Here is a 56,914-nt window from a genome sequence, read left to right as displayed (position 1 = left end):
ATGTGCGCCAGGACCGGGCCCACCACCTCGCGGTAGGGCGAGTGCAGGATCTTCAGCGGGAGCCCGGGGTCGTGCGCCTCCCACGCCTCGCGCAGCCGGGCGGCCTCCGCCTCGTCGGCGGCGACCGTCACCGCCGTCAGGGTGTCGGGGCGCAGCGCCTGCGCGTAGCCGATGGCCTTGAGCGTGGGGGCGTGCACGGCGGCGACCAGGACGACGACGTGGTGCCGGGCCGGCTTGCGCGGTCTGGTGTCGGGGGGCACGTCGACCTGCCGGGCGACCTGGTCGTAGTGGCGGCGTACGCCCTTCATGCCGAGGAACAGCAGGGGCATGGCGATGACGACCAGCCAGGCCCCGTGGGTGAACTTGGTGAGCAGGACGATGACGAGGACCAGGGCGGTCATGGCGGCGCCGACCGCGTTGATGGCGAGCCTGCGGTGGATGTGGACCCGTTCCTCGCGCGGGGTGGCGGGTGAGGCGAGTGCCTTTCTCCAGTGCCGGACCATGCCCGACTGGGAGAGGGTGAAGGAGACGAACACGCCGATGATGTAGAGCTGGATGAGGCGGGTCAGCTCGGCGTCGAAGGCCACGATGAGGGCGACGGCGGTGAGGGCGAGGAGCACGACGCCGTTGGAGTAGACGAGCCGGTCGCCGCGGTTGTAGAGCTGGCGGGGCGCGTAGCGGTCCCTGGCGAGGATCGAGGCGAGCATCGGGAAGCCGTTGAAGGCGGTGTTCGCGGCGAGGATCAGCACCCCCGCGGTGACGGCCTGGAGCAGGTAGAAGAGGAAGTGCCAGCTGCCGAAGGTGGCCCGGCCGATCTGGGCGAGCGCGGTGGAGGTCGCGGTCCCCGGGGGCAGGCCCAGTTCGGTGGGGTCGGCCGCCACGTGCACCTCGTAGGTCATGGCGAGCGCGGTGATGCCCGCGAACATCGTCACCGAGAGGAATCCCATCGCGGCGAGGGTGGTGGCCGCGTTCTTCGCCTTGGGCTTGCGGAAGGCGGGGACGCCGTTGCTGATCGCCTCGACGCCCGTGAGCGCGGTGCAGCCGGAGGCGAAGGCGCGCATGGCGAGGAGGACGAGGGCCAGCCCGGTGAAGGTGCCCTCGGCGATGATCGGCAGGTCGGCGGATTCGGCGCGGATGGTCTGGCCGGTGCCGAGGCGTACGGCGGCGACGGCGAACATGAGGTAGATGACGAGGACGAAGCCGTAGGTGGGGATGGCGAAGACGCGGCCCGACTCTCTGACGCCGCGCAGGTTCATCAGGGTCAGCAGCGCCACGAAGGCGACCGACAGGACCACTTCGTGGTCGTTGAGCGCGGGGACGGCCGAGGTGATGGCGGAGACCCCGGAGACGACGGAGACCGCGACGGTCATCACGTAGTCGACGAGGAGGGCGCTGGCGGCGGTGAGCGCGGCGGTCTGGCCGAGGTTCTCGGAGCTGACGACGTACGCGCCGCCTCCGCCGGGGTAGGCGTGGCAGGTCTGGCGGTAGGAGGCGATGACGACGACGAGCAGGAAGACGATGGCGGCGGCCGCGTACCAGGTGAGGTGGAGCAGGGCGACGCCGCCGAGGGCGAGGATCAGCAGGATCTCCTCGGTGGCGTAGGCCACCGAGGAGAGAGGGTCGCTGCAGAAGATCGGCAGGGCGAGACGTTTGGGGAGCAGGGTCTCGCCGAGCCGCGCGGTGTCGAGGGGTTCACCGACCAGCACGCGCTTCGCATTGATACGCCTCATTGGGGCATGATCGTGCATTTTGTCCGTTGAACACCCCTTTTGGGGCTTGTGTCACTCGGGCTCGGCGAGCTCTTCGGCCCGGTGGGCCAGCCACAGGTCGTACCGGACGCTCGGGGACTGCAGCAGCGAGCGCTCCAGCAGGGCCTCGATGCGGGCCAGCCGCTTGCGCGCACCGGGAACGGACACCCCGAGCGCGGCCGCCGCCGGCACCAGCCGGGCGTCGTGCGCCAGCCAGGTGCGGACGGTGGCGCGGGCGCCGGCCGGGGCGTCCGGGCCGGTCAGCCTGCTCAGGTGGGCCCGGGCCCACTCCGTCAGCCGCGGATCGCGCAGGACCTCGTCGAGCCCGGGGGCGGCCTCCGGGGCCGCGGCGGCGCCCCGCCGCCCCGCGCCGGGGGTCAGCCGCAACGCCAGCGAGAGCGCCGCCTGGTCGCCGAGGCGGCCGAGGTCCAGCCCGAGCAGCGTCTCGACCAGCCGGATCCTGGCGGACAGGGTGTTGCGGTGGACCCTCAGCAACCGGGTCGCGTGCGAGCCGAAGTTCAGCCAGCCGTGGGCGGTGGCGCGCAGTTCCTGCCCGTCGGGGTCCTGGGGGCGCCGGGGCTCGTACGCGTGCAGGGGCGCGAGCAGGGCCACGGCCCAGTCGGCCCCGGCCTCGTGGGCCGCGAGCTCCAGCTCCGGGCCCGGGCCGAAGCGGGCGTGCCGCTCGCCCCGGCCGCGGGCGACGGCCAGGGCGTGGAAGGCCTGCGTGTAGGCGGTCGGGGCCTGGCTCAGGGCCAGCTCCCCGCTGACCCCGACCACGCAGTCCGGGGCCACCGCCGACAGCGCCCCGGCCAGCGGATCGTGGTCGGCCGACACCGCGTCCGCGTCGGCGGGGACCAGGATGATGAGGTGGCGCACGTAGACCGGGCAGGGCACGATCCAGGCCCGGCCCCCGGTCAACTCCTGGCACAGGCGCGTGACTTCGGAGCGACGGCCGGTCCGGCACTCGGCGACGTACAGCCGGATCGGGTCGGGCAGCGGCGGCCGCAGCGCCTCGGCGATCTGGTGGGCGACGGGGAGCCCGCCGCCCATCAGCAGGCGGAGCACGGCCTCACGGGCACGCGCCTCGGCGATCGCTGCCCGCCCCTCCCGCCGCTCGGCCTCCTCGGCGCGCAGGACGAGGGCCAGGGGCACGGCCGCGTCCGCCAGCAGCACGGCCGCGTCGGGCGGGTGCGGCAGCGGCAGTACGGCGGCCAGCGCGCGCCCGGCGTCCAGCGCGAACAGCAGGGTGGCGGATCCGGCGCCGTGCAGGACGGCCGACCTGACCCCCCGGGCGCTCATCTCGGCGGCGCCGCGCACCGCGTCCTCCGGCGGACGTACCCCCTGCTCCGGGCCAGGCACGGCACCGGCGCCGCCGCCGTGCTGCGCGGCGGGATCGGGGTGCACCACCCCGGCCCAGCCGCCGAGTCGGGCGGCGAGCCACTCCAGCAGCGCGGCCGACCCCCCGCCGTGGGCCAGCCGGTGGACCTTGAGTACGTCGTCGGAGCGTGACACCCGGCGCATTCAACCACCCACCGCACACTGTGCGCTGTGATACCCGTCTCGCCCGGTCACTGGGCAGGGCGAACCCTGCGCACGGGGCCGCGCCCGCATAGGTTTGTCCACGAGCGGACGGGTCCCGGAGCCCATGGGAAGCGACACGGGGGAGGCACCGGGACCCGCCGCTCACATCCTGGCGGCCGCGCTGCGGATGGCCTCGCGGATGCGGAAGTAGGTCCCGCACCGGCAGATGTTGGCGATGGCGTCGATGTCCTCGTCCGTGGGTTCGCCGGTGCGCTTCAGCAGCGCGACGGCGGCCATGATCTGACCGGGCTGGCAGAAACCGCACTGGGCGACGTCCTGTTCGAGCCAGGCCTCCTGCACGGGGTGCAGGTCGTCCCCGTTCGCGAGACCCTCGATCGTCGTCACCTCCCGGCCCGCGCACGCCGACACGGGCACCACGCACGGACGGACGTCCACCCCGTCGAGGTGGCTGGTGCAGGCCTTGCAGACGTCCACCCCGCAGCCGTACTTGGGGCCGCGCACGCCCAGCATGTCGCGGAGCACCCACAGCAGGGGCAGGTCGTCGGGCGCGTCCACGGTGACGCTCCGCCCGTTGACGGTGAAGGTGTGCGAGGGCACGGCGTACTCCTGGCTCTGCGGCTAGCGGGGGTAGGGGGTGAAGTCGACGTCGAAGTCGAGGGGGAAGCTGCGCGGCTTCGAACCGGTGGCCCTGGCCCAGGCGTTGGCGATGGCGCCGACAGCGGCGGGCACGCCGAGCTCGCCCGCCCCGCCCGGTTCGGCGCCGGTGGCCGGCAGCACGAAGACCCGTACGTCGCGCGGGGTGTCGCGCTGCTGCGCCCAGTGGAACTGGCCGTAACTGCCTTCGAGCGGGAGGCCCTTGTCGATGTGGAGCCCGGCGCGCAGGGTGGTGGAGATCGCGTCGGTGAGGCCGCCGACCATCTGGGCCTCCAGTCCGCGCGGGTTGACCGGCAGGCCCACGTCCACGGCGATGACGGCCCTGGTGACGCGGACGCGCTGCGGGTCGCGGGTGTCGATCTCGACCAGGCAGGCGGTGCGGGACTTGTACTCCTCGTGGAAGGCGATGCCCTGCGCGCAGCCGGGCGCCATCGTCCGCCCCCAGTTCCCCTCGGTGGCGACCTTGTCCAGGACGGCGCGCTGGGCGTCGGACTTCAGGAAGGTGCGCCGGAAGCGGTACGGGTCCTTGCCGGTGGCCGCGGCCAGTTCGTCGACCACGATCTCCTCGGCCCCGCGCGTGTTGGCGGAGTACACCGAGCGCCACGAGGCGGTGGGGATGCCGGTCGGCACCTCGGTGAGGGCCTGGGTGGTGAGTCCGAAGTGGTACGGGGACTTCACGGTGGTCAGGAACAGGGTCTGGGCGAGGGTGGCGTTGCCGATGCCGAGCGGCAGGTGCGCCGCGGTGGCGGTGATGATCTCGCCGAGGCCGTGCCGGAAGTCGGTCTCGGCGGCGGCGACGCGGTGCTCGAAGCTGAGGACCTCGCCGAGCAGGTGCGTGGCGCGGATCCTGTGGTGGGTGGCGGGGCGCATCCGGCCGTGCCGGGTGTCGTCCACCCGGGTCCACATCAGCCTGACCGGGCGGCGGCAGGCCCGGGAGACGCGGGCGGCCTCCAGCGCGGCGTCGAAGAAGAGCCGCCGGCCGAAGGACCCGCCGGCCTGGACGACGTGCACCGTCACCTTGTCCAGGGGCAGTCCGAGGTCGGCGGCGATGGTCTGGCGGGCCACGATGGGGGACTTGAGGCCGGACCAGATCTCGGCCCGGTCCTCGCGCACGTCGGCGACGGCGCAGTTGGTCTCCATCGGGGCGTGGCTGACGAAGGCGAAGTCGAACTCGGCGTCGACGTAAGGGGTGAGCAGCGGCGGCACCAGCAGCGGCGGGGTGGCGGCGCGCAGCCTGGTGCGGATCTCCGCGTCGGAGAGCCGGTCGGCGGGGCCGGGGCCCCAGGTGACCCGGAGGGCCTCTTTGGCGGTGAGGGCCTGCCCGAAGGTCTCGGCGACGACGGCGACCCCGGTGGGGACGGTGACCACGTCCAGGACCCCGGGCATGGCCCGGACCTCGGTGAGGTTGGCGACGGTGCGCACGGAGCCGCCGAAGGTGGGCGGGCGGCGCACCACGCAGGGCTTGGCGCCGGGCACGTCGAGGTCGAGCGTGTACTGCTGGGCGCCGGTGACCATGGCGCGGGCGTCGATCCGGCTGGTGGGCCGGCCGACGAGGGTGTGCTGCGCGGCCTTCTTGGGGGTGGCTCCGAGGACGGTGAGGCCGGGGTCGGCGGCGGCCGCGGCGAGTTCGCCGTAGCGGGCGGTGCGTCCGTCGGCGGCGCGGACGGTGCCGTCCGCGGTGGTGAGCGACGCCGCGGGCAGGCCCCAGCGCCGGGCGGCGGCGGCGACGAGACGGGCCCGCGCGGCGGCCGCGCACTGGCGGACCGGCCCGTAGAGGGAGCGGATGGAGTTGGAGGAGCCGGTGAGCTGGTTGAAGAGCAGCTCGGGCCGGGCGTCGTCCAGTTCCACGCGGACGTCGGCCAGGGGCGCGTCGAGTTCCTCGGCGACCAGCATGGCCACCGCGGTCGTCAGCCCTTGCCCGACCTCCTCGCGGGGCAGCCGGAAGCGGATGGTGCCGTCGGCCTCGACCGCGAGGGCGAGCAGGGCGGAGGTGGGCGCGCCGGCCAGGATGAAGAGGTCGCCGAGGTCGATCACGTCGGCGATGGCCGGCAGGGACGGCACCACGGCGTGGGCGGTCTGCGGGGCCAGGGCGTCGGCTGCGGCGCGGGTGACGAGGGCGAGGGTGGGCGCCGCCACGAGGTGGGTGAGGAAGGAACGCCGGCTCCGGCCGGAGGCGTGGTGCTGCCCGCTCAATGTCCTCGTGTCCCCAAGCCCTGCGCGGGTCCGCCCGCACGAACCTCCCCGGCGTGTTACCGACACGTAGGGTAGCGGTCGTCCGCTCCGCGGGGAAGCCTCGATTCCGCCGCGGCACCCGACCCGGGGTCATCCGTTCGGGTGTATCCCCGCGTCTGCACCGAACCGGGTACCGCGCGAACGCGTCCGAGTGAAGACCTCGTACGCCTCGGGCGTTTGATCGAGTCACACGAGGTGGATGGCCTGAATCCGGCCGCCCGCTCCGGACGCACCACCCGCCCCACCGGCGGGCATGCGCACCAGGCCGCCGAACCCCCTCTGACCGGATTCGTTCGCACGCCGCGAAGGGCCCCGCAGGACTGCGGCATATGCCGGAAGCAAGAACGTAGCGGATGTTGCCAAACGCCTTACACAGTGTCGCTGCCTGTGCAACAGTCGTTACCGGTCCTTCCTTCAGACTTGGCCGTGCCGCGCCTGTATCGGAGTTCTCATGCCGTCCCACCTGTTCGCGGACCGTCCCGCGCAGCCGCCCGAGCCGGGGTCGGTGGACGCACTGATCTCTCAGACCCGGCGTCTCCGGGGGGACGTGGACGCGGTCCGCCGCGACACCGTCGTGGACGACGACGACGCCCAGGGCCGCTGGCAGCGCGCGCTGTGCGACCTCGCCGTGCACCACCTCGACGACCTCCGCGAACACCTCGGCCAGCTCAAGGAGGGCCTGCCCCCGGCACCCGAGACCGTCGCGTTCCCTCAGGCGGCCCCGGAGATCGTGCCCGAGGCCCAGACACGGGTCGGCAGCGCCGAGTGGAACCTGCTGACCGACGAGGTCAGCTGGTCCGACGAACTGTTCCAGATCTTCGGACGCTCCCCCGAATCCGGCGCGCCTCCCCTGGACGAGCTGGGCTCCACCCTCTTCTCCGAGGACCAGCCGCTGCTCACCGCGTGGGTCACCGCCTGCCTGGTGGACGGCAGGCCGATCGACGGCGAGTTCCGCATCGTCCGGGCCGACGGCCGGGTGCGGACCCTGCACATGAGGGGCGAGCCGGTACTCGACCCCGACGGCTGCACGGCCTCCATGTGGGCCGTCATGCGGGACGTCAGTGAACTGCGCCGGAGCCAGCGGGCGGTGCGCGAGTCCCGCGACTCGCTGCAGCGCCAGCGGGAGATCGCGCAGACCGAACACCGCCTCGCGGTCGAGCTGCAGGAAGCCGTGCTCCCCCCGTGGCGCGGCTCCCTGCGGCTCCCGCACAGCGACGCCGGCACGCTGGACGTGGCCGCGCACTACCTGCCCTCCGCGACCAGCGCGCTGATCGGCGGGGACTGGTACGACGCACTCGAACTCCCCGACGGCAGCTCGATGCTGACGGTCGGCGACCTGACCGGACACGGCGTGACCGCCACCTCCGGGATGGCGATGATGCTGGGCGCCCTGCGCGGCATGGCCATGGCCGGGATCGCGCCGGGGCCGCTGATGGGCTGGCTCAACCAGCTCCTGGAGACCTCCGTCCAGCCCGCGCTGGGCTCGGCCGTGTGCTGCCGCTACGACCCCGCGCGCCGGGTGCTGTCGTGGGCCCAGGCGGGCCACCCGGCCCCCCTGCTGTTCCGCCGCGGGTCGGGCCGCGCCCTGGTACCGCCGGAGGGCGTCCTGCTGGGCGCGACCTCCGGGGCTGCGTACGGGCAGGCCGAGGAGCGGCTGGAGGTGGGCGACCTGCTGGTCCTGCACACCGACGGCCTGACGCCGCGCAGCATCGAGTTCAGCCGGGCGGACGGAACCGAGCGGCTGCTGGCCCTCGCGCCGCGGCTCTCTCAGGCACGGTCGGCGCAGGACTGCGTGCGGCTCGTGATCGAGGAGTTCGGGGAGGGCGAGCGGGAGGACGACGCCTGCGTGCTCGTCGCCCGCGTCGGCGGATAGTCACGACGGTCACGGCCGGCCACGGGGCCGGTCGTACGGACTTCAGGGCCGCGCCGGAGGGCGCGGCCTTTCTCGTCTGCGTGCTGTCGTCGACGTACCGGGAGCGGACGTGCCGGTGCTCGTCCTCGCACCGGCCGTGGGGGCCTGGGGGCATGCGGGAACCGTGGGCTCGGGAACCGGCCGGGGACTACACCCCCGTGGCCGGACGGCCGCCCGGTGCCGGGGAGTCGGGGAGGGCCAGCTTGATCTCCTGGCGCAGGTCCTCGATGCGCGCGTAACCGGCGTACTGGGCGGTCAGCCGGTACATCTCGCGCAGCCGGTCCCAGGTCCGGTGCGAGGAGGTCTCGTTCATCGAGACGAGGGCGAGGCGCGCGTAGCGGTCGGCCTGTTCCGGCTCGTCGGCGATGAAGCAGGCCGACGCCATGGAGATGTAGTCGAAGATCTGCGAGCGCTGGTAGCCCTCGCCGCGCAGCCGGAGGGCCTCCTTGGCGTGGCGCGCGGCGACCGGTGCCGCCGTGGCGTCGTGGTCGGCGAGGGTCCGGTAGGCGAGGGCCTGCATGCCGTGCAGGTCCGCCTCGTCGAAGTGCTGCATCCAGCTCGGCGGCGGGACGTCGCCCTTGTCGGAGACGAAGAGCTCCTCCGCCTCGCCCAGGGTGCGGCGCATCGCCTGCCCCTTGCCCATGGCGGCCTGCGCCCAGGCCTCGATGGTGTGCAGCATGGCGCGGGTGCGCGGCAGGGTCTGTTCGCCGGACCCGGACTTGGCGAGCTTCATCAGGTCCAGGGCCTCGTGCGGCTTGCCGAGGTGGACCATCTGGCGGGCGGCGCGGGACAGCGCCTCTCCCGCGCGCGGGCGGTCGCCGCCCTCGCGGGCCGCGTGCGCGGCGATGACGAAGTACTTCTGCGCGGTGGGTTCGAGGCCCACGTCGTGCGACATCCAGCCCGCGAGAACCGCCAGGTTGGCCGCCACGCCCCACAGCCGCCGCTGGAGGTGGTCGGGGTGGTGGTAGGCGAGCATCCCGCCCACCTCGTTGAGCTGGCCGACCACGGCCTTGCGCTGCAGTCCGCCGCCTCTGGAGGCGTCCCAGGCCCGGAACACCTCGACGGAGCGCTCCAGGGCCTCGATCTCCTGGGAGCCGATCGGTGCGGCCTCGTAGCGGTCGTACCCCGCTGGGTCGGCCTGGAAGGAGTCCCCGAAGCGCCCCGGAGCCTGCTTCGCCGGGGCGGGGGCGGTGTGCAGCCAGTCGTACATGGCGTTGGTGAGGGCGGAGCCGGCGGTGAGCACGGCGCCCGCGCCCATCAGACCGCGACGGTTGAGCATGAGGTCCATTCCCGTGAATTCGGTGAGGACCGCGGCTGTGCGTTCGGGCGCCCAGGGCATGCCGTCGGGGTTCTCGCGAACCCCGTCCGGCTGTCGTCTGGAGGTGCGCCGCTGTCGTACGAACCCGAGGTCCTCGATGGTCACGACACGACCGAGCCGCTCGGTGAACAGTGCTGCCAGTACCGTGGGCACCGGTTCGCGGGGGCTCTCCCCCATGTCGATCCAGCGCCGCACCCGCGAGGTGTCGGTGGCCAGCTGCGGGTGGCCCATGGCCGCCGCCTGCCGGTTCACCATCCTCGCCAGTTCGCCCTTGGACCAGCCGGCCAGGCCGAACAGGTCGTTCAGGCGGGTGTTTGGACCTTTGCTCACGTCAAGCCCCCAGGTTCTCGGCTGAGTTGACAGTAGCCCCCCGTCAGATGCCCAGCGACTATTCGCCAGGCTTCGCCAGGGCACGCCCGATGGTTCGCCACCTTCCGCCGGGTGTCAGGTAGGAATGCGCCTCCCCGCCCCGGTCACCGGCGGAACTCCCCAGGGTGAAGCACGGGATCGGCGGGGTGGCGTACGCAACTCGTCGGCGCACGAAGGGATCCGTATCACCATGTACGCAGCAACGTCCTCCGTGTCCGCACCGGTCCGGTCGCACCGCACGCTCCCGGCTGGCGGCGGCCCCTACCTCGAACCCGGCCGCCCGTCGGCCCCGGCGCAGGGCGGCCTCCGGGCGCGGCGCATGCCCAGTGCCGGGTCGCAGCCCGTCAGCGGGAGAATCGACCTCTCGGGGCCGCAGGGAGCGCAACTGCGCACCGCGCTCGCCTCGGTGCAGCGGATCTGTCCCGAGTTCGCACCGGTGCAGGTGCTCCGGCGCAGCGGCCGCTCGGTCCTCCTGGTGGGCACCACCGGACGCATGACGGCCGTCGCGAAGGTTTTACTGGACCACTCGCCGGAGTGGCGTGAGCGCTACCGGCACGAAATAGCGGCATACCGGGCGTTCGTCCGGCACCGCCCGCCGGTCCGGGTGCCGCGGCTGATCGCCGCCGACCCGGAGAACTGCACGCTGGTGGTGGAACGGATGGCGGGCCGGGTGGCGGCGCTCCAGCGGCACCCGGTGGAGCCGCCGCCACGGGTGGACCTCCGCGCCGCGCTGGGAGCGGTGTGCCGGGTCAACCAATGGCAGCCGCCGGCCGAGCTGTTCGGCACCCCGATGAACTACGCGCGGCGGATCGCCCGCGACTACGAGTTGGGGCTGCTCACCGACCGGGACCTCGGCGACCTGCAGAAGCTGCTGCACGGGGTCAAGGTGTCGGGGACGGCGCTCCAGTTCAACCACGGCGACGCCCTGCTGTCGAACCTGCTGCTGTCCCCCGCCGGGCCGGTGCTCCTCGACTGGGAGCACGCGGGCTGGTACCTGCCGGGCTACGACCTCGCCACGCTGTGGACGGTGCTCGGCGACGCCCCCGCCGCCCGGGCCCAGATCAGCCGGCTCGCCCAGTCGGCGGGTCCGGTGGCCCGGGACGCCTTCCTGATCAACCTGATGCTGGTGCTGACCCGGGAGATCCGGATGTCCGAGACGGCGGTGCAGCGCTCGATGCTGGCGACCGCCCCGGCCCAGCCGCTGCCGGCGGGCGCCCTGTCCTCCGGGGAGGAACAGCGGCTGCTGCTCCGCCGGCTGCACGACGACGCGGGCATGGCGCGCAGGGCGGTCCGCGCGGCGGTGGGCACGCGCTGACCTCCCCCTCCCCCGACGCGAGGTCCCGTGGCTCCCACCGCCACGGGACTTCGCTCGTCCGTGGTCCGCCAGGCTCTGCGCCGGGCTCCGCTAGCGTGGGGCCGACGTGGTGGCGGAAGTCCGACGGGAGGCGCTGGTGAAGTCCGGAGTGCGCAAGTGGGAGGCGGTACGGGAGTTCGCCCTCGGTCTTCCGGAGGCCGTCGAGGACCATCCCTGGGGTCCCGAGGACTGCGTGGTCAAGGTGAACAAGAAGATCTTCGTCTTCCTGGGCAACACCGACGGGCCGGGGGCGCCCGGGCTGTCCGTCAAGCTCAAGGACGAGGCCCTGCACGGGCATGCGATGGCCGCGCCGGGGGCGGAGCCCACCGGGTACGGTCTGGGCCGGTCGGGCTGGGTGTCCGTCCCGCTGGGTGAGAAGGGGGCACCCTCGACGCAGGTGTTGTGCGAGTGGGTGGAGGAGAGCTACCGCACGGTGGCGCTCAAGCGGCACGTGAAGGAGCTGGACGCGCGGACGGGGGCGGAGGGCTGAGGGGCCCGTCGCGTGCCGGGGTGCCGGATGCCTTGACATCACATGATCCCCCGAACACTTTTCTGACTCAGCATCAGACATGCTGGAGTCACCCTCCCCTCCCCACTCCGCTGGAGCCTGCCCATGTCCGCAAGCGCTTCACGCACGTCCCCCGCCCCCCGCCCGTCCAGACGCGCCGTCCTCGCCGGTACGGGGGCCGGGGTGCTCGCCGCCACCGTGCTGCCGTCCGGCGCGGCACGGGCCGACGGCGTCCCGGCCGGGCCGCCGCTCGGTGAGTACGACGTGGTGGTGGTCGGCTCCGGGGCGGCCGGGATGACGGCCGCGCTCACCGCCGCCAAGCGCGGGCTGAGCGTCCTGGTGATCGAGAAGGCGCCCACCTTCGGCGGGTCGGCCGCACGCTCGGGGGCCGGTATCTGGCTGCCCAACAATGCGGTGATCCTGGCCGCAGGGGTTCCCGACACCCCGCAGAAGGCGGCGACGTACCTCTCGGCCGTCGTCGGGCCCGAGGTCCCGGCCGACCGCCAGGCCGCGTTCCTCGCGAACGGCCCCCGCATGCTGGACTTCGTCATGGCGAACAGCCCGCTGAGGTTCCGCTTCATGGAGGGGTACAGCGACTACTACCCGAACCTGCCCGGCGGTCTGCCGAACGGCCGGTCCATCGAGCCGGACCAGATCGACGGCAACATACTGGGCGGCGAACTGGCCCGCCTGAACCCGGCGTACATGCCGGTGCCGGCCGGGATGGTGGTCTTCAGCCAGGACTACAAGTGGCTGAACCTCGCGGCGGTGACCGCCAGGGGGCTGGCGGTGTCCACCGAGTGCCTGGCGCGCGGCACGAAGGCGGCGCTGCGGGGCGAGAAGCCGCTGACGATGGGTCAGGCCCTGGCGGCCGGACTGCGGGCCGGACTGCAGCGGGCCGGGGTGCCGCTGTGGCTGAACAGCCCGCTGGTGGACCTGGTCCAGGAGGGCGGCGCCGTCACCGGCGTGGTGGTCGACAAGGAGGGTGTGCGGGGTGTCGTACGGGCCCGCAAGGGGGTGATCGTCGGCTCGGGCGGCTTCGAGCACAATGCGGCGATGCGCGCGCAGTACCAGCAGCAGCCGATCGGCACGCAGTGGTCGGTGGGTGCGAAGGAGAACACGGGCGACGGCATCCTCGCCGGTCAGCGGGCGGGGGCGTCGCTGGCGTTGATGGACGACGCGTGGTGGGGGCCGTCGATCCCGCTGCCCGGGGAGCCGTATTTCTGCCTGGCCGAGCGGACCCTGCCGGGCGGGCTGATCGTGAACGCCCATGGGACGCGGTTCGTCAACGAGGCCGCACCGTACAGCGATGTGGTGCACGTGATGTACGAGAAGGACCGCGGCGCGACCGGTTCGCACATTCCGGCGTGGCTGATCGTGGATCAGAACTACCGCAACAGGTACCTGTTCAAGGACATCCTGCCGACGCTGCCCTTCCCGGACTCGTGGTACCAGGCGGGCGCGGCGAAGAAGGCGTGGACGTGGGACGCGCTGGCGGGCCAGATCGGTGTACCGGCTGCCGCGCTGCGGGCCACGCTGGGCCGGTTCAACGCGCAGGCGTGGAGCGGTACGGACTCCGACTTCCACCGGGGCGACACCGCGTACGATCACTACTACACGGACCCGAACGTGCACCCGAACTCGTGCCTGGCCCCGATCTGGGTGCCGCCGTTCTACGCGTTCAAGATCGTTCCGGGGGACCTCGGGACGAAGGGCGGCATCGTCACGGACGCGCGGGCCCGGGCGCTGCGGGCGGACGGCTCGGTGATCCGCGGACTGTACGCGGCGGGCAATGCCAGCGCCGCGGTGATGGGCCACAGCTACGCGGGGGCCGGGTCGACGATCGGCCCCGCGATGACGTTCGGCTACGTCGCGGCGAACGACATCGCGGACGCGTGACCGGGCGGGACCGACCGGGTGGGACCGACCGCGCGGGTCGTCCCGGGGCGGCCCGTGGGGCCGGTCCGGGAGGCCCGGCGGGGGTCAGCCCTGCTGGAAGAGCTCGGCGGGGAGCGGCTTCAGGAGGGCGTAGAGGTCGTCGGTGATCGGGCGGTCCCAGCTGGCGATGGTGACCAGCACGTTGTCGCTGCGGTCGAACTGGACGCAGGAGATACGGGACTCCGACAGCTTGATCTTCCGGACGATGAGGAGGTTGTCGCCCTGCATGACGGGGCAGTCCTCGACGCCGGTGACCTCGACGTCCTCGTCGTTCTCCAGCGCGTCGAGGAGCTGGGCCACCTCGAAGGGGACCTGGCCGTCGGTGAGGTCCCGGGCCGGGGACCCCTCCGGGAGGTTGCCGATGATCATCGCGGGGCCGCGTCCGCCGAACAGGTCGTAGCGGAGGAAGACGCCCTGGCAGCTGCCGTCGGGCGCGGGCAGCAGCCCGGCCCCGAGATTGCCCGGCCAGTCCCCCGGGTCCATGGCCAGGACGTCGAAGTCCGGGCCGGCGGGTGTGGCGGCGCGGTGGCGGCGGAGGAAGGACATGCGGCCATGGTACGTGGCCGCGGGAGTTTTACGGTCCGGGGGCCCCTCATCCCGCGACGGTGTACGGGCCGGCCCGTCAGACGGGTGGGACCAGGGTGAACCAGTGTGGCAGCAGGCCGGTGTCGCCCGTGACGTGCAGGGCGGCCGGCGGGACGCGGCGCCACAGGAAGAGCGCCAGGTCCGAGGCGGGGCCGGCGGCCTCGACGGCGGCCGGCGCGGTGGAGCCGCTCTCCCGGAGCACCCGGTCACCCGAGAAGAGGACGGTCCAGGATTCCGGGCCGTCCGTACGCCGGAAGCGGTACCTCTCCCCCGTGCCCGGCGGTGCCTGCTTCCAGGTGCGCCGGGCCGGGGCCATGACGTCGACGGTCTGGGTGACGGCGTCCACCGCGACGACCGGGTCGAGGGGGCCGGGGGTACCGGTCGCGGATTCGGCGTCCCACCGGTGGACGGCCAGCTCGATCAGCTGCATCCGCAGCCAGAAGCCGGAGGTCCGCTCCGCCGACCAGGTCCACACGGGGGTGTCCGGCCCCAGCGCGCGGAACAGCTCCGCGAGCTCGCGGGCTCCCTGGGCGAACCAGTCGGTCAGTGCCTCCGGGTCGTCAGGGATCGCGGGGAGGGCGAGGTCGGCGGGGTCGGGCGGGGCCGTGAGCCGTTCGCGCAGGACGTGCGCGAGGTAGCGGTGCACGCCGCCGAGGTGGCGGACGAGGTCGGTGACCGTCCAGCCGGGGCACGAAGGGACCTGCGGCACCGGAGTGCCCCGGTCGTACGCACGGCGGACCGCCTTCTCGAAGGCGGCCGCCTCGGTCCGGAACAGGGGGATCCTGTCGATGTGGTCCATGGGGTCACCCTGCCCGCCGGGCGGGGGCCGCGATCACGTTGAGCTACGGGCGAACGCCTCCAGAGCGGCCCGGAGCCCGGACCGGTCGGTGCCGAGCTTGCGGCAGGCCGCGGAGAGCACCCAGTCCGGGCGTGCGGGCTCGGGTTCCTTCCCGGAGCGGACGGCCTGGTCCGCGGCCCGGATCTCCTCCTCGGTGACCCAGTCCACCCGGGGCGACCCGCCGGGCAGGGCGCCGCCCAGGCCCAGCAGGGTCTCGGTGGCCTCCTCCACCAGTGCGTCCGCGCCGCACTCCCGGGCCGTGACCACGGCCGCGGTGAGCAGGTCCGCGTCGCGCAGCCCGTAGCCGAGCGCGTTCAGGGCGCGGGCCAGTTCGTAGCCGGCCGGTGACGCCGAGAGCAGGGTGACCGCCTCTCGGAGCAGCTCGGTCCGGTCCTGGGGCGCGGCGACCTCCGCCGCCACCCTGAGGGCCTGGCCGATGGCGGAGGGGGCGCCGAAGGCCCTGGCCCGCCGGACGGTGTCGGCGGCGAGGGCGCGGGCCCGCTGCGGATCGTCCGCGGCGACGGCCCGCGCGAGGTGGAGCTGCCAGGGGCACCAGGCCGGGTTCTGGATCCCGCGCGGCGTCAGCCGTCGGTCCACCGCCTCCAGTTCGGCGACCGCCGCGCGCACCTCGCCGCGTGCGAGCAGCAGTTCGGCGTAGACGGTCTGCGAGTCGGGGAAGACCACGGCCGCGGGGAACGGGGCGCCGAACTCGTGCTCGCGTGCCAGCTCCCAGGCCTCGTCCACGCGACCGCGTGCGAGCAGCGTCGTGAGGAGGATCGCTATGGCGTACCAGTGGACGGGGGTGCGCCGGCCCACGCGTTCGGCGAGGTGCAGGCCGGACCGGGCCAGTTCCTCGGCCTCCACGAGCCGTCCGCGCCGGTAGCGGATGTAGGCGCGCAGGCTGTACGCGAAGGACAGGTGGGCTCCGCGCCAGCCCTGCCGCTCGAACTCGGCCGTACCCGCCTCGAACAGCTCCTCGGCCCGGCCGGGCCGGTCGGCGTACATGTGGACCATGGCGGCCAGCACCGGGACCTCGAAGCCGCGGTCCTCGTGGGCCCAGCTGAAGGGCTGCTCCAGCACCCGGCCGGCGTGGTGGAGCACCACGTCGACCGGTTCGCCGCGCAGGCAGGCGTCCCAGGCGCGCAGTGCGATGACGTACCGCTCGGTGAGGTCGCGGCCGGTGAGCCGGTCGGCGAGCCGGGTCAGGCGCCGGGAGCGGGCCGGGGAGTCGGTCTCGGCGGCGTTGAAGGCGTCCCACATGAACTGCTCGGACTGCAGGCGCAGTCGGGCCCGTACGTCCGGGGTCTGGGCGATCTCGCGCGCGAGGGACTCCGAGGCCTCGGCGAGGCGGTCGCTGTGGGCGAGGACCTGGGCGAGCCGGATGACGATGCCGTGACGCAGGGCGGGGTCGTCGAAGGGCTCGGCGAGGGCCGCCCGGAGGTGGTTGACGGTGTTGGCGGGCTCGGTCAGCAGGGAGGCGCAGCCCAGTTCGTACAGTACGGCGGCGCGTTCGTCGAAGTCGGGTGGCTCGCGCAGCGCGCGGGCGAGCTGGCGGCGGGCGGCGTCGGGGGCTCCGGCGCGGAGGTTCTCACCGGCCGCCTCGCGCAGGGTGCGCACGACCCAGGGGTCGTTCTCGGGGTGGGTCTCCAGGAGGTGGCGGGCGGCGGCGGAGGCGCCGAGGCCCGCGTCGACGACGGCCGCGGCGGCCTTGCCGTGCAGGGCGACGCGCAGCGCGTCGGGGATGGCGCGGTAGATGGCGGTGGCGATGAGGGGGTGGACGAACTCCAGCCCGTTCTCCGGTTCGTGGTGCGTCGCGGATCCGGCGGCCGACAGGATGCGGGCGTCCCGCAGGCGGGTGGTGGCACCGGCGGCCTCCTCGGTGCCGAGGGCGGCGACCCGGGCGGCGATGTCCTGCGGGATGGCGGTGCCGAGGACGGCGCAGGCCCAGGCGAAGCGGACGGTGGAGGGTCCGAGGCGTTCGAGGCGGGCGACGAGGCCGCTGCCGCGTTGGGCGGCGGCGAGGTCGGCCAGCTGCGGGGCGTTCTCCTGGACGGGCCGCAGGCCTCTGCCCCGGACCTTGGCGGTGAGCTCGACGGCCTCGAAGGGGTTGCCGGCGGTGACGGTCCAGGCCTCGTGGCAGAAGGCGTCGTCGGCATGGTCGCCGATGGCGTCGCGGACGAGTTCGGCGACGGCCGCCGGGGTGAGCGGGGCAAGGGACAGCGGGCGCTGTCCGGCCCGGCCGGGCAGTGTGCGGAAGGCGTCGGCGTGCGCGGGCAGTTCGTCGGGGCGGTAGGCGACGACGAGGAGCAGCGGGAGGTGTTCGGCACGCGGGGCGAAGGCGGCGAGCCAGCTCAGGGACTCGGGGTCGGCCCAGTGCGCGTCGTCGAGGACGAGGGCGACGGGGGCGCGTTTGACGACGAGGTGGGTGAGGACCCAGTCGAGGCCGTCGCGCAGGCCCTGGGGGTCGGGCGGGGCGCCCTGTTCGGGGGCGCAGAGCCCGAGGGCGGGGCCGACGATGGAGTACCAGCTCCCGAGGGCGGCGCGCAGTTCCTGTTCGGAGGTGCCGGCCAGTTGGGGCTGGATGAGCTGGCGAGCGACGTGGAAGGGCTGGCTCTGCTCCTGTTCGCCGCCGCGGGCGGCGAGGACGGTGCAGGAGCGGGCGTGGGCACGGCGGCGCAGCTCGGCGAGCAGGGTGGTCTTGCCGAGGCCGGCGGGCCCGGAGAAGGCCAGCAGCGCGCCGCCGGCGTCCGGCCCGGGACCGGTGAGCTGGTCCAGGGCCTCGTCGACGATGGCGAGTTCGGCATCGCGTTCGACCATGGTGCGCCGCATGCGCGTCCGGTGGTCCGTCATGGCTGGTACCCCCCAGGCCTGTTCCGGGAGATCAGCGTACGCCCGCGCACAGGGCGGCGGATCCCACTGTCGGAAAGAATCCGATCTTCTTTTCCGACGGGATGACGAGGGGGTTCCCGCGGGTTCTCGAAGGAGGTTTCGAGATGGTTCCGAGAGGTTTCCGGGAGGGTTCCGATGAGGCTCCTAAGCCGACCGGTCCTGTCCGGAACGTGCCGCGAGGTCTTCCAGGACGGCCACGGCCTCGGCGGCCCGGTCGGCGGCCACGAAGAGGTGGTCGTGGTGGTATCCGGCGATGACGTTGCAGCTCAGGCCGTGCGCGCCGAGCTCGGCGGCGAAGGCGGCGGTGAGTCCGACGGCGTCGAGCGCGGAGTGGATCCGCAGGGTGATCCAGCCGGCGGTGTAGTCGTAGGCGAGCCCGGCCGCGTCGGCGTCCTCCTGGCGCAGGACCAGGGTGAGGCCCTCGGCCTCCAGGACGGTGGCGACGGGCGCGGTCCCGGCGGGGACCGTGCCGCCGGGGACGGTGCAGAAGACGTATACGCCCTCGTTCAGCTCGGGCCGCATGCCGCTCAGCAGTTTGCTCAGGTCGCTCTCTCCGCTCATGCCACCACCCTACCGACCGGCCCGGTCAGTCCAGGGTGAGCTGGAAGTGGGCCGTCTCGCGGAACCCGGCGGTCGGCGGTGTCACCTCCACGGTGACCGGGACGCCCTTCGCGCTCGGCCTGACGCGGACCGGGACGGTGCGCTTGCGGTCCGCGCCCAGCGGCGGCACGAGGGCGGCGGCGGACTCGTCCTCGTTCAGCCAGTTCAGGCTGTACCCGGAGCCGCTGTCGTCGAGCGACCGGCCGGCGCGTACGGCCAGGGGGGCGCTGCCGCGGTACGAGGACACGGCGGAGGCGGCCGAGGCGCCGCCGGGGCGGAGCTCTTCGTCGGTGTCGTTGTCGTAGGTCACGGTGAGGCTGTAGGCGCCGTCGGGCTCCGCGCGCGGGCGGCTGACGGTGATCTTCAGGCCGTCCTCGTACCGGGCGGTCGCGCCCGGGCCGAGGGGGTCCGCCACGGATCCGGACGGGCCGCTCTGCTCCAGCTGGCCGTAGCCGTCGAGGCCCTTCTCGAACTCGGCCAGCGCCCAGGCACCGAGAGCGGCCAGGCCGAGGAGGCAGAGCGCGGCGACCGCGCAGCCCTTGAGCCACCGGGGCGTGTCCGCGGTCGGGGTGTCGGTGGGGGTCCGGTCGGTGTTCATGCGGATCACCGTAGGCAGCGGCGATCCCGCGGATCATGAGCAGGAGTACTCAACGGAGTACTCAACAGGGGTACTCAGGACCGTCCGAGCAGCCGTCCCCGCCCCGCCGGTTCCACCGCCCCGGCGGGGACGGGGCGGTGGCGCGCGGTCAGGTGAGGTCGAACTCCCCGCCCCGGGCGTTCCGTACGAACGTGTGCCACTCGTCCGGCGAGAAGATCAGGGAGGGGCTCTCGGGGCGCTCGCTGTTGCGCATCGCGATGAAGCCCTCGACGAAGGCGATCTGGACGTCACCCGCTCCCCGGCTGCTCGACTGCCAGTCGGCCCCGGTGAGATCGAGGTCCGGCTTCCCCCAGCCGGCGAGGGGTTGTGAAGTCATGCTCTCGGCCACGTGCGTGCTCCTCCCGGTACGTCGTCCGGGGGCCAGATTAGCCATCGCAGCGGGTGCCGCACAGGCCACGGTGAGTCACTCGTGACCGGTCCGGCACCCGGGCGGGGCGGAGGCTGCCGTTCAGGTGGTGGGTCGCTCCGCCCCCACCAGCCACATCGCGAAGAACTGCGCGCCGCCGCCGTACGCGTGGCCCATCGCCCGCCGGGCTCCCGGGACCTGGTGCTCCCCGGCCCCGCCGCGCACCTGGAGGGCGGCCTCGGCGAAGCGGATCATGCCGGACGCGCCGATCGGATTGGTGGACAGCACGCCGCCGGACGGGTTGACCGGAAGGTCGCCGTCGATCTCGGTGACACCGGCCTCGGTGAGCTTCCAGCCCTCGCCCTCCTCGGCGAAGCCCAGGTTCTCCAGCCACATCGGCTCGTACCAGGAGAACGGCACGTACATCTCGACCGCGTCGATCTCCCGGCGCGGGTCGGTGATCCCGGCCTGGCGGTAGACGTCGGCCGCGCAGTCCTTGCCCGCCTGCGGGGAGACGAAGTCCTTGCCCGCGAAGAGGGTGGGCTCGCTGCGCATCGCCCCGCCGTGCACCCAGGCGGGCGGATTCGGCGAACGGGCCGCGCCCGCCCGGTCGGTGAGGACCATGGCGCAGGCGCCGTCGGAGGACGGGCAGGTCTCGGAGTAGCGGATCGGGTCCCACAGCATCGGTGAGGCCTGGACCTTCTCCAGGGTGATGTCGTGCTCGTGCAGGTGCGCGTACGGGTTCTTCAGCGCGTTGCGGCGGTCCTTGTACGCCACCAGCGAGCCGACGCCGTCCGGCGCGCCGGTGCGCCGCATGTACGCGCGCACGTGCGGGGCGAAGAAGCCGCCGGCGCCGGCGAGCAGCGGCTGCTGGAAGGGGACGGGGAGCGAGAGCCCCCACATGGCGTTCGATTCGGACTGCTTCTCGAAGGCGAGGGTGAGGACGGTGCGGTGGACGCGGGCGGCCACGAGGTTGGCGGCGACGAGCGCCGTGGACCCGCCGACCGAGCCGGCCGTGTGCACGCGCAGCATCGGCTTGCCGACGGCTCCGAGCGCGTCCGCCAGGTACAGCTCCGGCATCATCACGCCCTCGAAGAAGTCGGGGGCCTTGCCGATCACGACCGCGTCGATGTCCGCCCAGGTCAGTTCGGCGTCGGCGAGGGCGCGCGCGGCGGCCTCGCGGACCAGTCCGGCGATGGAGACGTCGTGGCGGGCGGCGACGTGCTTGGTCTGGCCGATGCCGACGACGGCGACCGGCTCCTTGCCCGTCGCGCCGGGTGAGCCGGCGGCGCCGGAGGTTCCGGAAGTGCTCATGCGCGGTCCCCTTCCAGGACGGCGACCAGGTTCTGCTGGAGGCAGGGGCCGGAGGTGGCGTGGGCGACGGCCCGGTCGGACGCGCCGCGGTGGATGCGGGCGGCCGCCTCGCCGATGCGGATCAGGCCGGCGGCCATCATCGGGTTGGCGGCGAGCGCCCCGCCGGACGGGTTGACGGCGACGCCGTCGCCGAGCCCGAGGGCCTTGCGCAGGACCACCTCCTGGGAGGAGAAGGGCGCGTGCAGTTCCGCCGTGTCCACGGGGGCGTCGAAGAGGCCGGCGTGCTGCGCCGCGGTCCGGGTGGACGGGGAGTCGGTGAGGTCGCGCAGGCCCAGGCCGTGCGCCTCGATGCGGTGGTCGATCCCGGTGATCCAGGCGGGGCGGGCGCACAGCGCTCGCGCGACGTCGCCGGCGGCCAGGACGACGGCGGCCACCCCGTCGCCGACGGGCGGGCAGTCGCCGGTCCGCAGCGGTCGGACCTGGTAATCGCCCTGCGGGAGGGCGCCGCGCAGCTGGGCGTGCGGGTTGGACACGGCGTCGGCGCGGCTGCGCGCGGCGACGGCGGCCAGGGCGGGCTCGTCGGTCTCGCCGGCGTCGATCAGGGCCTGGGCCTGGAGGGCGGCCAGGGCCACCGAGTCGGGCCAGAGCGGGGCGAGGTAGTAGGGGTCGAGCTGGCGGGTGAGCACGTCGCGCACGGACCCGGGCGAGGACTTCCCGTACGAGTAGACGAGCGCGGTGTCCGCCTCGCCGGTCTGGATCTTGACCCAGGCCTCGTAGAGGGCCCAGGCCCCGTCCATCTCGACGTGGGACTCGGAGATCGGCGGCCAGGCGCCGACCCCGTCGAGGGTCATGGTGAAGGAGAAGGCGCGGCCCGCGAGGTAGTCGCTGGAGCCGGAGCAGGTGAAGCCGATCTCGCCGGCCTTCAGTCCGGTGGCGGCCAGCACCTCGTGCAGGACCGGCATGACCATCTCGACTTCGCTGAGTTCGTCGGTGCGGCGCAGGTGGTCGCTCTGCGCGAAGGCGACGACGGCCACGTCGCGTGCGTACCTGCTCGTCCTGGGCCCGGTCATCAGATGAGCTCCTTGTACGCGTCGTAGTCCGCGTCCGGTTCCCCGGTGGGGCGGTAGTGGTCGGGGTAGCGGCCGCCGTCGGTCCAGACGGGCTCGACGCGCAGGCCCATGCGGACCTGGTCGTAGGGGATGCCGCCGATCCGGCCGTGGAGGGCGAGGCCGGCCCCGTCGAGGGCGATGTGGGCGTAGACGTAGGGGACTTCGATGTCGAGGTTCTTGGCCTTGATGTTGACGATGCAGAAGGTGGTGACGGTGCCCGCGGGTCCGACCTCGACCCGGTCGGTGGTGGCGACCCCGCAGGTGGGGCAGGCGCCGCGCGGCGGGACGTACACCTTGTGGCAGGAGGGGCAGCGCTCGCCGACGGTCCGCCGCTCGGAGAGGGCGTTGATGTAGGCGGTCTGGGCGCGGCCCGGGCTGTAGGTGTAGTCGAGGCGGGCCTCGGCGACGATGCCGGTGACGGGGTCCTCGAAGACGCCGTCGTGCGGGGCGGGCCCGGCCTCGGGCGCGGGGGCGTCGAGGGCGTCGGGAGCGTCGAGGGCGTCGTCGTGCGGCTCGAAGCAGGCGATGTCGGTGATGGCGCCCGTGCGTTCGGCGGCCCAGCGGACGCGGACGCGCATGCCGGTGCGCACGGCGTCGGGGCCGGGGGCGTCGAGGGCGTGCAGCAGGGCGGTGTCCGCGCCGTCGAGCTTGACCAGCGCCCAGGCGAAGGGGGTGCCGAGGGGCTGGTTCGGACGGGGCCGGCCGTTCCAGGCCCAGGTGGTGACGGTGCCGGTGGGGGCGACTTCGACGAGGTCGCGGATCTCCTCGGAGGTGACGGGGTCGTACTCGACGGGCGGGACCACCACGCGGCCGTCCGAGGTCTGCACGCCGAGGACGACGCTCTCGCGCAGGCCGGTGAGGAAGGCGCTCTGGACGGGTCCGAGGGACCGGGTGAAGGGGAACTCGACGACGAGAGGCGCGCGGAGCACCTCCGGCGGGGAGGCTGCTGTCATGGTGGCTCTCCGATGCGGTTGATTCCGGGTGCGGGCGGGATCCGGCGGCCCGGCCGCGGGCTCCGGGGCCCGGCTCCCGTCCTACGGGTGGGCCTTGCGGTGTCGCCGACGCGTGCGGCGGGGACCGGGCGGGGCCGCGTCCCGGTGGGCGGATCCGCCCGCCTGCGGGGCGCGGCGCGGCGCGGCTCCGGGGGGCGCGGCGCGACTCCGGGGGGCGCGGCTCCGGGGGGCGCGGCTCCGGGGGGCGCGGCTCCGGGGGGCGGCGGGTTCCGGGGGCGGCGCGGCTCCGTGGGGCACGGCTTCGGGGCGGCTACTCCCGGCGGTACACCGCGGGCCGCTTCTCCGCGAAGGCCCGTGCCCCCTCCTTCGCGTCGGCCGTGTCGAAGATCGGCCATCCCCGCAGGAGTTCCGACGCCAGCCCCTCCCGCTCCGTGAGTCCCGCGGTCTCGTAGACCGACGCCTTGACCGCCTCGACCGCCAGCGGCCCGCACGCGTTGATCTGCTCGGCGATCTCCAGGGCCGCGTCCAGCGCCGTACCGTCCGGGACGACCCGGCCCACGAGCCCGATCCGGGCCGCCTCCCCGGCCGAGTACGGGCGTCCGGTCAGCAGCATCTCCAGGGCGTGCGTGCGCGGGATCTGGCGGGGCAGCCGCACCGTGGAACCGCCGATGGGGAAGAGGCCGCGCTTGACCTCGAAGAGCCCGAAGGTGGCGCCCTCGGCGGCCACCCGGATGTCGGTGCCCTGGAGGATCTCGGTGCCGCCGGCCACGCAGTAGCCCTCCACCGCCGCGATCACCGGTTTGCGCGGCCGGTGGTGCCGGAGCATCGCCTTCCAGTGCAGGTCGGGGTCGGCCTTGAGGCGGTCGCGGTACTGGTCGCCGGCCATGCCCTTGCCGGCGAGCGCCTTGAGGTCCATGCCGGCGCAGAAGTCGCCGCCCGCGCCGGTCAGGACCACGGAGCGGATCTCGTGGTCGGCGTCCGCCTCCAGCCAGCCGTCGTACAGCCCCACCAGCAGCGGCAGCGAGAGCGCGTTCTTCGCCTCGGGCCTGTTCATGGTGAGCACCAGCGTGGCGCCGCGGCGTTCCACGGTCAGGTGTTCCGTCCCACCCATTGCCGTCCTCCCGTCTCAAGACCTAGAACAGGTTGCAGTAGGGGAGGGTGCAGTTCAAGAGTTTTCTGACACCCAGTCAGATTTCTTGGGCGGTGCCCTTCCCAGTTGCCGGCCACGGCGCTCTAATGACCGCCTGAGCAGCCGGCCGCGGGGGCCAGTCATCGCGAACAACGGGGTCAGGAGGAACGGTGGAGTACAACCTTGCCGACCTGTTCGAGTCGGTCGTGGACGTGGTCCCGGACCGCGAGGCCCTCGTCTACGTGGACCACCCCGGGACGGGCGCGGAGCGCCGCCTCACGTACGCGGAGCTGGACGCGGCGGCGAACCGGATCGCACACCACCTGCTGGACAGCGGTCTGACGGCGGGCGAGCACCTGGGCCTGCACCTCTACAACGGGATCGAGTACCTGCAGACCGTCCTGGCCTGTCTGAAGGCCCGGCTGGTCCCGGTGAACGTCAACTACCGCTACGTGGAGGAGGAGCTGGTCTACCTCTACAACGACGCCGATCTCGCGGCGCTCGTCTTCGAGGGCGAGTTCACCGAACGCGTGGCGGCCGCGCTGCCGAAGACGCCGAGGCTGCGGCACCTGATCCGGGTCGGCGAAGCGCCCGACGGGGCGCCCGAACCGTCGATCGCCCCGGTCGCGTACGCGGACGCGGAGGCGGCCGGATCACCCGGGCGCGGGTTCCCGCCGCGCAGCGCCGACGACCTGTTCATCATCTACACCGGCGGGACCACCGGCATGCCCAAGGGCGTGATGTGGCGGGCGGAGGACCTCTTCTTCGCGGGGCTCTTCGGCGGCGAGCCCTCGGGGGAGCCGGTGAAGCGGCCGGAGGAACTGGCGGAGCGGGTGGCGGCGCGCGGCGCCGGGCTGACCTTCTTCCCCGCTCCTCCTCTGATGCACGGGACGTCGACGCTGACCTCGTTCATCGCCTTCAACTACGGCCAGCGGGTGGTCATCCACCGCAAGTACGCGCCCGAGGAGGTGCTGCGCACGATCGAGAAGGAGAAGGTGTCGAGCGTGTCGCTGGTCGGCGACGCGATGCTCAGGCCGCTCATCGACGCCCTGAACGGTCCGCTGAAGGGCACCGACCTGTCGTCGCTGTTCAGCGTCTCCTCGTCCGGGGCCATCATGTCCGAGACGGTGCGCGCCGAGTTCCAGAGGCTGGTGCCGAACGTCCTGCTCCTGAACAACTTCGGGTCCTCCGAGTCCGGCTCCAACGGCCGGGCCACGGACGACTCCGGCCCGGAGAAGGGCTTCCGCCTGGAGGTCAACGACCGTACGCAGGTGGTGGACCCGGTGACGCACGAGCCGGTGGCGGTCGGCGAGCCCGGGCGCCTCGCGCAGCGCGGCCACGTACCGCTCGGCTACTACAACGACCCGGAGAAGACCGCCGACACCTTCTTCCAGAAGGGCGGGGAGCGCTGGGTGCTCCTCGGTGACATGGCGACCGTCGACGAGCAGGGCATCGTCACGGTGCTGGGCCGCGGCTCGCAGTGCATCAACACCGGCGGCGAGAAGGTCTATCCGGAAGAGGTCGAACAGGCGCTGAAGTCGCACCCCGACGTGTACGACGCCCTGGTGGCCGGGGTCCCGGACCCGACCTGGGGCAGCCACGTGGCCGCGGTGGTCCAGGTGCGCCCGGGAGCCGAGGAGCCGACCCTGGACGAGATCCAGAGCCACTGCCGCACCAGGCTCGCGGGCTACAAGATCCCGCGACAGCTCGTCATCGCGCCGGCCATACAGCGGTCGCCCAGCGGCAAGGCGGACTACCGCTGGGCGAAGACGGTCGCGACGGAGGCGGACGGCGGCGGCGCGGGCGCCCCTGCCGCGCGCTGAGCGGACCGGCGGGTCCGGTGCGGGGCCTGTGCGGGGCTGTGGCGCACGTGGGGCGCGGCCGCGCACCGGGCCCGCCCGCCCGCGTCAGGCCCCGGTGGCCAGGAAGCGCCCGATACGCCCCGCGAAGCCGGCGGGGTCGTCCAGCCAGGGGAAGTGCGCGGCGGCCGGCTGGACGTGGAGGATCCCGGCGGGGAACGCCGTCGCGATCCGCTCGGCGAGGGCGGGCGGCGGGTTGCCGTCCAGTGCGCCCGCGAGGACCAGCACCTCCCCCGCGACCCGGCGCAGGGCGGCGCGGACGGCGGCCGGGTCGCAGGCACCGGGGCCGGCGAAGGCCGCGGCCGCCGCCTCGTTCTGCTCGTGCCCGCTCGCGGCGTGGTGCGCCTGTGCGGCAGCGTTCCAGCGTCCGTAGAAGAGGGGCACCGCGCGGTCCCATTCCTCGTCCGTGTCGGCGCCGCCGAGGATGCGCGCGTACGCCTCCGCGGCCGTGTCGTACAGCTCGGTCCCGGCCCTGAGGCGGGCCGCCGCCAGCCGGTCCTCGGCGGTGCTCGCCAGGTCGAGGACCCAGGCGGTCGGGGTGACCAGCACGGTCCGGCCCAGCCGCTCGGGGTGGGCGGCCGCGTACAGCAGGGCGAGGTTGCCGCCGGCGGAGTGGGCCAGGACGTCCATGCGCTCCAGGCCCAGGTGGACGCGGAGCGCCTCGACGTCTGCGACCTGGCGGTCCGCGCGGTACGTCGCCGCGTCGGCCGGCACGGCGGACTCGCCGGTGCCGCGCAGGTCGAGCATGACCAGCGTACGGTCGGCCGCCAGCCCGCCGAGGTCGCCCAGATAGCGGGAGGCGCGCATGGCGCCGCCCGGGAGGCACACCAGCGGCGGCCCTTCGCCCAGGGTGCGGTAGGCCAGTTCGGTTCCGTCGTACGTGGCGAAGATCGGCATGGAGGCCATCAGATCAGACGATCACTCGTTCGAGTCATTGATTTAACCTGCGGAGTCCTGGCAATCTACCGAATGATCGGTCGGGCTCTTGGGCCTTCTCACGACGAGGTGACGACATGGCGGCGCAGGCGGGATTCCACGACGAGGGCGAGCGGCTGGGCCGCGACGAGCTGGCCGCTCTCCAGCTCACGCGGCTGCGGGCCACCCTGCACCGCGCGTACGAGCGGGTGCCCTTCTACCGGCAGGCCTTCGACAAGGCCGGGGTGCATCCCGACGACTGCCGCTCCCTCGCCGACCTCGCCCTGTTCCCCCTGACCACCAAGGCCGATCTGCGCGACCAGTACCCCTTCGGGATGTTCGCGGTGCCGCGTTCCGAGGTGCGCCGCATCCACGCCTCCAGCGGCACCACCGGGCGTCCGACCGTCGTCGGATACACCGACGGAGACCTCTCCACCTGGTCCGACGTCGTGGCCCGGTCGATACGTGCGGCGGGCGGCCGGCCCGGCCAGATCGTCCACATCGCCTACGGCTACGGCCTGTTCACGGGGGGCCTGGGCGCACACTACGGCGCCGAGCGCCTCGGCTGCACGGTCGTGCCCGCCTCGGGCGGGATGACGGACCGCCAGGTCCGGCTCATCGAGGACTTCCGGCCGGAGGTCATCATGGTGACCCCCTCCTACATGCTGACCCTGCTGGACGAGATGGAGCGCCAGGGCATCGATCCGCGCGCCACCTCGCTGCGGACGGGGATCTTCGGCGCGGAGCCGTGGACCGAGGAGATGCGTCGGGAGATCGAGGAGCGCCTCGACATGGACGCGGTCGACATCTACGGCCTGTCGGAGGTCATCGGACCCGGAGTGGCGCAGGAGTGCGTCGAGACCAAGGACGGCCTGCACATCTGGGAGGACCACTTCTATCCCGAGGTGGTGGACCCCCTGACGGGTGCGGTGCTGCCGGAGGGCGAGCTCGGCGAGCTGGTGTTCACCTCCCTCACCAAGGAGGCCATGCCGGTGATCCGGTACCGCACGCGGGACCTGACGCGGCTGCTCCCCGGTACGGCCCGGCCCGCGTTCCGCCGGATGGAGAAGATCACGGGCCGCAGCGACGACATGATCATCCTGCGCGGGGTGAACCTGTACCCGACCCAGATCGAGGAGATCCTCCTGCGGACGCCCGGGCTGGCACCGCACTTCCAGCTGCGGCTGGCCCGCGAGGGCAGGATGGACACCCTGACGGTCCGGGTGGAGGCCCGCCGGGAGTCGGACCCCGCCCTGCGGGAGGCCGCGGCGGCCGGCGTGGTCCAGGCGGTGAAGGCGGGGATCGGTGTGTCCGTCCGGGTCGAGGTGGTCGACCCGGAGACCCTGGAGCGCTCGGTGGGCAAGATCAAGAGGCTCGTGGACCTCCGCACCTCGGGCCCCGGCCGGTAACAGGGCTCGCACAGCCGCCCCGCGGCGGCCCTGCCCGCCCCCACCGGCTGCGCGGACCCCGATGCCGACCACGCGGGCATGAGCGACGAGGGCCGGCCCACGCCCGCCCGCACGGTCGTCAAGGACACCGACCGCGAGGCCGGGTTGCCGGCGCCCGACGCGGTCGGCAACGGCACCGTCCAGTCGGGATCATGGCCGTACACCCACGTCGAGTGCCCCGACCCGGCCTAGGCCGTCTCTTTCGGATCTTGCCGGGCCCGCGCTGCCCGGCACCGCACCTCATCCCCCAGACTCCGTCCGGGGGGACCCCCAGGTTGTCGGGGCTCCCGAGTACGCCCAGTACGCGAGGAGCTCCTCCGCCTTGCGATGCACGGCACCGGACAACGCGGGCTCGGCCGACAAGATCCGAAGGAGACGGCCTCGCCCTGACCCCGGGCCGGCACCCGAAGAAGCGGAGAAGGCGCAGAAGATGACCATCCCGACCCACCCCGTCGACCGCGAACTGATCGAGGCCGCGGCCGATGTCGCCCGTACCCGCTGCCGGGGCGACAACCACACCATGGCCGCCGCGGCCCGCGCCCGGGACGGCCGCATCATCACCGCGGTGAACGCCTACCACTTCACCGGCGGACCGTGCGCCGAGCTGGTCCTCATCGGCACGGCGGCCGCCCAGGGGGCCTACGCGCTGGAGACGATCGTCGCCGTGGGCGACCGCGACCGCGGGATCGTCCCCCCGTGCGGCCGGTGCCGCCAGGTCCTCCTGGACTACTTCCCGGCCATCGAGGTCATCGTCGCCACCGGCGACGGCACCCGAGCCGTCCCCATCACCACCCTGCTGCCAGAGAGCTACGTCTGGACCGACCACCAACTCGACACGCAATAGGCCCGTTTCCGGCGGCGAGCACGGGGCGGGCCGCCCCGTCGGAGGGGCGGATTTCGGGCACGGCCATAATCTCGCCATGAACATGCTTGCCCTGCGGGCAGTCTTGGCGGCCCTGCTCCTGGGAACCAGCCTGAGCGGGTGTTCCTTCCTTCCCCACTTCGACACGTGCGAGGGCACCGAGGCGGCCGTGGCCGAACTCGACCGGCTTCCCGCGCTGGACCTGCATCCGGAGGGGGCCGTCGCCGTCGACGGCGATCCGTGGTCCGGGGCCCACTGCGTCGACGACACCGCGGGCGCCTGGCTCACCGCCGACCGGTTCTACGCGTACGGCGGGACCAGGAGGGAAGTGGCGGAGTACTACGGCCGGGAGGCGTCGGCAGCGGGATGGCGGCCGGTGAACAGCCTCGACAAGGGACTCGGCCTCGGGTTCGTCGTGTTCTGCTTCGAATCGGCCGACCGGCCGAGCATCACCCTCGGCTTCACCTCGCCCGAGCAGCTCCAGGATTTCCACGGGGTGCAACCGCACCCGGCGGAGCTGCTCGGCGTGGAGGCCGAGACCTTGTACACCTGGTCCGCCGAGGCACGACCCGACGGTTCACGCATGGACTGCTGACGGGGGCTCACCAGGGGAGGGCGTCGTGCGCGGGCAGCGGGCGCAGGCCCGACCAGCGTCGGAGCAGGCCGCCGGCCATGGCGGAGCTGAGCCGGCCGAGGGCGTGGAGGTGGTCGTGGTCGCGGGTCATGTCGGCGACCACGCCCAGCCGGTGGACGAGCCGCTCGCGGGCGGAGACGTAGCCCCACTCGAAGTCTTCCGTCGGCACCCGGGCGAACTGGTCGGCCGTGCCGCGGTGGGCACGTTCGACGAGCGCGTCGCCTTGGATCAGCCAGCCCGCGCACGCGTCCGCGAGGTCACCGGGCACGTCCGTGCCGGTGAGGCCGCGCCAAGTGGCCCGGTAGACGTCCTCGACCTCCGCGAGCGGGGCGGCGGTGACCGACATCGCACACCAGCAGGTGGGGAAGCCGATGCGGAAGTAGGCGAGTTCGACCAGGCCGTTGCCGAGCGAGGCCCGCTCGAAGTCGACGAAGCGGACACCGTCGGCGGTGTGCAGGTCGTTGCCGGGGCAGGGATCGCCGTGCAGCAGCGCATGGTGCGGGGTGGGGTCCAACCGCTCCAGGATGCCTGCGAGTTCATCGGGGACCGCGGACGGTACGGGCACGTCGAGCGCCCTGGCCAGGGCGAGGAAGGACTCCGCGTCGGCGGCCGTGGGCCCCGACCAGAGCGGTAGTGCGCCCGCGTCGGCGGGACCGGTCCGGGCGTGCAGCCGGGCCAGGGACTCGGCGTACCCCGGCATCCAGTCGGCCGTCCTGCCGAGGTCGTCCAGGTGTTCCAGGACCATCACGCGCGCGGACGGGTCCGCGGCGAGCAGGGCGGGGGCCACCGAGGGCCCCGGCCCCCGCCCGGCCAGGCGCAGCCCGGCGACCTCCCGTGCGAAGCGCGTGTCGGCATCGGCGCTCGTGTCCCCGGCGTCGGTGACCTGCTTGACGATCACCGGCCGGCTGTCGGCCGGCCGCACCCGCCACACGCGTGAGCGAGGGCTGCTGTCGAGGAGTTCGGCCTGCTCGGCGGTGCCCACGGTGGACAGCAGCACGTCATGGAACGGATCGCGGTTCGACATGCCGCCGAGGGTAGCCCCGGCTCGCACGCACGAGCGAGCGCGTTCTGCCCCGCCGACCGCCTAGAAGTCCGCTCGGGCCGGGTCGTCCACGGCGTCCAGGGCGCGGGCCCAGGGATACGGCTGCGCGCCGCCCTGGCCCGGCGGGTGCGGGGTGAACCCGTCCTCGCCGTACAGCACCCGGACGCCCGCGCCGCGCAGGACGGCGATGCTCTGCTCGAACTGCGGGTGCCGTACGAACGCCGTGTTCACGCACGGCATGACGGCCAGCGGGGTGCCCTTTCCGATGGCCTCGGCCGCCACGCCGACGACGAACCGGTCGGTGAGTCCGAGCGCCCAGGCGTTGATCGTGTTGAAGGTGGCCGGGGCGACGAGGACCGCGTCGGCCACGGGCCACACGTCCGGGTCGGCCGGCTGCTTGTACCGGCTGCGGACCGGGTGCCCGGTGAGCGCGGCCAGGCCGTCGGTGCCCTCCGCGAGCCACTGGGCGGCCGTGGGGGTCAGGCCGAGGCACACGTCCCAGCCGCGGGCCTGCGCGTCCTCGATCACACGGGCGACGTCGAAGACCGGTGGGGCTGCCGAACAGAGGAGGTACAGGGTGCTCGTCATGCGCCACAGTTGACCAGACGGCGGGGGCGGCGCGTCACGGGGGGCCCGCGGGACCAGGAGCGGACAGGGGTACCGGCACTCCCCTGGCCGAGCCCCTGACCTCCCGGGCGGCACCGGAGCCGGCAGTCGAAACCACCCCTTCGGGCCCATTTCGGTCCGGCTCCCGGGAGCCGGCGGGCCCGTCCGGGTAGTGCATGAGGCGTGACCTCGACCCTCCGGCGGCTCCACGACCGGCTCCAGGGCTCCTACGTCGGGCTGGCCTGGAGCCGGGGCCGGGAGATGGAGCTGATGCACCGGGCGATGGGCTTCGCGGCCCTCGGATTCCTCACCCTGGTGCCCCTGCTGGTGGTCGTGGCCGCCGCCGCGCCCGGCAGCGGCTCGGGGTTCGGCCGCTGGCTCGGCCAGGCCCTCGGGGTGACGGCGTCCTCGCTGACGAGGATCGAGATGGTGTTCGGCGCCGCGGACACGGCCCTGGAGCGGACCACCGCCTTCGGACTGGCCGCGCTCGCCGTGTTCGGCCTGACCTTCGGCTCGGCCGTGCAGACCGGGTACGAGAAGGTGTGGGACCTGCCGACCGCCCGCTGGCACACCATGTGGCGGCACGTCGTGTGGCTCGCCATGCTGGTCTGCTACCTCGCGCTGCTCGTGGTGATCCCCGCACCGTCGCACGACGCCTTCGGCACGGTCCTCGGCACGCTCGGCGACCTCTTCGGCACCTGCCTGTTCTTCGTCGCCTCGCAGCGCCTGCTGCTCGGCGGCCGGGTCCGCTGGCGGGCCCTCGTCCCGGGGGCGGTGGCGACCAGCATCGGGCTGCTGGGGCTGCGGATCTTCTCGCAGCTGGTGTTCTCCCCGCTGATCGCGTCCAACGCCGTGACCTACGGCCCCTTCGGGACGCTGCTGGTCGTCCAGTCCTGGCTGGTCGGCGTCGGCTTCGTGGTCTACGGCGGCGCGCTCGTCGGCCGCCTCGTGCACGAGCACCTCACCCTGCGCCGGCTGCGCCGCAGCGGCCTCCTGCCCTGGGACGACGCCCGCCACAGCCCGGAACCGGACTGACCGCGCGCCGCCGTACGGGGGTCAGCGGCCCGGCGCTCCGAAGCGGTCCCGCAGCTCCCGCTTGAGGATCTTGCCGCTGGCGTTGCGCGGGAGCGCGTCCACGAACAGCACCCGCTTCGGGGCCTTGAAGTGGGCCAGCCTGTCGCGGGCGTGGGCCATCAGCTCCGCCTCGGTCACCCCGCCGCGCGGCACCACCACCGCCGTGACCGCCTCGATCCACCGCTCGTCGGGCAGGCCGACCACCGCCGCCTCGGCCACGCCCGGATGGGTGTACAGCACGTCCTCCACCTGCCGCGGGGCGACCAGCACCCCGCCCGAGTTGATGACGTCCTTCACCCGGTCCACGACCGTGAAGTAGCCCTCCGCGTCCCGCACCGCGAGGTCGCCCGAGCGGAACCAGCCGTCCCGGAAGGCCTTCCCGGTCGCCCCTGGGTCGTTCCAGTAGCCGAGGCAGAGCTGTGGTGAGCGGTAGACCACCTCGCCCGCGGTGCCGTCCGGCACGTCCTGGCCGTCCTCGTCGACGACCTTCGCCTCCACGTGGCGCACCGGCCTCCCGCACGACTCCATCCGCCCCTCGTGCTCCCGGGGGCCGAGCACCGTGGCCAGCGGGCCGATCTCGCTCTGGCCGAAGCAGTTGTAGAAGGCGAGCCCCGGCAGCCGCTCGCGCAGCCGTTCCAGGACCGGGACCGGCATGATCGAGGCCCCGTAGTACGCCTTCCGGAGTCCGCCCAGTTCGCGCCCCGCGAACTGCGGGTGTCCCGCCAGGCCGATCCACACCGTCGGCGGGGCGAAGAGGCTGTCCGCCTCGCCGGCCTCGACGAGGTCGAAGACCTGCTCGGCGACCGGCGCGTCCAGGATGGTGTTGCGGGCGCCCACCGCCAGGTACGGCAGCAGGAAGACGTGCATCTGCGCCGAGTGGTAGAGCGGCAGCGAGTGCACCGGCCGGTCCTCCTCGGCCAGGTCCAGCGCCGCGATCGCGCTCTCGTACTCGTGGGCGAGGGCCCGGTGGGTCATCATCGCGCCCTTGGGCAGGGCGGTGGTCCCGGAGGTGTAGAGGAGCTGCACCAGGCGGTCCGGGTCGCGGTCGCCCTCCGGTCGCGGCCCGAAGGGGAGCGGCTCGGCCAGGGCGGCCAGGAAGGAGTCGGGGGCGTCGCGCAGGGCCCGTACGGGATACCCGGCGGGGACCCGCCCGGCCAGGGCGGGGTCGGCGAGGACGAGGGCGCTCCCGGAGTCGCCCAGGATGTGCGCGAGGTCCTCGCCGGTGAGGTTCTGGTTGACCGGGACATGGACGAGGCCGGCCCGGGCGCAGGCGAGGAAGGCCAGCAGGTAGGCGTCGCAGTTGTGGGCGAAGGTGGCGACCCGGTCACCGCCTTCGAGCCCGTACCGCTCCCGCAGGAGGGCGGCCCCGGTGGTGACGGCCGCGTCGAGTTCCGCGTACGTCCAGCTCCGCCCGGCGTAGCGGACGGCGAGGCGGTCGGGGACCCGGCGGGCGCTGTCGCGCACCAGTCCGTCGACCGTGCCGTCCCGGACGGCGCCCGCCGCCGGCCCTGCCTGCCCCGCTCGCGCTGACGTCATGGGCGTGATCCTCGCCGCCGGGAGGCCCGGGGTCAATGACCGGATACCGAGCGGGATGTTGACAGGGCGCCGGTGCGGCTGAATGAGTGTGGGGGCACGTCAGGCACCCCCTGCCCATCGGGTAACCACGGCCGTTCTCAGGCCACTTGGGAGGTACGTTGCACCGCAGAACGCGTTCGACGCTCCGTCGCGCCGCCCTCGCCGGGGCGGCCCTGCTCGCCGCGACGGCCGCCGTCCCGCCGGCCGTCGCCGAGGCCCGGGCCGCGCCCGACGGGCTCACACCGGCCGGCGGCGGCCTGTCCGCCGTCATCCGCTACACGGAGAACGGCATACCGCACATACTCGGCCGCGACCACGCACAGGTCGGCTTCGGTACCGGCTGGGCCCAGGCGGCGGACCAGGTCTGCGTCCTCGCGGACGGGTTCGTGACGGTGTCGGGCGAGCGCTCCCGCTGGTTCGGGCAGGACGCCCCGACGGACGGCTCGCTCTCCTCCGTCACCCGCAACCTCTCCAGCGACCTGTACTTCAAGGGCGTCCGGGAATCGGGCACCGTGGAGAGGCTGCTGGCGACGCCCGCCCCGGCCGGCCCCAGCAAGGACCTCAAGGAGCTGATGCGCGGCTGGGCCGCCGGCTACAACGCCTGGCTCGCCCAGAACAAGGTCACCGACCCGGCCTGCAAGGGCGCGGGCTGGCTCCGCCCGGTGACGACGGTCGACGTGGCCGCCCGCGGCTTCGCGATCGCGGTCCTCGGCGGCGAGGGGCGCGGCATCGACGGCATCACGGGCGCCCGGCCGCCGGCCCCCGCCCCGGCCGACGGCACCCGCGCGGCAGCCCCGCGCGGGGCCGACCGGCGCGAAGCCGAACCGCGGGAGGCCGATCCGGCCGCCGCGGCGCAGGCGGCGCGGGAGTTCTTCGACACGAGCCGGTACGACATGGGCTCCAACGCGGTGGCGTTCGCCGGGTCCACGACGGCGAGCGGCCGCGGCCTGCTGCTCGGCAACCCGCACTATCCGTGGCAGGGCGGGCGCCGCTTCTGGCAGTCGCAGCAGACCATCCCGGGCGAGCTGAACGTGTCGGGCGGCTCGCTGCTCGGCATGCCGGCGATCAGCATCGGCTTCAACGAGAAGGTGGCCTGGAGCCACACGGTGGCGACCGGCACCCCGGTCAACCTGCACGAGCTGACCCTCGACCCGGCGGATCCGACCGCCTACCTCGTCGACGGCGTCTCCCAGAAGATGACCCGGCGGACCGTCACCGTGCCCGTGGCGGGCGGCGATCCGGTCACCGGCACCCAGTGGTGGACCCGCTACGGCCCGGTGGTCACGAACCTCGGCGCCGGCCTGCCGCTGCCCTGGACCACCCGGTCGGCGTACGCGCTGAACGACCCCAACGCCTCGAACCTGCGCGGCTCCGACACCGCGCTCGCCCTGGGCAAGGCCCGCTCGGTCGCCGGGATCCGGCAGGCCCTGGCCCGCACGCAGGGACTGCCCTGGGTCAACACGGTGGCCGCGGACTCGGCGGGCGGGACGCTCTTCACCCAGACCCAGGTGCTCCCCCGGATCACGGACGAGCTCGCCGCCCGCTGCTCCACCCCGCTGGGGCGCGCCGTGTACCCGGCCTCGGGGCTGGCGGTGCTGGACGGCGCGCGCGGCGACTGCGCTCTCGGCTCGGACCCGGACGCGGTGCAGCCGGGCGTGTTCGGCCCTGGGAAGGCGCCGACGCTGCGCGACGCCCCGTACGCCGAGAACTCCAACGACAGCGCCTGGCTGGCCAATGCGGACCGGCCGCTGACGGGCTACGAGCGGATCTGGGGCAACGTCTCCACGCCGCGCTCGCTGCGGACCCGCGGGGCGGTCGAGGACGTATCCGCGATGGCCGGGAAGGGCCGGCTGACCGTGGCCGACCTGGAGAAGCTCCAGTTCGCGAACCGGGCGCCGGCCGGTGACCTGGCCGCGGCGGACGCGGCCCGGGCCTGCTCCGCCCTGCCCGGCGGCACGGCCACGGCGGCCGACGGCTCGGTGGTGGACGTCTCCGCGGCGTGCGCGGTGCTGGCGCGCTGGGACCGTACGACGGACGCCGGCAGCCGCGGCGCACTGCTGTTCGACCGGTTCTGGCGCAGGCTGACGGCGTCGACCCCGGCCGCGGACCTGTGGCTGGTGCCGTTCTCGGCCGCCGACCCGGTCCGTACGCCGCATACGCTCAACCGGGCGGCGCCCGGCATCGGGCGGGCGCTCGCGGACACGGTGGCGGAGCTGAGGGCGGCCGGGATCGCGCTGGACGCACCGCTGGGCGAGCACCAGTTCGTGGTCCGGGGCGGCCGGAAGCTGCCGGTCGGCGGCGGTACGGAGGCGCTCGGCGTCTGGAACAAGGTCGAGGCGCGGTGGAACGCGGCGGCCGGCGGCTATCCGGACGTCGCGAACGGCTCCAGCCACATCCAGGCGGTCGGCTGGGACGGCAGCTCCTGCCCGGTGGCGCGCACCCTGCTGACGTACGGCCAGTCCTCGGACCCGGGCTCGCCGCACTCCGCGGACCAGACCCGGCTGTTCTCCGAAGAGCGCTGGGTCCGGGCGCGTTTCTGCGAGCGGGACATCCTCACCTCGCCGCGGCTGAAGGTGGTCCTGGTCCGCGAGCGGCGCTGACCGGGGCCGCGTACCTCTTCCTCGCCCCGGCCCGCGCCCCTCACGGGCTCACGCCCTTCAGGGGCTCACGCGGCTCACGGGCTGACGGCCAGGAAGAGGTACGCGGCCAGCACCACGATGTGCACCCCGCCCTGGAGCAGCGTGGCGCGGCCGGGGGCGAGGGTGAGCGCGCTGACGACCACGGTCAGGGCGAGCAGCACCATGTGGACGGGGCCGAGGCCGAGCGTGAGCGGGCCGGAGAGCCAGATGGAGGCCAGCGCGATCGCCGGGATGGTCAGGCCGATGCTGGCGATGGCGGACCCGTAGGCGAGGTTGAGGCTGGTCTGCACGCGGTCGCGGCGGGCGGCGCGGACGGCGGCGAGGGTCTCGGGCAGCAGGACGAGCAGGGCGATGATCACACCGACGACCGCCTGGGGCAGGCCTGCCTTGGCCACGGCGGACTCGATGGTCGGGGAGACCGCCTTGGCGTCGCCGACCACCGCGACGAGGGCGACCAGCAGCAGGCCGAGGCTGAGCAGGGCGGCGCGGGAGGTGGGCGGCGCCGCGTGGTCGTCCTGCGGGTCCGCGTCCCGGCCGGTGTCCACGGGCAGGAAGTAGTTCCGGTGGCGGACCGTCTGGACGGCGATGAACAGCCCGTACAGGGCGAGCGAGGCGACGGCGGCGAAGGTCAGCTGCCCGGTGGAGAACTCCGGGCCGGGCTTGCTTGTGGTGAAGGTCGGCAGGACCAGGCTGAGGGTGGCGAGGGTGGCGACGGTGGCGAGGGCCGCACCGGAGCCCTCGGGGTTGAAGACGGCGATCCGGTTGCGCAGGGCGCCGACGAGCAGGGAGACGCCGACGATGCCGTTGCAGGTGATCATGACGGCGGCGAAGACGGTGTCCCGGGCGAGGGAGGCGGACTTGTCCCCGCCGTCGGCCATCAGGGTGACGATGAGGGCCACTTCGATGACGGTGACGGCGACGGCGAGGATGAGGGAGCCGAAGGGTTCGCCCACCCGGTGGGCGACGACCTCGGCGTGGTGGACGGCCGCCAGGACGGCACCGGCCAGGCAGAGCGCGACGAGCACCACGGCGAAGCCGGGTAGCTCCCTGCCCCAGCTGAACACGAGCGCGACCAGCGCCACCACGGGGACCAGGACGGTCCAGTCGGTCAGGGGGGATCTGCGCTTCGTCGTACCCATATCGTCAAACTTGCCAGAAGTGTCCCTCCGGTGCGTCGCACGGCGCGCTCCGTATGCCTTGACGTGGCATTTCTCACGGAGTCCGCACGGCGTGGCGGGTTCCCCCGCCACGCCACGGACGACCGGGTGCGCTCACACGGCGCGCTCGTGGCCCTCCCAGTACGGGTCGCGCAGCCGTCGCTTGTAGAGCTTGCCGTTCGGGTCGCGCGGCATCGTCCCGATGAAGTCGACGGTCTTGGGCCGCTTGTACCCGGCGAGCTGCCGCTCGCAGTGGTGCAGGATCTCGGCGGCCAGGGCGTCGCCGGCCTCGAAGCCCTCGGCGGGCTCGATGACGGCCTTGACCTCCTCGCCCCAGTCGGCGTGCGGGATGCCGAAGGCTGCGGCGTCGGCGACGGCCGGGTGGGTGAGCAGGGCCGACTCGATCTCGGCCGGGTAGATGTTGACCCCGCCGGAGATGATCATGTCGATCTTGCGGTCGCGGAGGAAGAGGTAGCCCTCCTCGTCCATCAGGCCGAGGTCCCCGACGGTGAAGAAGTCGCCGATGCGGTTCTTCTTCGTCTTGCCCTCGTCCTTGTGGTAGCTGAAGCCGCCGGTGTTCATCTTCATGTAGACGGTGCCCAGTTCGCCCGGGGGCAGCCGGTTGCCGTCGTCGTCGAAGACGGCCAGTTCGCTGATCGGCCAGGCCCTGCCGACGGTTCCCGGCTTCTTCAGCCAGTCCTCGGCGGTCGCGAAGGCGCCGCCGCCCTCGCTCGCCGCGTAGTACTCCTCCACGCAGCCGCCCCACCAGTCGATCATCGCCCGCTTCACGTGGTCGGGGCAGGGCGCGGCGCCGTGGATGGCGTGCCGCATGGAGGAGACGTCGTAGGCGTCCTTCGTCTCCTGCGGGAGGGCGAGGAGCCGGTGGAACTGGGTGGGGACCATGTGGGTGTGCGTGCAGGCGTGCGCGTCGATCAGGCGCAGCATCTCCTGCGGGCTCCACTTGTCCATCAGGACGAGCGGGTGCCCGATGTGCAGGGCGGCGCCCGCGAACTGCAGGACGGCCGTGTGGTAGAGCGGTGAGCAGACCAGGTGGACGTTGCCGTCGAAGGGGCGGATGCCGAAGATGCCGAGGAAGCCGCCGAGGTACGTCTCCTCCGGGAGCCTGCCGGGCAGCGGGCGGCGGATGCCGCGGGGGCGGCCGGTGGTGCCGGAGGTGTAGTTCATGACCCAGCCGAGGGTGCGGTCCGCGGGGGCCGTCGCGGGCTGCCCGTCGAGGAGGTCGGCGTACGGGCGGAAGCCCGGGACCGCTCCGACGCCGTAGCGGTGGCTCGCGGGCAGGCCGGCCTCGTCGGCGGCGGCGGTGGCGGCTTCGGCGAACCGCTCGTGGGTGATCAGGACCTTGGCGCCGGAGTCGGAGACGATCCAGGCGATCTCGGGACCGACGAGGTGGTGGTTGACGGGGACGAGGTAGAAGCCGGCCTGGGAGGCGGCGAGGTAGGCGGTGAGGAACTCGACGCCGTTGGGGAGGACGACGGCGAAGACGTCGCCCTGCTCCAGGCCGGCGGCGCGCAGGCCGTGGACGAGCCGGTTGACGTCGGCGTGCAGCCGGCCGGCGCTCCACTCCTCGCCCCCGGGGGCGGTCAGGACGGTGCGTCCGGGGTCGGCGGCGGCCTGGGCCCAGAAGCCGTTGGGCGGCTGCCGGTCGGCGGCGGGGGTGGTGGACGTCGTGGCGGTCATGGCTCTCACGCCTCTCGGACTCGGCCGGCGATGCGGTTGATGCGGTCGATCGCCTTCTCGAAGCCGCTGGTGAGCTCGTCGAAGACGGCCTGGACGCTGCGTTCGCTGTTCATCCGGCCGACGATCTGGCCGACGGGGGTGCCGAGCAGCGGCTGGACCTCGTACTTCTGGATGCGGGAGACGGCCTCGGCGACGAGGAGGCCCTGGAGCGGCATGGGGAGGGCGCCGGGGCCGTCCGGGTCGTCCCAGGCGTCGGTCCACTCGGTGCGCAGCTGGCGGGCGGGCTTGCCGGTGAGGGCGCGGGAGCGGACGGTGTCGCCGGAGCCGGCGGCGAGGAGCTTGTCGGTGAGGGCGCGCGAGTGGAGGTCGGCCTCGGTGGTGGTGAGCCAGAGGGAGCCGAGCCAGGCGCCCTGGGCGCCGAGGGCGAGGCCGGCGGCGATCTGTTCGCCGCTGCCGATGCCGCCGGCGGCGAGCACCGGGAGCGGTGCGACGGCCTCGACGATCTCCGGTACCAGGACCATGGTGGCGATGTCGCCGGTGTGGCCGCCGGCCTCGTAGCCCTGGGCGACGACGATGTCGATGCCGGCTTCGGCGTGGCGGCGGGCGTGTTTGGCGCTGCCGGCGAGGGCGGCGACGAGGACGCCGTGGTCGTGGGCGCGCGCGATGACGTCGGCGGGCGGCGAACCGAGGGCGTTCGCCAGGAGTTTGACGGGGTATTCGAAGGCGACGTCGAGCTGGCGCCGGGCGACCTGCTCCATCCAGCCGGTGATCCGCCAGCCGGAGGCCTCGCCCTCGGCCAGCTCGGGCACGTGGTGCTTGGCGAGGGTGTCGCGGACGAAGGCCCGGTGTCCGGCAGGGATCATCGCCTCGATGTCGGCCTCGGCGATACCGTCGACGGCCTTCTTGGCGGGCATGACGACGTCGAGGCCGTAGGGCTTGCCGTCGGTGTGCGCCTGCATCCAGTCGAGGTCGCGCTCGAGGTCGTCGGGGGCCGTGTAGCGGACCGCGCCGAGTACGCCGAACCCGCCCGCCCGGGTGATCGCGGCGGCGACCGCGGGGAAGGGCGTGAAGCCGAAGATGGCGTGCTCGACTCCCAGTTTCCTGCTCAGCTCCGTCTCCATGGGCGGCAGGATGCCGCAGCCCGGCGGCCGAGGGAAGAGGTTTTCTGATGCAGTGTCAGATTCTTTACGGCCCGGTCGGTGGGGAGGGTGCCCGAGGTACGGGCAGATACCCCATAGCCTGCGGCACGCCCGGCGGATCCGGGCGGCCCGGGCCGGTCCGCCCGCGGCGCGCTCGGTGGGAGGCGGCGGGCCCGGCCACCGCCGGTGCGGGCCGGAAGAGGCCCGTCGGGACGGCACTGCGGACACGTGGTGCGGGCACGGAACGCGGTTGCGGGACGCGGGTTGCGGATTGCGGTATGCGGGTTGCGGTATGCGGGTTGCGGTATGCGGACGAGGAGGGCCGGACATGGCAGCGGACACGGGGGCCGAAGTGAAGGCGGAGGCCGGCACGGACCGGACGGGCGGCACCGGCCGCGAGCAGCCGCGCGACGGCGGGACCGTCCCGGAGCCGGCGCTCCGCAACGGCCGGGTGCTGCGCCCGGAGCCGGAGCACGACGGCGCCCACGAGCCCCGCCGGGGGCTGAGCCGGCGGCGGCTCGGGGCGCGGCTGCTCGCGCTCGGCGGGGTGCTCGTCCTGCACGCCGCCCTCCCCGGGGCGGCCGGCGCGGCCGGGAGCCCGGCCGAGCGGCGCGCCCTGCAGGGACTGCGCCTGCGGTACGGTTCCGCGCGCCAGGCCGGGCTGCTGGAGCGGCACCTGGAGGCGGTGGCGGACGAGGCCCGGCGGTTCCTGGGCCCCTCCCCCGAGCACCCGTACTACGCGGGGGCGGTGGTCCTCGCCGGGCGGGGCCGGACCGTCGCCCTGCACCGGGCCATGGGCCACGCCGTCCGCTACGCGGAGTACGACGGACGGACCGACCGGGTCCGGGAGTTCCCCGCGGCCGAGAGGATCGCGATGGCCGAGGACACCGTCTTCGACCTGGCCTCACTGACCAAGCTGTTCACCTCCATCCTGGCCGTGCAGCAGATGGAGCGGGGGCGCCTGGAGCTGGAGGCCCAGGTGCGCCGCTACCTCCCGGAGTTCACGGGCGGCGGCAAGGAGATCATCACGGTCCGTCAGCTGCTCACGCACACCTCGGGGCTGCGCTCGTGGGCGCCCTTCTACCAGGAGTCCACGCGCGAGGGCCGGCTGCGGCTGCTGTGGTCGGTCCGGCCGCAGGAGACCCCGGGAACGGTCTACCGCTACTCCGACCTCAACCTCATCGCGCTGCAACTGCTCCTGGAACGGATCACCGGCCGCACTCTGGACGTCCTGCTCCACGACGAGATCACCGCTCCGCTCGGTATGCACCGCACGCGCTACAACCCGCCGCTCTCCTGGCGCCGCGTCACCGCCGCCACCGAGGTGCAGCGGCCGCCCTGGTCCGGTCTGGACCGCGGCCTGGTGTGGGGCGAGGTCCACGACGAGAACGCCTACGCCCTCGGCGGGGTCGCGGGCCACGCCGGGGTCTTCGGCACCGCCTGGGACCTGGCCGTCCTGGCCCGCACCCTCCTCGACGGCGGGGCCTACGCGGGCCGGCGCATCCTGCGCCCCGCTTCCGTCGAGCTGCTCTTCACCGACTACAACACGGCCTTCCCAGGCGACGACCACGGCCTGGGCTTCGAGCTCTACCAGCACTGGTACATGGGTGCCATGGCCACCCCGCACTCGGCCGGCCACACCGGTTTCACCGGTACCTCCCTCGTCCTCGACCCCTCCACCGACTCCTTCCTGATCCTGCTCGGCAACTCCGTCCACCCCGTGCGCACCTGGCGGGCCGGAAGCGCCCCGCGGGTCGCGGTCGGCAACCGCTTCGCCCGCGCCGTCCCGGTCCGCACCCGGCACGGCGGCGCGGCCTGGTTCTCGGGCACCACCCCCGGCGGCTCGGGCACCCTCACCCTGCCGCCGCTCACCCCGGCCACGGCCGCCGCCCGGCTGCGCTGCGCGGTGTGGTGGGACACCGTGCCCGGCGAAGGCGCCCTGCACCTGGAGGTCTCGCCGGACGGTGTGGAGTGGGCCCCGCTGCCGTTCACCACCGTGCGGTCCACCGGCGGTGCCCCCGAGGAGTGGCCGCGGGGCTCGGTCGGCGGCTGGTCCGGACGGATCTGGCACCGCCTGGAGGCGCCCCTCACCGCCACCCGGGCGGGCCGCGAGGTACGGCTGCGGTTCCGCCACACCGCCACGGGCCGCTACGTCGGCCGCGGGGTGTACGTGGACGTCGTGCGTGTGGCGGAACCGGCCCGGCTGCTGTTCGCGGAGGACCGGCCCGCCGACGCCGCCCGCCTCGAGGCCGTCGGCTGGACTCGGTCGGCGGACTGAGCGGTGGGCCGGGCCGGGTTCCGAACGGCCCGAACGCACCGTACGGCCCGAACGGCCCGAACGGCCCGAACAGCCCGGCGGGTCAGTCCCGTACGAGGCAGAAGGGATGCCCCGCCGGGTCCGCGTAGACCCGCCAGCCGCGTCCGTCCGATCCGTCGAGCAGGGTCCCGCCGGCCGCGAACACCGCCTCCTGCGCCCGGTCCAGGTCCGCGACGCCGAGGTCCAGGTGGAACTGCTGCGGCCGGCTCGGGTCGGGCCAGCTCGGGGGCACGTGGTCCGCCGCGCGCTGGAAGGCGAGCACCGGCCCGGACGGTGTGTGGAGCGTCGCCCAGTCCTCGTCGAGGGCCCAGCGCCGGTCCGGCCGGTCGACGTCGCCGCCCAGCAGCGACCGGTAGAAATCGGCGAGCACCCGCGGCTCGGGACAGTCCAGGACCACGCACTGCAGTTCAGCGATCATGACCGGATCCTAGAACCCGCCCTTCGCGCAGAGGTGCTGCGCCCGCCCGGCCGCCCTGTCGGCGGCGCGTGCGACGATCCGGGGCATGATCGCCTCGCCCGACGCCCTGTTGCCCGCCAACGGCACGCACCGCTCGACCACCTACGCCGACTGGGTCGCCGCCCACGACCCGGGCGCCGCCGCGGCCGCGCGCGACCTGGTCGACGGCATGGGCGGAGAACTGAACCGGTCCCGGTCCAAGCCGGGCCGGTTCGTCGACACGATGACGGCGTGGGCGCGCCGGCTGCCGCCCGCCCACCTGCCGTGGTTCTGGGACACCGTGGGCCACCGGCTGATCGGCCACGGCAGCCGCCCGGGCGGCCGCGCCTATGCCGCGGCCCGCGCGGCCGAGGACCGCCACGGGCTGCCGGTGGACGCCGCCTACCGCCGGGCCAACGCCCTGCTGTTCGCCAAGGGCGGCGCCATGCCGGCGAAGGAGTTCGGGGCGCACCAGCGGTTCCTCGCCGAGACGTTGGAGCCGGCCGCGGCGCACACCGCGCTGGAGGCGTTCCTGACCGCGTGGGCCGGTTCGGCCGCGGACCTCCCCGCGGACCTGGTCCGGCGGGTGCGCGCCTCCGCCAAGACCGCGGGGCTCGGGACCGGGGAGGTCGCCCGGCTGGTGGGCGCGGTCCTGTCGGTCACCCGGAAGAAGTCCGTGCCGGACGCGCTGCTGACGGCCGCCGCGCCGGTGCTCGCGGCCCACCCGCCGGCGGACACCGTCGCCGCCGGGCTGGTGGAGGTCTTCCCGGACGGGCCCACCGACGGCGGGGCGTGGCTGCGGATGCTGATCGCCTGCGGCGCGACGGAGGCCATGGAGGCGGGGCGCGTGGTCCCGGAGGGCGGCCTGCACCAGTGGGTCGGCGGCTTCGTCGGCATGTACCAGTACGCGGCGCAGTCGGGCGGCGGTGTCGCCCGGCAGCCGCTCCCGCAGGAATTCCTCGACCTGGTGGGACGGTTGGGCCCGCGGCTGCGGGCGGCCGGCGACCCGGTCGCGGTGCACACCACCCGGTACCGGCACCACGGCCTCGACGCGGACGTGCTGGACGCGTGCCTCGCGGCCGGGGTCCCGGTCGTCGATCCGGGTCCGCAGGTGCGGATGCGGTTCTGGGGTCCGGACTCCCGCCGGGACCTGGCGGCGCTGGCCGCCGACCCGGTGTTCGGCCCCCGGCTGGAGGGGACCGTGCACGCGGACCTGAGGCCGAAGTGGCCGGCGGGACCCACCCGCCGGGCGGGCTCGGCGGTGACGCTGCTGCCGGGCAACGCGGGCATCGCCCAGGAGGTGGCCGTACGGGTCGGCAAGCTCGTCGACACGGTCGCGGGCGGGGGCATGGCGGGGGCCGAGGAGGCCGTGGCCGAGCTGGAGACCCTGCTGGACCGGCCGACGGTCTCGGCCCTCGGCGGGATCGGCGACGCGCTGGCCGGGGCGGGCGCGGCGGGAGCGCTGCGGCGCTCGCTGGCGGCCGGGCTGCCGGAGGAACTGGCCTGGCCGGAACTGGAGTCCGTGTACGCGCGGTTCGCGGCGGACGCCGGCCCCGAGGAGGCGGTGGCGGTCCTGCCCGGGGTGGCGGGGGTGACCTCGACCTGGCCGGTGCTGACGGTGTTCGGACGGGACCGGGCGGTCGCCGTCGCCCCCGACGGGGTGCGGGGCTCCTGCCGGTTCACGGTGCCCGAGGACGCGGCCATGCACGCGGTGCACTACGTGGGCGGCTCCTTCCTGGTGAGCTGGACGCCCGGGAACCGCTACCACTGCGACGTCGCCTTCTGGGCCGACCGCCCGGACGAGCCGTTCACGCCGGACGAGACGGGCGGGCTGGTGCCCTGCGGCGGCAGCCTGGACGGCGCGTACGGCTTCCAGTTCGAGACGGCCGACGGCGGCGGACGGCACGGCGGGCACCGGGTGCTGTGCCCCGGCGGCCGCGAGGGCATCGACCGGGACGAGCTGCAGCTCGGCGACGGCTCGCGGATCTGGACCAACGCCGTCTTCGGGCGGCGCCCCTGGGAGCTCGTCGACCCGGTCACCGGGGAGGCTCGGGGCGCGGCCGCGCTGCCCGACTTCCCCGGGCGGGCCGCGAACCCCGATCCGGCCGCGGAGCCGTCCGAGGCCGGTATGGCCCTCGACATGGAGGCCCTCCAGCTGGCGCCGCTGCCCGCTGGCCTGTCCGGCTCCCCGCTGGGCAGCCGCGACGGCCTGGTCGGGACCCGCGTCCTCTTCCGTACGGGGCACCGCGCCGCGGCGCCCGACCACTACCTGGTGCGGAGCGTGGACGGGCGCAGCGCCCGGTTCGACGTGGACCGGCCGGGCCAGCAGCCGTGGGGGTTGTGGGCACCGCCGGAGGGGGCGGCGCAGGACGTGGTCCTCGCCGAGGCGCAGACCCTGACGGGCGTGCGCGCGTACGCGGCCGACGGGGCGCTGCTGTGGGAACTGGACGGGCACCCCAGGCCCGGGTCGTCGCGGGGCACTGCGACCCGCCGGGTCACCGTCTCGGGGGGCGCTGCCCTGCCGCCGGCCTTCTGGTACCTGCTGCGCACCCGGGACGCCGCGGGCTCCCGGGCGCTGCGGGCGGTGGGGTCCGCCGCGGCGCAGTCGCTGCTGGAGGCCGCTCTCGACGGGGCGGGCGCGCTGCGCGCGGCCGTGGCGCGGGAACTGCCGGAGGTCACCGACCCGGTGCTGGCCGAGGCCGTGGCGGCGGTGGCCGGGCGGGCCGCCCGGGTGGAGGAGCGGCGGCGCGCCCTGCACCGGCGGGTGAGCCTGCTGCTTCAGGCGCCTGCGGCCCTGCCGCGCCGCCCGGCTCCGGACACCGAGCTGATGCCCGCGCTGTTCGGGCTGTTCAGCCACGGCGAGCAGCACGCGTGGCGGCGTACGGCGGACGTGGCCCTGCCGGCGACGCTGAGCGCGCTCATCGCCGACGGCGCCTGTCTGGCCGGGACGATCGGGGAGGAGGTGCGGCGGCTCTCGCCGCCCGCGCCGCCGCACGACTGGTCGCAGCTGCTGGGGTCGATCGACGCCGCCGCGTGGCGGGCGGCTGTGGCGCCGACGCCGGACGGGGAGCGGGCGGCCCTGCTGGCGCTCCTGGACACGTGGGCGGACCAGCCCGTCGCGCGGGCGGGCAGCCGGTGGTGGGTGGGCGGGGCGCCGGCCGAGGTGCTGGACGCTCTGCGGGCCGGTGGGACCGTGGTCGCGGCCGCGCCCGTTCGGGCCGGCGCGTCGCAGCACTGGTTCGTCGCGCCCGCCGCCGACGGCGGCCCGGAGGGCGGGGACCTGCAAGGCGGCGGCCCGGACGGCGGGGACCCGGTGCCGGCCGCGGTCGCGCAGGCCCGGCTGGTCGGTGTGGACCGGGACGACGCGGCCCGGCTGCGGGCGCTGGTGGCCGCGGTCGACGCGCACGGGCCGGTCCCGGTCCCGGAGTCGGCGGCCGCGCGCTTCGCCGAACTGACCGGCGTGCGCGCGGCGGTGGCCCGGCTGGTGGTGGCCGGTCTGGTCGGCCGCCCCGACCGCGACGAGCAGCGGGCCGTGGCCCGCAGGGCCCCGTACCGGGCGACGCCGATGACGGCGGAGTCGTACGAGGTGCTGCGCGAGCGGCTGGGTTGCGCGGGTCGGCGTGCCGTCCTGGCGGCGGGCGTGCCGGCGGACCCGGAGGAGCTGTGGCGGCCGGGCGGGGTCGGGGCGGCCGTGGAGCGGATGGCCGCGGTGTGGCGGGAGTTGCTCGGGACGGGGTCGGCGGTGCACGAGGAGGCGGCGGACGCCCTGGAGACGGACCTCGGGCTGTCGGACGTGTGGGCCCGCCGGCTGGCGGGCGGCTACGGGGCCGCCGCGGACGCGACCGTGGAGGCGGCCGGCTGGGAGCTGGCGGCCACCCGGTACGGGGACCGGGCGGAGGTCCGGGCCGTTCCCCCGGCCGGATCCGACCTGCCGCGCCGCACCCCGGTGGGCCTGCCGGTCGGGCAGATCGCGAGCGCACTGGTGTGGGCGTGGACGGACCGGCCCGTCGGCGATCCGGCGGTGGCCGGTGCGGCCGACCTGTATGCGCGGCTGCGCGCCGAACTGGACCGCCCGGAACTGCTGATGGCGCTGCCCGGAGGGCGTGTCGCGGACAGCACGGTGCCGTTCGCGGAGCAGTTCGGCCCGGATCGGCTGCCGGTGGCGGAGGACCCCCGGGAGGAGGGCGGCAAGCCGCCGGTGACGGCGTACGACTCCGGTCCGCTGGTGGTGTGCGCGCCCGGTGGTGCCGCCTTCCTGCGGCCGGCGTCGGCCCACGACCCCGAGGTGCGGGGGCGGATCCGCGCGATCACCGGGCTCGCCGACGCGATGGACCGGGTGGCCGTGCTGCTGGCCGGCGGCGGGCTGGAGCGGATGGTGCGCCGGGCGGCCTCGGGGGCGGTGGCGGTCGGCGCGTACGAGGCGGACCCGCGGCAGTCCTGCCCCGAGCTGGTCGCACGGGTGGCCGGCGGGCTCGGGACCGGCGCGGACGCGGCGGCGCTCTACCTGCAGTTGGCGGCGCTCGCCGCGCCCACCGACCGCAACGTGCGGCGGTGGAACGGCTGGTCGGCCAAGCAGCACGCGGCGGCGCGGGCGGAACTCCTGGCCACGGGCGCGGTGGTGGAGGCGAAGCGGGCGCGGGCCGGCCGGACGGTGTTCCTGCCCGGGGAGTGGACCGAGCTGAAGGCGCCGCACCTGCCGCTGGAGACGGTGAAGCTGGCGAGCCACCTGGCGTCGCCGCTGTGGCGCGGCGAGATCCTGGCCCCGTTCGTGCGGCTGCTGCCGACGGCGCCGTTGCACGAGCTGTTCGCGCAGGCGTGGGCGCGGACTTCGGGCGGTGCCTGAACAGAAAATCCTGACCCTCCCGAGCGCCCAATTCAAGCCATGCGAAGGGGTGTATTTTCGGCCACCCCGGGCGTAGCGTGTGCACACTCCACCAGGAGGAACGCACCGGCCCTCCCGCCTTGATCCGCCGGTGCGCACCGATGGAAGAGCCCCGCCACCACATCCCCCGGTGTGGCGGGGCTCTTTCGCGTGCGGACCGGCCCGCCGGCCCCGTGCGTCAGGCCGGGTCCGCGAGGGCCGCGGCGAGCATCCGGCGTGCGACGGCGGCCAGTTCGGCGAGGTCCGGGGCCGGTCGGGACCGGGCCAGGGCGCCGGCCAGCCGGTCGTAGAGGAGCCCTTCGGTCCAGGCGACGAGCAACTCGGCGGCCTCCTCGGGCCGGTCGGACCCGAGGGCCGCGGCGATGCCCGCGGCACGGGCCCGGGCCCCCTGCCCCGCCCGGTGGAGGTCCGCCTGGAGTTCCGGGTTTCGGGCGGCCTCCAGGCTGAGTTCGAAGCGGGCCAGCTGGCGCTCGCGCCCCACCGTCAGCCAGCGGTACAGCAGCCCGGCCAGGGCTGCCGCGGCCGCGTCCCGGTCCGGCGGCGTCACCGCGAGGGCGGGCGGGGCCGCGGGTGGGACCGACCCGGGCGGACCGCCGTCGTCCACGTCCGCGAGGTCCAGTTCGGCCAGCCGCTGGTAACAGGCCGCGATCAGCGCCGTCCTCGTACGGAAGTAGTACGAGGTGCTGCCCGCCGGCAGCCCCGCGGCACCGTCGACCGCGCGGTGGGTCAGGCCCCGCAGGCCGGCGGCGGCCACGAGGCCGATCGCGGTGTCGGCGATGAGGGTCCTGCGATCGGCAGGAGGAGGGGTGGACATCGCACCACTCTACAGCTGTAGAGTGAAACCGTCGCCCTCTACACATGTAGAGGCCTGGAGGAAGGCAGGACCCGTCATGTCGGCAGTTCAGCGTCACGCGGTCGTCGCGGGGGCAGGGATCGGCGGACTCACCGCGGCCCTGGCCCTGCACCGCAAGGGCTGGCGGGTGACCGTGTGCGAGCGGGCCCCCGGCCCGGCCGCCGTGGGCGCCGGGATCGTCCTCGCCCCCAACGCCCTGCGCGCCCTCGACACGATCGGCTTCGACATCGGCGGCACCGCGGGGCGCGCCGTGCCGGCCGCCATGGGCCTGCGCCGCCCCGACGGCCGCTGGCTGAGCCGCGCCGACACCGCGGCCCTGGCCGCCCGCTACGGCGGGCCGCCGCTCGCCCTGCACCGCTCGGCCCTCACCGACGCCCTGACCGCGGCGCTCCCCGACGGAACGGTCCACTACGGCGTCGAGGTCACCGCCGTGGACGACGCCGACGGCTTCCCGGTGGTCCGCACCCCGGCCGGCGACCTCGACGGCTGTGCCGACCTCGTGGTCGCCGCGGACGGCATCCACAGCCCCCTGCGCCGCCGGTACTTCCCCGACCACCCGGGCCTGCGCCACAGCGGGGAGACCGCCTGGCGCACCGTCCTGCCGGCCGCCGCGAGCCCGTCCGGGGCGGTCACCGCCGAGACCTGGGGCCGCGGCGAACGCTTCGGTGTGGTCCCGCTCGCCGACGGCAGGACGTACGTCTACGCCACCGCCGTGGCCCCCGAGGGCCATCGCCCCGCCGACGTCCGCGCCGAACTCCTGCGCCGCTTCGGCACCTGGCACGACCCGGTCCCGGCACTGCTGGAGCGGATCGATCCGGAGGCCGTGCTCCAGCACGACCTCTACGACCTGGCGGCGCCGCTCCCCCGCTTCCACCACGGACGGCTGGCCTGGCTCGGCGACGCCGCCCACGCCATGACCCCCAACCTCGGCCAGGGCGGCTGCCAGGCCGTCGAGGACGCGGTGGTCCTGGCCCACCTGCTGGACGGGGCCGGAACGGCCGGCGTTCCGGCGGCCCTCGCCGCCTACAGCGCGGCCCGCTGCGCCCGCACCGACGCCATCCGCGTCCGGGCCCGCCGCGCGGGCCGGGTCGCCGCCCTCACCCACCCCCTCGCCGTGGCCCTGCGCGACCTCGCCGTCCGCGCCACCCCGGCCGCGGTGGCGCACCGGGCGATGGACGGCCTCTTCGGCGGGTTCACCCTTCCGGCCGGAATGGAGGGCGCACCCACCGGCGTTGGCACTCGTTGGTGAGGTTCGTTGACCGTTCGACACGAAGGCAGGCGACACCCCATGACGACCGGAATCGACTGGGACCACCCGACCGACCCGCGGGCCGGGAGCTGGCAGCTGGACCACGTCAAGCAGTACGTGGGATCCGGCGGCACCGAGGGCCAGTACTGGAACGGCACCCAGACCCTCCTGCTCACCACCGTCGGCCGGGTCTCCGGGAAGCCCGTGCGCACACCGCTCATCTACGGTGAGGCCGACGGCCGCTACCTGCTGGTGGCCTCCAAGGGAGGCGCCGACGAGCACCCCCTGTGGTTCCGCAACCTGAGCGCGGAGCCGCAGGTCCGCATCCAGGTCGGCCCGCAGATCCTCCAGGGCACGGCGCGCACGGCGAACGCCGAGGAGCGCGCCGCCTACTGGCCGGTGATGGTGGGGCACTGGCCCGCCTACGACGAGTACCAGGCCAAGACGGACCGGGAGATCCCGATCGTGGTGATCGAACCCGCCGCGTAGGCACGCCGGCGGGCCCGTCACCCCGGCCGCATGACCCCGGCCGCATCACCCGGATCGCATCACCCCGGCCGCGTCACCGGCTGCCCGGCCTCAGGCGCACGTTCGCGCCACGCGCTCCAGCTCGTCCGCCCACACCGCCGGATCCCGGGGGCCGGCGTGCGGCGCGGCCAGCGACCGTACGCGGAAGCGGTTGCCCGGCGTCGTCCCGTCCGCCTCGCGGATCATCAGGTCCTGCAGGGCCGGCGGGATGGCGCGGTCCTCGCCGAACCGCAGGAAGGTGCGCGGCACCCGCCCCCACCGGTCGGGCAGCCCGCGGGCGTCGGCGGTCCCGATCGCCGCCGACTCGTCCGGCTCGAGGATGTTCAGGAGCGTGCGCACCTCCGCGTCCGACCAGTCGGCCGCCAGCGCGTCCTTGACCGCCGCGAAGAAGGCGGGGTCGCCGGACCGCCAGTTGACGCGGTTGACGCCCAGCTCCGGCGGGGTCGTGAAGCCGGGGATCCGGAACAGGGCGCTGGAGGCGGCCTCCGGAGTCGTCATCAGTTCCGCCACCGAGCCGTGCCGCGTCGGGCAGAACGCGGACGCGTACACCAGGTGGGCGATCAGCTCGGGTACCCGGTTGGCGACCGCGTTCAGCGTCGCCCCGCCCAGGCTCTGGCCGACCAGGACGACCGGGCCGCTGCGGTGCACGGCGCGGACGGTCTCGACCACGTGCGCCGCGAAGTCCGACAGCGTCACGGCACTGATCGGCGACGGCTCCGTGGCCAGCCGTGCCAGGTCCTGCGGGGCCTGGTAGGAGACGGGGAAGTAGGCGCCGGGCCCGTGGCCGGGCAGGTCCACCGCGATCGCCCGGTGGCCGCGCAGGCCCAGCTCCCGCACGACCGGGTTCCAGCCGTAGGAGTTGCTTCCGGAGCCGTGGACGAGGACGAAGACGGGGGCGCCCCGCTTCCCCGTGTCCGCGCTCGCGGCGGAGGCCCCCGCGCCCACCGCCGCGACCGCTCCGGCTCCGGCGACGGCCGCCTTCAGGACCCCGCGCCGTAACGGTCCGCCGGGGCGCTCCGCGCCACCGTTGTCACTCACACCTCTCACATTACGCATGGGTAACACCCTAGGCGCGGCCGCGCCCATGACCGGCCGGTTTCGGACACGCCCTAGTGCCCCAGCACGGCCATCGCCGCGTTGTGGCCGGGGACCCCGCTGACGCCGCCGCCGCGGACCGCGCCCGCGCCGCACAGCAGGACGTTGGCGCGGGACGTCTCCACGCCCCACCGGCCCCCGCCCTCGTCCGCGTGGGGCCAGGACAGGTCGCGGTGGAAGATGTGGCCGCCGGGCAGCCTCAGTTCGCGCTCCAGGTCCAGCGGGGTCTTCGCCTCGATGCAGGGGCGGCCGTCCGCGTCGAAGGCCAGGCAGTCGGTGAGCGGCTCGGCCAGGTGCGCGTCGAGCTGCGCGAGGGTGGCGGTCAGCAGCACCTCGCGCGCCTGCTGGTTGTCGTGCCCGAACAGCCGGGCCGGGGTGTGCAGTCCGAAGAGGGTGAGCGTCTGGTAGCCCTGCTCGACGAGTTCCGGCCCGAGGATCGTCGGGTCGGCGAGCGAGTGGCAGTAGATCTCCGACGGCGGTACGGACGGCAGTTCACCGGCCGCGGCCTCCGCGTAGGCCCGGGCGAGCTGCTCGTAGCCCTCGGCGATGTGGAAGGTCCCGCCGAAGGCCTCGCGCGGGTCGACGGTGGTGTCCCGCAGCCGGGGCAGCCGGCGCAGTAGCATGTTGACCTTGAGCTGGGCGCCCTCGGGGGCCGTCGCCGGGTCCTGGGCCGGGGCCTCGCCGAGGAGTTCGGCCAGTGCCCGCGGCGAGGCGTTCACCAGCACCTTCCGGCCGACGACGCGGCCTTCGCCGGTCGCCGTACGGAACACCACCTCGGCCGGGCCGGCCCCGTCGGTGTCGATCCGCAGCACCTCGTGGCCGGTGACGATCTCCGCCCCGGCCTTGGTCGCGGCCGCCGCCAGGGCGTCCGTCAGGGCGCCCATGCCGCCGACCGGCACGTCCCAGTCGCCCGTACCGCCGCCGATGACGTGGTAGAGGAAGCACCGGTTCTGGGCCAGCGAGGGATCGTGCGCGTCGGCGAAGGTGCCGATGAGGCCGTCCGTCAGGACCACCCCGCGGACCAGGTCGTCGGCGAAGTGCCGTTCCACCGCCTGTCCCAGCGGCTCCTCGAACAGCATCCGCCACGCGGCCTCGTCGTCGATCCGGGCCCGCAGCTCCGCCCGCGTGGGCAGCGGTTCGGTCAGGGTGGGGAAGACCTTGCGGGCCACTTGCCCGGTGGTCGCGTAGAAGGCACGCCAGCTCTCGTACTCCCGGTCCGAGCCGGTCAGCTTGGCGAAGGAGGCCCGGGTGCGCTCCTCGCCCCCGCCGACGAGCAGTCCGCCGGGCCGCCCGTCGCGCTCGGTCGGCGTGTACGAGGAGACCGTGCGCCGGCGTACCGCGAAGCTCAGCTCCAGGTCGCGCACGATCTTCTCGGGCAGCAGCGACACCAGGTAGGAGTACCGGGAGAGGCGGGCGTCGACGCCCACGAAGGGTCTGCTGGAGATCGCCGCCCCGCCGGTGTTCCCGAGCCGCTCCAGCACCAGCACCGAGCGGCCGGCCCGGGCCAGGTAGGCGGCTGCCACCAGACCGTTGTGCCCGCCGCCCACGATCACGTCGTCGTACACGTCCCGCCCGAAGGTCGTCATGGCTCTTGGTAGCACACCTGGCCGAGCCGCTCCAGACAGTGGGCCTCGTCGGCGTGGGCCAGCACCGTCTCGGGATGCTCGTCGCCCAGCGACCGTTCGCGGATGCCGGACAGGTCCCGGTAGATCGGCAGGGCCTCCTCCCAGCGGCCGAGCCGGCCCAGGCCGACGGCCAGTTCCCGGCGGCTGACCAGGGTGTCCGCGTGCTCGGCGCCGAGCACCTCGGCCCGTACGGCGGCCACCTGCCGGGCCTCGGCCACCGCCTCCTCCCAGCGTTCCAGGCGGCCCAGGTTGACGCCGAGGACGTGCCGGGCGCGCAGCGTCTCCGCGTCGGTCGCCCCGTAGGCGCGGGTGCGGTCGCGGACCAGGGCCCGGAAGAGGTCGAGGGCCTGGGCGCTGCCGCCGGTGCGGCCGAGGGCGATGCCGACCTCGTAGCGGGCGGCCAGGGTGTCGGGGTGGTCGCGGCCGAGGACCCGTTCCCGTGCGGCGGCGACCTCGCGGAAGCCGGCCAGCGCCTCGTGCCAGCGGTCGAGGCGGCCGAGCACGTACGCCGCCTCGTACCGGGTCAGCAGGGTGTCCGCGTGCTCGGCGCCCAGGACGGCCGCGCGGTCCGCGGCGACCGCGACGGCGGTGGTGTGGGCGTCCGCGTACCGGCCCAGCGCCCGCAGGGCGCAGGCCAGGTTGTGGCGGCAGCGCAGCGTGTCGGGGTGGAGCTGGCCCATGGTCCGCTCGCGCGCGACGAGCACCGCGCGGTACAGGTCGTGCGCCTCCTGGTGGCGGCCGAGCCGGCCCATCTCGTACGCCGCCTCCTGGCGGGCGGCGAGGGTGTCGGCGTGGTCCGCGCCGAGGACCCGGGCGCGCCCGTCGGCCACGGCCGCGTACACGGACAGCGCCTCCTCGGGGCGGCCCGCGCGGCTGAGGGTGCGGGCGCGGGCGTGGCCGGCCGCGAGCGCGTCGGGGCCGGTCTCGCGCGGACCGGCCGGGCGCGGGAACCCGTAGGCCGCGGTGAGGCGCGGGTCCTCGGTGGGCGCGGGGCGCACGATGGTGCCGTGGCCCTCGCCGCCGGGGCGCGGGGCGCTCTGTTCGCCGCCGGGGCGCACGGCGGTCCAGGAACCGGTGAGCACGGCCCACTGGCCGCTCGCGGGACGTGCTTCGATGCCGGCCTTGCGGCCGGCGGTCATGCCGCGCGCCCAGGCCGGGAGCGGCGGAAGGGCGCCGGGCAGCCCGCCGGGGCCGAGCCGGGACTCCACGAGCCTGCGGTGCACGTGGCGGGCGTCCTGCGGACGGTCGTCCGGGCACTTGGCGAGCAGGTCCAGGACCACCTGCTCGAAGTAGCCGGGCAGCTCGGGGCGGTGCTCGCGCAGCGGCACGGGCGCGGTGTCGCGGTGGCCGATGAGGACCGACCAGGAGTCGCCGAGGTCGAAGGGCGGGGCGCCCGTGGCGATCTCGTACAGGACGCAGCCGAGGGAGTAGAGGTCGCTGCGGTGGTCGACCTCGCCGCCGGCGATCTGCTCGGGCGACATGTAGTGCGGGGTGCCCATGGCCATACCGCCGCCGGTGAGCTTGGCGGTGAAGCCGATGTCGTGCGCGAGCCGGGCGATGCCGAAGTCGCAGATCTTCACGGTGCCGTCGACGAGCCGCATGATGTTGGCCGGCTTCAGGTCCCGGTGGACGACGCCCTGGTCGTGGGTGTAGCCGAGGGCGGCGGCCATCTGCTCGGCGATGTCGACGACCACGTCCACGGGGAGGGGGCGGGTCTCGCTGTCCTCCATGAGCTGGCTGAGGTTGCGGCCTTCGAGGAGCTCCATGACGAGGTAGAGGGGGCCGCCGGCGGCGCTGTCGTCGCCGAAGTCGTGCACGACGGTCACGCCGCGGTGCTGGAGGGAGGCGGCCACGCGCGCCTCGCGCCGGAAGCGCTCGCGCAGCACCTGGGTGAAGTGGGCGTCCTGATCGGCGCCGATGGGCTTGAGGCACTTCACGGCGACCTGCCGGCCCAGCGATTCGTCCCGGGCGCGCCATACTTCGCCCATGCCGCCGCGCCCGATCAGATCGAGCGACCGGTACCGGCCCTGGATCAGTCTGGACTCCGCCATGTCTTAAAGTCGCCCCCGTTGTCGCGCTACGCCCTCCCCGGCCGGTCCAGTATGGCCGCTGATGTACGCAGTGTGTACGGAGAGGGGCGGCTCGCGGGGCCCATGCGACGCATCGCTTTCAAGATGTGACCTGGCGGCAGCTTCCACCGCAGACCTGCGGGAATGCTGCGCAGCACGCGTCCCGTGAGGCGCAGGCGCCGGGTGACGCTGCGCGGGGCGGGAGCCGGGCGCCCGTACAGCTGGTGCGCCCAGCCGGGGAGGGAACCGTACGCGAGGCCGGCGAGCGGGCGCCACAGCAGGTTTCGGCCAGGGACGAGGAGGGGATGGACGGGCGGGCCGCGCAGGAAGTCGTCCACGGCGAGGGCGTCGGGGCCGGCGGCGAGCTCGGGGCGGACCTGCTCGAAGTAGGCCGCGAGCTGGGCGGTGTCGGCGGGCACGCCGGCCGGGTCGAGGCCCACGAGGCGTGCGTTGACGCGGTTCTCGTCGACGTAGCGGTCGGCCTGGGCGGAAGTGAGCGCGATGCCCGATCTGCGCAGGACGTGCAGGAAGCTGTCGATCTGCGCGCAGTGGATCCACAGCAGCAGTTCGGGGTCGTCGACGGGAAAGGTGCGACCGGTGGCCGGATCGGTGGCGGACAGCCTGCGGTGGATGGCGCGAACCCGACCACCGGCACGCTCGGCGGCCTCGGTGGTGCCGTAGGTGAGGGTGCCGACGAAGTCGGCGGTGCGCAGCAGCCGGCCCCAGGCGTCGCGCCGGAAGTCGGAGTTCTCCATGACGCCCCGGACCGCGCGCGGGTGGAGGGCCTGGAGGTAGAGGGCGCGGACTCCGGCGATCCACATCATCGGGTCGCCGTGGCAGTTCCAGGTGACGGACGCGGGGCCGTAGAGGCCCGGGTCGGCGCCGGATCCCGTCCCGGGCCGGGGTCCGGGTGCGGCGCCGGGTCCGGTCGCGGTGTTCCCCATCCCGTACCTCCCCGTCGCGGACGCCCGGCCGCTCCAGCCTACCGAGGCGGGAGCCCGCGGGGCAGTCGTCGGGCTGCGCGCCCACCCGTACGAGGACCTGCGGACGGCGGCGGCTCACGCGGCGCACGCGGCGGATCCGGCCGGGGCGGATCCGGCCGGGGTGGATCCGGCCGGGGCGGATCCGGCCGGGGCGGATCCGGCCGGGGCGGATCCGGCCGGGGCGGATCCGGCCGGGGCGGATCCGGCCGGGGCGGATCCGGCCGGGGCGGATC

General features: G+C 74.4%; 44 protein-coding genes and 1 pseudogene (1 of these 45 cut by a window edge). 17 read left to right on the top strand and 28 right to left on the bottom strand.

Annotation, left to right across the window (positions count from 1 at the left end; translation table 11 throughout):
* The 4 genes from AB0O53_RS18190 to AB0O53_RS18175 all read right to left on the bottom strand — a co-directional run.
* Window positions 1-1,730 carry the 5' portion of an APC family permease gene (locus AB0O53_RS18190; protein ID WP_365196667.1) on the bottom strand. 232 nt of this gene lie to the left of the window's left edge, so the window shows 1,730 of its 1,962 coding nt (coding positions 1-1,730); its start codon is at window positions 1,728-1,730; the stop codon falls past the left edge of the window.
* 51 nt (window positions 1,731-1,781) lie between these two features.
* A complete protein-coding gene (locus AB0O53_RS18185) occupies window positions 1,782-3,269 on the bottom strand; it encodes a helix-turn-helix domain-containing protein (RefSeq protein ID WP_365196664.1) in 1,488 nt (495 codons plus the stop codon).
* A 162-nt stretch (window positions 3,270-3,431) separates the two neighbouring features.
* The gene (locus AB0O53_RS18180) at window positions 3,432-3,887 is read right to left on the bottom strand and encodes a (2Fe-2S)-binding protein (protein ID WP_266504109.1); all 456 of its coding nucleotides are present in this window, start codon (window positions 3,885-3,887) and stop codon (window positions 3,432-3,434) included.
* 21 nt (window positions 3,888-3,908) lie between these two features.
* Entirely contained in the window at window positions 3,909-6,137 is a 2,229-nt protein-coding gene (locus tag AB0O53_RS18175) for a xanthine dehydrogenase family protein molybdopterin-binding subunit (RefSeq protein WP_365196660.1), read from the bottom strand.
* Between the two features lie 490 nt (window positions 6,138-6,627).
* Between AB0O53_RS18175 and AB0O53_RS18170 the strand changes: the two genes are divergently transcribed.
* A complete protein-coding gene (locus AB0O53_RS18170) occupies window positions 6,628-8,049 on the top strand; it encodes a PP2C family protein-serine/threonine phosphatase (protein ID WP_365196657.1) in 1,422 nt (473 codons plus the stop codon).
* 187 nt (window positions 8,050-8,236) lie between these two features.
* Here AB0O53_RS18170 and AB0O53_RS18165 read toward each other — a convergent pair whose 3' ends face one another.
* Window positions 8,237-9,736: a DNA-binding protein NsdB gene (locus tag AB0O53_RS18165; protein ID WP_350993646.1), complete on the bottom strand. Its 1,500-nt coding sequence runs from the start codon at window positions 9,734-9,736 to the stop codon at window positions 8,237-8,239.
* 229 nt (window positions 9,737-9,965) lie between these two features.
* On the opposite strand from AB0O53_RS18165, the gene AB0O53_RS18160 reads away from it, so the two are divergent.
* The 3 genes from AB0O53_RS18160 (at window position 9,966) to kstD (ending at window position 13,536) form a co-directional block, all read left to right on the top strand.
* On the top strand, window positions 9,966-11,090 hold the full coding sequence (locus tag AB0O53_RS18160) for an aminoglycoside phosphotransferase family protein (protein WP_350993648.1): 1,125 nt from the start codon (window positions 9,966-9,968) through the stop codon (window positions 11,088-11,090).
* A 109-nt stretch (window positions 11,091-11,199) separates the two neighbouring features.
* Complete coding sequence (locus tag AB0O53_RS18155; protein ID WP_365196655.1) at window positions 11,200-11,619, top strand: MmcQ/YjbR family DNA-binding protein; 420 nt, start codon at window positions 11,200-11,202, stop codon at window positions 11,617-11,619.
* 123 nt (window positions 11,620-11,742) lie between these two features.
* Window positions 11,743-13,536: a 3-oxosteroid 1-dehydrogenase gene (kstD, locus tag AB0O53_RS18150; RefSeq protein ID WP_350993652.1), complete on the top strand. Its 1,794-nt coding sequence runs from the start codon at window positions 11,743-11,745 to the stop codon at window positions 13,534-13,536.
* An 84-nt stretch (window positions 13,537-13,620) separates the two neighbouring features.
* Here kstD and AB0O53_RS18145 read toward each other — a convergent pair whose 3' ends face one another.
* From AB0O53_RS18145 to AB0O53_RS18105, 9 genes are all read right to left on the bottom strand, one after another.
* Entirely contained in the window at window positions 13,621-14,121 is a 501-nt protein-coding gene (locus AB0O53_RS18145; RefSeq protein ID WP_030030746.1) for a hypothetical protein, read from the bottom strand.
* Between the two features lie 76 nt (window positions 14,122-14,197).
* The gene (locus AB0O53_RS18140) at window positions 14,198-14,959 is read right to left on the bottom strand and encodes a maleylpyruvate isomerase family mycothiol-dependent enzyme (protein WP_350993654.1); all 762 of its coding nucleotides are present in this window, start codon (window positions 14,957-14,959) and stop codon (window positions 14,198-14,200) included.
* Between the two features lie 33 nt (window positions 14,960-14,992).
* On the bottom strand, window positions 14,993-17,848 hold the full coding sequence (locus AB0O53_RS18135; RefSeq protein WP_365196652.1) for an ATP-binding protein: 2,856 nt from the start codon (window positions 17,846-17,848) through the stop codon (window positions 14,993-14,995).
* A 183-nt stretch (window positions 17,849-18,031) separates the two neighbouring features.
* On the bottom strand, window positions 18,032-18,448 hold the full coding sequence (locus AB0O53_RS18130) for an ACT domain-containing protein (protein ID WP_350993658.1): 417 nt from the start codon (window positions 18,446-18,448) through the stop codon (window positions 18,032-18,034).
* Between the two features lie 25 nt (window positions 18,449-18,473).
* Window positions 18,474-19,085, bottom strand: a complete 612-nt coding sequence (locus AB0O53_RS18125) for a hypothetical protein (RefSeq protein ID WP_350993659.1) — start codon at window positions 19,083-19,085, stop codon at window positions 18,474-18,476.
* Window positions 19,086-19,233: 148 nt separating this feature from the next.
* Entirely contained in the window at window positions 19,234-19,461 is a 228-nt protein-coding gene (locus AB0O53_RS18120; protein WP_373024377.1) for a DUF397 domain-containing protein, read from the bottom strand.
* Window positions 19,462-19,593: 132 nt separating this feature from the next.
* Window positions 19,594-20,805 (bottom strand): thiolase family protein, encoded by a 1,212-nt coding sequence (locus AB0O53_RS18115; RefSeq protein WP_350993662.1) that lies wholly within the window; start codon window positions 20,803-20,805, stop codon window positions 19,594-19,596.
* Window positions 20,802-21,875, bottom strand: a complete 1,074-nt coding sequence (locus AB0O53_RS18110; RefSeq protein WP_350993664.1) for a thiolase family protein — start codon at window positions 21,873-21,875, stop codon at window positions 20,802-20,804. Before AB0O53_RS18110 ends, AB0O53_RS18115 begins: the two co-directional genes overlap by 4 nt.
* On the bottom strand, window positions 21,875-22,867 hold the full coding sequence (locus tag AB0O53_RS18105; RefSeq protein ID WP_365196648.1) for a Zn-ribbon domain-containing OB-fold protein: 993 nt from the start codon (window positions 22,865-22,867) through the stop codon (window positions 21,875-21,877). The genes AB0O53_RS18110 and AB0O53_RS18105 overlap by 1 nt, the downstream gene beginning before the upstream one ends.
* Window positions 22,868-22,895: 28 nt before the next feature.
* On the opposite strand from AB0O53_RS18105, the pseudogene AB0O53_RS18100 reads away from it, so the two are divergent.
* Window positions 22,896-23,126, top strand: a pseudogene (locus AB0O53_RS18100) (pentapeptide repeat-containing protein); the annotation flags it as partial.
* 51 nt (window positions 23,127-23,177) lie between these two features.
* On the opposite strand, the gene AB0O53_RS18095 reads toward AB0O53_RS18100, so the two are convergent.
* Complete coding sequence (locus AB0O53_RS18095; protein ID WP_350993668.1) at window positions 23,178-23,978, bottom strand: crotonase/enoyl-CoA hydratase family protein; 801 nt, start codon at window positions 23,976-23,978, stop codon at window positions 23,178-23,180.
* Between the two features lie 188 nt (window positions 23,979-24,166).
* On the opposite strand from AB0O53_RS18095, the gene AB0O53_RS18090 reads away from it, so the two are divergent.
* The gene (locus AB0O53_RS18090) at window positions 24,167-25,819 is read left to right on the top strand and encodes an acyl-CoA synthetase (protein WP_365196645.1); all 1,653 of its coding nucleotides are present in this window, start codon (window positions 24,167-24,169) and stop codon (window positions 25,817-25,819) included.
* 84 nt (window positions 25,820-25,903) lie between these two features.
* Here AB0O53_RS18090 and AB0O53_RS18085 read toward each other — a convergent pair whose 3' ends face one another.
* Complete coding sequence (locus AB0O53_RS18085; RefSeq protein WP_350993672.1) at window positions 25,904-26,752, bottom strand: alpha/beta fold hydrolase; 849 nt, start codon at window positions 26,750-26,752, stop codon at window positions 25,904-25,906.
* 116 nt (window positions 26,753-26,868) lie between these two features.
* Here AB0O53_RS18085 and paaK point away from each other — a divergent pair, with 116 nt between their 5' ends.
* From paaK to AB0O53_RS18065, 4 genes are all read left to right on the top strand, one after another.
* Window positions 26,869-28,179, top strand: a complete 1,311-nt coding sequence (gene paaK, locus AB0O53_RS18080; protein ID WP_350993674.1) for a phenylacetate--CoA ligase PaaK — start codon at window positions 26,869-26,871, stop codon at window positions 28,177-28,179.
* Between the two features lie 78 nt (window positions 28,180-28,257).
* A complete protein-coding gene (locus AB0O53_RS18075; RefSeq protein WP_350993676.1) occupies window positions 28,258-28,410 on the top strand; it encodes a hypothetical protein in 153 nt (50 codons plus the stop codon).
* A 238-nt stretch (window positions 28,411-28,648) separates the two neighbouring features.
* Entirely contained in the window at window positions 28,649-29,062 is a 414-nt protein-coding gene (locus tag AB0O53_RS18070) for a cytidine/deoxycytidylate deaminase family protein (RefSeq protein ID WP_350993678.1), read from the top strand.
* 76 nt (window positions 29,063-29,138) lie between these two features.
* Complete coding sequence (locus AB0O53_RS18065) at window positions 29,139-29,675, top strand: hypothetical protein (protein WP_350993680.1); 537 nt, start codon at window positions 29,139-29,141, stop codon at window positions 29,673-29,675.
* A 7-nt stretch (window positions 29,676-29,682) separates the two neighbouring features.
* On the opposite strand, the gene AB0O53_RS18060 is transcribed toward AB0O53_RS18065, so the two are convergent.
* Both AB0O53_RS18060 and AB0O53_RS18055 read right to left on the bottom strand, forming a co-directional pair.
* Window positions 29,683-30,738: a phosphotransferase gene (locus AB0O53_RS18060; RefSeq protein WP_350993682.1), complete on the bottom strand. Its 1,056-nt coding sequence runs from the start codon at window positions 30,736-30,738 to the stop codon at window positions 29,683-29,685.
* Window positions 30,739-30,798: 60 nt separating this feature from the next.
* Window positions 30,799-31,344 (bottom strand): flavoprotein, encoded by a 546-nt coding sequence (locus AB0O53_RS18055; RefSeq protein ID WP_365196640.1) that lies wholly within the window; start codon window positions 31,342-31,344, stop codon window positions 30,799-30,801.
* Between the two features lie 201 nt (window positions 31,345-31,545).
* Here AB0O53_RS18055 and AB0O53_RS18050 point away from each other — a divergent pair, with 201 nt between their 5' ends.
* Window positions 31,546-32,397, top strand: a complete 852-nt coding sequence (locus tag AB0O53_RS18050) for a YhjD/YihY/BrkB family envelope integrity protein (protein ID WP_350993686.1) — start codon at window positions 31,546-31,548, stop codon at window positions 32,395-32,397.
* 21 nt (window positions 32,398-32,418) lie between these two features.
* Here the strand turns inward: AB0O53_RS18050 and AB0O53_RS18045 are convergent, their stop codons facing one another.
* Window positions 32,419-33,972, bottom strand: coding sequence for a fatty acyl-CoA synthetase (locus tag AB0O53_RS18045; protein WP_350993688.1), 1,554 nt, complete (start codon window positions 33,970-33,972; stop codon window positions 32,419-32,421).
* A 158-nt stretch (window positions 33,973-34,130) separates the two neighbouring features.
* Here AB0O53_RS18045 and AB0O53_RS18040 point away from each other — a divergent pair, with 158 nt between their 5' ends.
* Window positions 34,131-36,611 (top strand): penicillin acylase family protein, encoded by a 2,481-nt coding sequence (locus tag AB0O53_RS18040; protein ID WP_350993690.1) that lies wholly within the window; start codon window positions 34,131-34,133, stop codon window positions 36,609-36,611.
* Window positions 36,612-36,685: 74 nt separating this feature from the next.
* On the opposite strand, the gene AB0O53_RS18035 is transcribed toward AB0O53_RS18040, so the two are convergent.
* The 3 genes from AB0O53_RS18035 to AB0O53_RS18025 form a co-directional block, all read right to left on the bottom strand.
* On the bottom strand, window positions 36,686-37,789 hold the full coding sequence (locus tag AB0O53_RS18035) for a calcium:cation antiporter (protein ID WP_350993692.1): 1,104 nt from the start codon (window positions 37,787-37,789) through the stop codon (window positions 36,686-36,688).
* A gap of 132 nt (window positions 37,790-37,921) precedes the next feature.
* A complete protein-coding gene (locus tag AB0O53_RS18030; RefSeq protein ID WP_365196636.1) occupies window positions 37,922-39,505 on the bottom strand; it encodes an acyl-CoA synthetase in 1,584 nt (527 codons plus the stop codon).
* A gap of 5 nt (window positions 39,506-39,510) precedes the next feature.
* The gene (locus AB0O53_RS18025; RefSeq protein WP_365196634.1) at window positions 39,511-40,626 is read right to left on the bottom strand and encodes a nitronate monooxygenase; all 1,116 of its coding nucleotides are present in this window, start codon (window positions 40,624-40,626) and stop codon (window positions 39,511-39,513) included.
* A gap of 346 nt (window positions 40,627-40,972) precedes the next feature.
* Here AB0O53_RS18025 and AB0O53_RS18020 point away from each other — a divergent pair, with 346 nt between their 5' ends.
* Window positions 40,973-42,922, top strand: coding sequence for a serine hydrolase domain-containing protein (locus tag AB0O53_RS18020; protein WP_365196631.1), 1,950 nt, complete (start codon window positions 40,973-40,975; stop codon window positions 42,920-42,922).
* Window positions 42,923-43,004: 82 nt separating this feature from the next.
* Here the strand turns inward: AB0O53_RS18020 and AB0O53_RS18015 are convergent, their stop codons facing one another.
* Window positions 43,005-43,379 carry a VOC family protein gene (locus tag AB0O53_RS18015; RefSeq protein ID WP_350993700.1) on the bottom strand — a complete coding sequence of 125 codons (375 nt, stop codon included), beginning with the start codon at window positions 43,377-43,379 and terminating at the stop codon, window positions 43,005-43,007.
* An 85-nt stretch (window positions 43,380-43,464) separates the two neighbouring features.
* Between AB0O53_RS18015 and AB0O53_RS18010 the strand changes: the two genes are divergently transcribed.
* Window positions 43,465-48,240, top strand: coding sequence for a hypothetical protein (locus AB0O53_RS18010; protein WP_365196628.1), 4,776 nt, complete (start codon window positions 43,465-43,467; stop codon window positions 48,238-48,240).
* A 217-nt stretch (window positions 48,241-48,457) separates the two neighbouring features.
* Here the strand turns inward: AB0O53_RS18010 and AB0O53_RS18005 are convergent, their stop codons facing one another.
* The gene (locus AB0O53_RS18005; RefSeq protein ID WP_365196625.1) at window positions 48,458-49,093 is read right to left on the bottom strand and encodes a TetR/AcrR family transcriptional regulator; all 636 of its coding nucleotides are present in this window, start codon (window positions 49,091-49,093) and stop codon (window positions 48,458-48,460) included.
* A gap of 76 nt (window positions 49,094-49,169) precedes the next feature.
* Here AB0O53_RS18005 and AB0O53_RS18000 point away from each other — a divergent pair, with 76 nt between their 5' ends.
* Entirely contained in the window at window positions 49,170-50,381 is a 1,212-nt protein-coding gene (locus AB0O53_RS18000) for an FAD-dependent monooxygenase (RefSeq protein WP_350993706.1), read from the top strand.
* Between the two features lie 39 nt (window positions 50,382-50,420).
* Window positions 50,421-50,870, top strand: a complete 450-nt coding sequence (locus AB0O53_RS17995; RefSeq protein WP_350993708.1) for a nitroreductase family deazaflavin-dependent oxidoreductase — start codon at window positions 50,421-50,423, stop codon at window positions 50,868-50,870.
* A gap of 90 nt (window positions 50,871-50,960) precedes the next feature.
* On the opposite strand, the gene AB0O53_RS17990 is transcribed toward AB0O53_RS17995, so the two are convergent.
* The 4 genes from AB0O53_RS17990 to AB0O53_RS17975 form a co-directional block, all read right to left on the bottom strand.
* On the bottom strand, window positions 50,961-51,947 hold the full coding sequence (locus AB0O53_RS17990; RefSeq protein WP_365196622.1) for an alpha/beta fold hydrolase: 987 nt from the start codon (window positions 51,945-51,947) through the stop codon (window positions 50,961-50,963).
* 71 nt (window positions 51,948-52,018) lie between these two features.
* On the bottom strand, window positions 52,019-53,590 hold the full coding sequence (locus AB0O53_RS17985) for a phytoene desaturase family protein (protein ID WP_350993712.1): 1,572 nt from the start codon (window positions 53,588-53,590) through the stop codon (window positions 52,019-52,021).
* A complete protein-coding gene (locus tag AB0O53_RS17980) occupies window positions 53,587-55,680 on the bottom strand; it encodes a serine/threonine-protein kinase (protein ID WP_350993714.1) in 2,094 nt (697 codons plus the stop codon). Before AB0O53_RS17980 ends, AB0O53_RS17985 begins: the two co-directional genes overlap by 4 nt.
* Before the next feature lie 26 nt (window positions 55,681-55,706).
* Window positions 55,707-56,642 carry an oxygenase MpaB family protein gene (locus tag AB0O53_RS17975; protein ID WP_350993716.1) on the bottom strand — a complete coding sequence of 312 codons (936 nt, stop codon included), beginning with the start codon at window positions 56,640-56,642 and terminating at the stop codon, window positions 55,707-55,709.
* Between AB0O53_RS17975 and AB0O53_RS17970 the strand changes: the two genes are divergently transcribed.
* On the top strand, window positions 56,632-56,914 hold a 283-nt coding region (locus AB0O53_RS17970), incomplete at its 3' end, for a hypothetical protein (protein ID WP_365196617.1). The two genes, AB0O53_RS17975 and AB0O53_RS17970, sit on opposite strands and share 11 nt — an antisense overlap.

Origin of the sequence: Streptomyces erythrochromogenes, from assembly GCF_040684695.1 — a bacterium.
In the GTDB taxonomy this organism is placed as follows: Bacteria; Actinomycetota; Actinomycetes; order Streptomycetales; family Streptomycetaceae; genus Streptomyces; species Streptomyces erythrochromogenes_C.
The sequence above is the reverse complement of the archived record's forward strand: the minus strand, read 5'-3'. Positions and strand labels throughout refer to the sequence as shown.

What these genes read in the sequence shown, in the direction of transcription:
- AB0O53_RS18185 (WP_365196664.1), bottom strand. Translation starts at nt 3,269, where the DNA reads ATGCGCCGGGTGTCACGCTCCGACGACGTACTCAAGGTCCACCGGCTG.
- AB0O53_RS18170 (WP_365196657.1), top strand. Translation starts at nt 6,628, where the DNA reads ATGCCGTCCCACCTGTTCGCGGACCGTCCCGCGCAGCCGCCCGAGCCG.
- AB0O53_RS18160 (WP_350993648.1), top strand. Translation starts at nt 9,966, where the DNA reads ATGTACGCAGCAACGTCCTCCGTGTCCGCACCGGTCCGGTCGCACCGC.
- kstD (WP_350993652.1), top strand. Translation starts at nt 11,743, where the DNA reads ATGTCCGCAAGCGCTTCACGCACGTCCCCCGCCCCCCGCCCGTCCAGA.
- AB0O53_RS18145 (WP_030030746.1), bottom strand. Translation starts at nt 14,121, where the DNA reads ATGTCCTTCCTCCGCCGCCACCGCGCCGCCACACCCGCCGGCCCGGAC.
- AB0O53_RS18140 (WP_350993654.1), bottom strand. Translation starts at nt 14,959, where the DNA reads ATGGACCACATCGACAGGATCCCCCTGTTCCGGACCGAGGCGGCCGCC.
- AB0O53_RS18135 (WP_365196652.1), bottom strand. Translation starts at nt 17,848, where the DNA reads ATGACGGACCACCGGACGCGCATGCGGCGCACCATGGTCGAACGCGAT.
- AB0O53_RS18130 (WP_350993658.1), bottom strand. Translation starts at nt 18,448, where the DNA reads ATGAGCGGAGAGAGCGACCTGAGCAAACTGCTGAGCGGCATGCGGCCC.
- AB0O53_RS18125 (WP_350993659.1), bottom strand. Translation starts at nt 19,085, where the DNA reads ATGAACACCGACCGGACCCCCACCGACACCCCGACCGCGGACACGCCC.
- AB0O53_RS18120 (WP_373024377.1), bottom strand. Translation starts at nt 19,461, where the DNA reads ATGACTTCACAACCCCTCGCCGGCTGGGGGAAGCCGGACCTCGATCTC.
- AB0O53_RS18115 (WP_350993662.1), bottom strand. Translation starts at nt 20,805, where the DNA reads ATGAGCACTTCCGGAACCTCCGGCGCCGCCGGCTCACCCGGCGCGACG.
- AB0O53_RS18110 (WP_350993664.1), bottom strand. Translation starts at nt 21,875, where the DNA reads ATGACCGGGCCCAGGACGAGCAGGTACGCACGCGACGTGGCCGTCGTC.
- AB0O53_RS18105 (WP_365196648.1), bottom strand. Translation starts at nt 22,867, where the DNA reads ATGACAGCAGCCTCCCCGCCGGAGGTGCTCCGCGCGCCTCTCGTCGTC.
- AB0O53_RS18095 (WP_350993668.1), bottom strand. Translation starts at nt 23,978, where the DNA reads ATGGGTGGGACGGAACACCTGACCGTGGAACGCCGCGGCGCCACGCTG.
- AB0O53_RS18085 (WP_350993672.1), bottom strand. Translation starts at nt 26,752, where the DNA reads ATGCCGATCTTCGCCACGTACGACGGAACCGAACTGGCCTACCGCACC.
- paaK (WP_350993674.1), top strand. Translation starts at nt 26,869, where the DNA reads ATGGCGGCGCAGGCGGGATTCCACGACGAGGGCGAGCGGCTGGGCCGC.
- AB0O53_RS18075 (WP_350993676.1), top strand. Translation starts at nt 28,258, where the DNA reads ATGAGCGACGAGGGCCGGCCCACGCCCGCCCGCACGGTCGTCAAGGAC.
- AB0O53_RS18070 (WP_350993678.1), top strand. Translation starts at nt 28,649, where the DNA reads ATGACCATCCCGACCCACCCCGTCGACCGCGAACTGATCGAGGCCGCG.
- AB0O53_RS18065 (WP_350993680.1), top strand. Translation starts at nt 29,139, where the DNA reads ATGAACATGCTTGCCCTGCGGGCAGTCTTGGCGGCCCTGCTCCTGGGA.
- AB0O53_RS18060 (WP_350993682.1), bottom strand. Translation starts at nt 30,738, where the DNA reads ATGTCGAACCGCGATCCGTTCCATGACGTGCTGCTGTCCACCGTGGGC.
- AB0O53_RS18055 (WP_365196640.1), bottom strand. Translation starts at nt 31,344, where the DNA reads ATGACGAGCACCCTGTACCTCCTCTGTTCGGCAGCCCCACCGGTCTTC.
- AB0O53_RS18045 (WP_350993688.1), bottom strand. Translation starts at nt 33,972, where the DNA reads ATGACGTCAGCGCGAGCGGGGCAGGCAGGGCCGGCGGCGGGCGCCGTC.
- AB0O53_RS18035 (WP_350993692.1), bottom strand. Translation starts at nt 37,789, where the DNA reads ATGGGTACGACGAAGCGCAGATCCCCCCTGACCGACTGGACCGTCCTG.
- AB0O53_RS18030 (WP_365196636.1), bottom strand. Translation starts at nt 39,505, where the DNA reads ATGACCGCCACGACGTCCACCACCCCCGCCGCCGACCGGCAGCCGCCC.
- AB0O53_RS18025 (WP_365196634.1), bottom strand. Translation starts at nt 40,626, where the DNA reads ATGGAGACGGAGCTGAGCAGGAAACTGGGAGTCGAGCACGCCATCTTC.
- AB0O53_RS18020 (WP_365196631.1), top strand. Translation starts at nt 40,973, where the DNA reads ATGGCAGCGGACACGGGGGCCGAAGTGAAGGCGGAGGCCGGCACGGAC.
- AB0O53_RS18015 (WP_350993700.1), bottom strand. Translation starts at nt 43,379, where the DNA reads ATGATCGCTGAACTGCAGTGCGTGGTCCTGGACTGTCCCGAGCCGCGG.
- AB0O53_RS18010 (WP_365196628.1), top strand. Translation starts at nt 43,465, where the DNA reads ATGATCGCCTCGCCCGACGCCCTGTTGCCCGCCAACGGCACGCACCGC.
- AB0O53_RS18005 (WP_365196625.1), bottom strand. Translation starts at nt 49,093, where the DNA reads ATGTCCACCCCTCCTCCTGCCGATCGCAGGACCCTCATCGCCGACACC.
- AB0O53_RS18000 (WP_350993706.1), top strand. Translation starts at nt 49,170, where the DNA reads ATGTCGGCAGTTCAGCGTCACGCGGTCGTCGCGGGGGCAGGGATCGGC.
- AB0O53_RS17995 (WP_350993708.1), top strand. Translation starts at nt 50,421, where the DNA reads ATGACGACCGGAATCGACTGGGACCACCCGACCGACCCGCGGGCCGGG.
- AB0O53_RS17985 (WP_350993712.1), bottom strand. Translation starts at nt 53,590, where the DNA reads ATGACGACCTTCGGGCGGGACGTGTACGACGACGTGATCGTGGGCGGC.
- AB0O53_RS17980 (WP_350993714.1), bottom strand. Translation starts at nt 55,680, where the DNA reads ATGGCGGAGTCCAGACTGATCCAGGGCCGGTACCGGTCGCTCGATCTG.
- AB0O53_RS17975 (WP_350993716.1), bottom strand. Translation starts at nt 56,642, where the DNA reads ATGGGGAACACCGCGACCGGACCCGGCGCCGCACCCGGACCCCGGCCC.